48 protein-coding genes and 1 tRNA gene (1 of these 49 running past the window's edge) are annotated in these 57671 nt (G+C 63.0%); 10 read left to right on the plus strand and 39 right to left on the minus strand.

Annotated elements, in window-relative coordinates:
- Window positions 1–119: 119 nt before the first annotated feature.
- From Q0672_RS10485 to Q0672_RS10495, 3 genes are all read left to right on the plus strand, one after another.
- Complete coding sequence (locus Q0672_RS10485) at window positions 120–1586, plus strand: response regulator (RefSeq protein ID WP_298622005.1); 1467 nt, start codon at window positions 120–122, stop codon at window positions 1584–1586.
- Window positions 1586–2737 (plus strand): two-component system response regulator, encoded by a 1152-nt coding sequence (locus tag Q0672_RS10490; protein WP_298622007.1) that lies wholly within the window; start codon window positions 1586–1588, stop codon window positions 2735–2737. The genes Q0672_RS10485 and Q0672_RS10490 overlap by 1 nt, the downstream gene beginning before the upstream one ends.
- 98 nt (window positions 2738–2835) lie before the next feature.
- Window positions 2836–5616, plus strand: coding sequence for an EAL domain-containing protein (locus tag Q0672_RS10495; protein WP_298622009.1), 2781 nt, complete (start codon window positions 2836–2838; stop codon window positions 5614–5616).
- A gap of 14 nt (window positions 5617–5630) precedes the next feature.
- Here the strand turns inward: Q0672_RS10495 and Q0672_RS10500 are convergent, their stop codons facing one another.
- From Q0672_RS10500 to Q0672_RS10525, 6 genes are all read right to left on the minus strand, one after another.
- Window positions 5631–5954 (minus strand): AzlD domain-containing protein, encoded by a 324-nt coding sequence (locus Q0672_RS10500; RefSeq protein WP_298622011.1) that lies wholly within the window; start codon window positions 5952–5954, stop codon window positions 5631–5633.
- Complete coding sequence (locus Q0672_RS10505; RefSeq protein WP_298622013.1) at window positions 5951–6652, minus strand: AzlC family ABC transporter permease; 702 nt, start codon at window positions 6650–6652, stop codon at window positions 5951–5953. Before Q0672_RS10505 ends, Q0672_RS10500 begins: the two co-directional genes overlap by 4 nt.
- 55 nt (window positions 6653–6707) lie before the next feature.
- Window positions 6708–7208, minus strand: coding sequence for an LEA type 2 family protein (locus tag Q0672_RS10510; RefSeq protein WP_298622015.1), 501 nt, complete (start codon window positions 7206–7208; stop codon window positions 6708–6710).
- A gap of 8 nt (window positions 7209–7216) precedes the next feature.
- Window positions 7217–8095 carry an NAD(P)-dependent oxidoreductase gene (locus Q0672_RS10515; RefSeq protein WP_298622017.1) on the minus strand — a complete coding sequence of 293 codons (879 nt, stop codon included), beginning with the start codon at window positions 8093–8095 and terminating at the stop codon, window positions 7217–7219.
- Between the two features lies 1 nt (window position 8096).
- The gene (locus tag Q0672_RS10520; protein ID WP_298622019.1) at window positions 8097–8969 is read right to left on the minus strand and encodes an NAD(P)-dependent oxidoreductase; all 873 of its coding nucleotides are present in this window, start codon (window positions 8967–8969) and stop codon (window positions 8097–8099) included.
- 89 nt (window positions 8970–9058) lie between these two features.
- Window positions 9059–9928, minus strand: a complete 870-nt coding sequence (locus Q0672_RS10525) for a hypothetical protein (RefSeq protein WP_298622020.1) — start codon at window positions 9926–9928, stop codon at window positions 9059–9061.
- Between the two features lie 188 nt (window positions 9929–10116).
- On the opposite strand from Q0672_RS10525, the gene ybiB reads away from it, so the two are divergent.
- The 4 genes from ybiB (at window position 10117) to Q0672_RS10545 (ending at window position 21052) form a co-directional block, all read left to right on the plus strand.
- Window positions 10117–11043, plus strand: a complete 927-nt coding sequence (gene ybiB, locus Q0672_RS10530) for a DNA-binding protein YbiB (protein ID WP_298622022.1) — start codon at window positions 10117–10119, stop codon at window positions 11041–11043.
- Between the two features lie 147 nt (window positions 11044–11190).
- Window positions 11191–11991: a caspase family protein gene (locus Q0672_RS10535; protein ID WP_298622024.1), complete on the plus strand. Its 801-nt coding sequence runs from the start codon at window positions 11191–11193 to the stop codon at window positions 11989–11991.
- 85 nt (window positions 11992–12076) lie between these two features.
- Window positions 12077–18196 (plus strand): CHAT domain-containing protein, encoded by a 6120-nt coding sequence (locus tag Q0672_RS10540; RefSeq protein ID WP_298622026.1) that lies wholly within the window; start codon window positions 12077–12079, stop codon window positions 18194–18196.
- 123 nt (window positions 18197–18319) lie between these two features.
- Window positions 18320–21052 carry a nitrate reductase gene (locus Q0672_RS10545; RefSeq protein WP_298622028.1) on the plus strand — a complete coding sequence of 911 codons (2733 nt, stop codon included), beginning with the start codon at window positions 18320–18322 and terminating at the stop codon, window positions 21050–21052.
- A gap of 106 nt (window positions 21053–21158) precedes the next feature.
- Here Q0672_RS10545 and Q0672_RS10550 read toward each other — a convergent pair whose 3' ends face one another.
- A complete protein-coding gene (locus tag Q0672_RS10550) occupies window positions 21159–21416 on the minus strand; it encodes an acyl carrier protein (protein ID WP_153160311.1) in 258 nt (85 codons plus the stop codon).
- 211 nt (window positions 21417–21627) lie between these two features.
- Here Q0672_RS10550 and Q0672_RS10555 point away from each other — a divergent pair, with 211 nt between their 5' ends.
- Together Q0672_RS10555 and Q0672_RS10560 are read left to right on the plus strand one after the other, a co-directional pair.
- On the plus strand, window positions 21628–23226 hold the full coding sequence (locus Q0672_RS10555) for an acyl-CoA ligase (AMP-forming), exosortase A system-associated (protein ID WP_298622030.1): 1599 nt from the start codon (window positions 21628–21630) through the stop codon (window positions 23224–23226).
- The gene (locus Q0672_RS10560; protein WP_298622032.1) at window positions 23223–24467 is read left to right on the plus strand and encodes a pyridoxal-dependent decarboxylase, exosortase A system-associated; all 1245 of its coding nucleotides are present in this window, start codon (window positions 23223–23225) and stop codon (window positions 24465–24467) included. Before Q0672_RS10555 ends, Q0672_RS10560 begins: the two co-directional genes overlap by 4 nt.
- 85 nt (window positions 24468–24552) lie before the next feature.
- Here the strand turns inward: Q0672_RS10560 and Q0672_RS10565 are convergent, their stop codons facing one another.
- From Q0672_RS10565 to rlmE, 27 genes are all read right to left on the minus strand, one after another.
- On the minus strand, window positions 24553–24846 hold the full coding sequence (locus Q0672_RS10565) for a DUF3579 domain-containing protein (RefSeq protein ID WP_153160313.1): 294 nt from the start codon (window positions 24844–24846) through the stop codon (window positions 24553–24555).
- Between the two features lie 219 nt (window positions 24847–25065).
- A complete protein-coding gene (locus tag Q0672_RS10570) occupies window positions 25066–25365 on the minus strand; it encodes a DUF2818 family protein (RefSeq protein ID WP_298622035.1) in 300 nt (99 codons plus the stop codon).
- A gap of 21 nt (window positions 25366–25386) precedes the next feature.
- The gene (nuoN, locus tag Q0672_RS10575) at window positions 25387–26853 is read right to left on the minus strand and encodes an NADH-quinone oxidoreductase subunit NuoN (protein WP_153160315.1); all 1467 of its coding nucleotides are present in this window, start codon (window positions 26851–26853) and stop codon (window positions 25387–25389) included.
- Between the two features lie 39 nt (window positions 26854–26892).
- Window positions 26893–28380 carry an NADH-quinone oxidoreductase subunit M gene (locus Q0672_RS10580; RefSeq protein ID WP_298622038.1) on the minus strand — a complete coding sequence of 496 codons (1488 nt, stop codon included), beginning with the start codon at window positions 28378–28380 and terminating at the stop codon, window positions 26893–26895.
- Window positions 28381–28461: 81 nt separating this feature from the next.
- Window positions 28462–30504, minus strand: coding sequence for an NADH-quinone oxidoreductase subunit L (gene nuoL, locus Q0672_RS10585; RefSeq protein WP_153160317.1), 2043 nt, complete (start codon window positions 30502–30504; stop codon window positions 28462–28464).
- A 12-nt stretch (window positions 30505–30516) separates the two neighbouring features.
- Window positions 30517–30822, minus strand: coding sequence for an NADH-quinone oxidoreductase subunit NuoK (gene nuoK / locus Q0672_RS10590; protein WP_141349329.1), 306 nt, complete (start codon window positions 30820–30822; stop codon window positions 30517–30519).
- A gap of 33 nt (window positions 30823–30855) precedes the next feature.
- Window positions 30856–31458, minus strand: coding sequence for an NADH-quinone oxidoreductase subunit J (locus tag Q0672_RS10595; RefSeq protein WP_284187307.1), 603 nt, complete (start codon window positions 31456–31458; stop codon window positions 30856–30858).
- A 39-nt stretch (window positions 31459–31497) separates the two neighbouring features.
- Window positions 31498–31986, minus strand: a complete 489-nt coding sequence (gene nuoI, locus Q0672_RS10600) for an NADH-quinone oxidoreductase subunit NuoI (protein WP_153160319.1) — start codon at window positions 31984–31986, stop codon at window positions 31498–31500.
- An 8-nt stretch (window positions 31987–31994) separates the two neighbouring features.
- The gene (gene nuoH, locus Q0672_RS10605; protein ID WP_298622040.1) at window positions 31995–33044 is read right to left on the minus strand and encodes an NADH-quinone oxidoreductase subunit NuoH; all 1050 of its coding nucleotides are present in this window, start codon (window positions 33042–33044) and stop codon (window positions 31995–31997) included.
- Complete coding sequence (gene nuoG, locus Q0672_RS10610) at window positions 33044–35398, minus strand: NADH-quinone oxidoreductase subunit NuoG (protein ID WP_298622041.1); 2355 nt, start codon at window positions 35396–35398, stop codon at window positions 33044–33046. The genes nuoH and nuoG overlap by 1 nt, the downstream gene beginning before the upstream one ends.
- Before the next feature lie 7 nt (window positions 35399–35405).
- Window positions 35406–36716 (minus strand): NADH-quinone oxidoreductase subunit NuoF, encoded by a 1311-nt coding sequence (nuoF, locus tag Q0672_RS10615; protein ID WP_298622042.1) that lies wholly within the window; start codon window positions 36714–36716, stop codon window positions 35406–35408.
- Window positions 36713–37189, minus strand: coding sequence for an NADH-quinone oxidoreductase subunit NuoE (nuoE, locus tag Q0672_RS10620; RefSeq protein WP_153160322.1), 477 nt, complete (start codon window positions 37187–37189; stop codon window positions 36713–36715). The genes nuoF and nuoE overlap by 4 nt, the downstream gene beginning before the upstream one ends.
- A gap of 58 nt (window positions 37190–37247) precedes the next feature.
- Entirely contained in the window at window positions 37248–38501 is a 1254-nt protein-coding gene (locus Q0672_RS10625) for an NADH-quinone oxidoreductase subunit D (protein WP_153160323.1), read from the minus strand.
- Window positions 38494–39096 (minus strand): NADH-quinone oxidoreductase subunit C, encoded by a 603-nt coding sequence (locus tag Q0672_RS10630; RefSeq protein ID WP_284187301.1) that lies wholly within the window; start codon window positions 39094–39096, stop codon window positions 38494–38496. Before Q0672_RS10630 ends, Q0672_RS10625 begins: the two co-directional genes overlap by 8 nt.
- A gap of 12 nt (window positions 39097–39108) precedes the next feature.
- Window positions 39109–39585 (minus strand): NADH-quinone oxidoreductase subunit B family protein, encoded by a 477-nt coding sequence (locus Q0672_RS10635; RefSeq protein ID WP_153160325.1) that lies wholly within the window; start codon window positions 39583–39585, stop codon window positions 39109–39111.
- A gap of 46 nt (window positions 39586–39631) precedes the next feature.
- Window positions 39632–40006 carry an NADH-quinone oxidoreductase subunit A gene (gene ndhC, locus Q0672_RS10640; protein WP_153160326.1) on the minus strand — a complete coding sequence of 125 codons (375 nt, stop codon included), beginning with the start codon at window positions 40004–40006 and terminating at the stop codon, window positions 39632–39634.
- An 82-nt stretch (window positions 40007–40088) separates the two neighbouring features.
- Window positions 40089–40173, minus strand: a tRNA-Leu gene (locus tag Q0672_RS10645).
- Between the two features lie 62 nt (window positions 40174–40235).
- Window positions 40236–40598, minus strand: a complete 363-nt coding sequence (secG, locus tag Q0672_RS10650) for a preprotein translocase subunit SecG (RefSeq protein ID WP_153160327.1) — start codon at window positions 40596–40598, stop codon at window positions 40236–40238.
- Between the two features lie 18 nt (window positions 40599–40616).
- Entirely contained in the window at window positions 40617–41369 is a 753-nt protein-coding gene (gene tpiA / locus Q0672_RS10655; protein ID WP_298622091.1) for a triose-phosphate isomerase, read from the minus strand.
- A 112-nt stretch (window positions 41370–41481) separates the two neighbouring features.
- Entirely contained in the window at window positions 41482–42237 is a 756-nt protein-coding gene (gene pstB / locus Q0672_RS10660) for a phosphate ABC transporter ATP-binding protein PstB (RefSeq protein ID WP_298622093.1), read from the minus strand.
- A 92-nt stretch (window positions 42238–42329) separates the two neighbouring features.
- Window positions 42330–43175 (minus strand): phosphate ABC transporter permease PstA, encoded by an 846-nt coding sequence (pstA, locus tag Q0672_RS10665; protein WP_298622044.1) that lies wholly within the window; start codon window positions 43173–43175, stop codon window positions 42330–42332.
- Complete coding sequence (gene pstC / locus Q0672_RS10670) at window positions 43175–44221, minus strand: phosphate ABC transporter permease subunit PstC (protein ID WP_153160329.1); 1047 nt, start codon at window positions 44219–44221, stop codon at window positions 43175–43177. Before pstC ends, pstA begins: the two co-directional genes overlap by 1 nt.
- A gap of 93 nt (window positions 44222–44314) precedes the next feature.
- Window positions 44315–45421: a phosphate ABC transporter substrate-binding protein PstS gene (pstS, locus tag Q0672_RS10675; RefSeq protein ID WP_298622047.1), complete on the minus strand. Its 1107-nt coding sequence runs from the start codon at window positions 45419–45421 to the stop codon at window positions 44315–44317.
- Window positions 45422–45504: 83 nt separating this feature from the next.
- Window positions 45505–46857 (minus strand): phosphoglucosamine mutase, encoded by a 1353-nt coding sequence (gene glmM / locus Q0672_RS10680; RefSeq protein WP_284187319.1) that lies wholly within the window; start codon window positions 46855–46857, stop codon window positions 45505–45507.
- Between the two features lie 57 nt (window positions 46858–46914).
- Window positions 46915–47745: a dihydropteroate synthase gene (gene folP, locus Q0672_RS10685; RefSeq protein WP_298622049.1), complete on the minus strand. Its 831-nt coding sequence runs from the start codon at window positions 47743–47745 to the stop codon at window positions 46915–46917.
- A 69-nt stretch (window positions 47746–47814) separates the two neighbouring features.
- Entirely contained in the window at window positions 47815–49707 is a 1893-nt protein-coding gene (ftsH, locus tag Q0672_RS10690; protein WP_153160332.1) for an ATP-dependent zinc metalloprotease FtsH, read from the minus strand.
- A gap of 116 nt (window positions 49708–49823) precedes the next feature.
- Window positions 49824–50444 carry a 23S rRNA (uridine(2552)-2'-O)-methyltransferase RlmE gene (gene rlmE / locus Q0672_RS10695; RefSeq protein ID WP_153160333.1) on the minus strand — a complete coding sequence of 207 codons (621 nt, stop codon included), beginning with the start codon at window positions 50442–50444 and terminating at the stop codon, window positions 49824–49826.
- A gap of 59 nt (window positions 50445–50503) precedes the next feature.
- Here rlmE and yhbY point away from each other — a divergent pair, with 59 nt between their 5' ends.
- Window positions 50504–50953, plus strand: a complete 450-nt coding sequence (gene yhbY, locus Q0672_RS10700) for a ribosome assembly RNA-binding protein YhbY (protein WP_153160334.1) — start codon at window positions 50504–50506, stop codon at window positions 50951–50953.
- A 13-nt stretch (window positions 50954–50966) separates the two neighbouring features.
- On the opposite strand, the gene Q0672_RS10705 is transcribed toward yhbY, so the two are convergent.
- The 5 genes from Q0672_RS10705 to Q0672_RS10725 form a co-directional block, all read right to left on the minus strand.
- A complete protein-coding gene (locus Q0672_RS10705) occupies window positions 50967–51428 on the minus strand; it encodes a DUF4149 domain-containing protein (RefSeq protein WP_153160335.1) in 462 nt (153 codons plus the stop codon).
- Window positions 51429–51438: 10 nt separating this feature from the next.
- Window positions 51439–51915, minus strand: a complete 477-nt coding sequence (gene greA / locus Q0672_RS10710; RefSeq protein ID WP_153160336.1) for a transcription elongation factor GreA — start codon at window positions 51913–51915, stop codon at window positions 51439–51441.
- Complete coding sequence (carB, locus tag Q0672_RS10715) at window positions 51912–55136, minus strand: carbamoyl-phosphate synthase large subunit (RefSeq protein ID WP_298622054.1); 3225 nt, start codon at window positions 55134–55136, stop codon at window positions 51912–51914. Before carB ends, greA begins: the two co-directional genes overlap by 4 nt.
- A gap of 71 nt (window positions 55137–55207) precedes the next feature.
- Entirely contained in the window at window positions 55208–56389 is a 1182-nt protein-coding gene (gene carA / locus Q0672_RS10720) for a glutamine-hydrolyzing carbamoyl-phosphate synthase small subunit (RefSeq protein WP_367179957.1), read from the minus strand.
- A 132-nt stretch (window positions 56390–56521) separates the two neighbouring features.
- Window positions 56522–57671, minus strand: the 3' portion of a protein-coding gene (locus Q0672_RS10725; RefSeq protein WP_298622058.1) for a response regulator. 1445 nt of this gene lie beyond the right edge of the window; the window shows 1150 of its 2595 coding nt (coding positions 1446–2595); its start codon lies beyond the right edge, outside the window; the stop codon is at window positions 56522–56524.

The following is a 57671-nucleotide window of genomic DNA, read 5'->3' on the forward strand; positions in this document are numbered from 1 at the left end:
GAAGTCAATGAGGATGATGACGATTGATGTCGATAGGGTAGCTGCGGGAGCCCTGGGGCAAGGGCAGCGCCTTCCGCTTCAACGCCCGCTTCGAACTGGCCGGCGAGAGCGCCCCCAAAGTGCTGCCCGGCATCCTGGACGGCCTGCGGGTGCTGGTGGTGGATGACCACCCGGTGGCCCGCACCGTGCTGCTCCACCTGCTGGCCAACTTCCCGTTCCGCAGCGAGGCCGTCACGTCCGCTGCCGAAGCCATCGCCGCGGTGCGCCGGGCCGACAGCGGCGACCGCTTCGGGCTGGTCCTGATGGACCTGCGCATGCCCCAGGTGGACGGCATCGAGGCCACCCGGCGCATCAAGGAAGATCGCAGCCTCACCGCCCCGCCCAGCATCATCCTGCTCACCGCCTACGGCGACGACCACGTCGTCAGCCGCGGCGTCGATGCCGGCATCGATGGCTACCTGCACAAGCCCGCCACCGCCTCGACCCTGCTCGACGCCATCGTCGGCGCCTTCGGCATGCGCGCCGCCCACAGCATCGCCGCCCTGCCGGTCATCAGCCCCGCCCTGCAGCTGGCCGGCCTGCGCCTGCTGGTGGTGGAAGACAACGACATCAACCAGCACATCGCCCGGGTGCTGCTCGAAAAGCATGGCGCCGTGGTTCAGATGGCCGACAACGGCCGCATCGCCGTCGAGACACTCAGGGCCGCCGGCCCCGATGCCTTCGACGTGGTGCTGATGGATCTCCAGATGCCCGAGATGGACGGCCTCGAGGCCACCCGGCTGATCCGCGCGGACGCCCGCTTCGCCGCCCTGCCCATCGTCGCGATGACCGCCCACGCCATGGCCGAGCAGCGCCAGCAGTGCATCGACGCCGGCATGAGCGACCACGTGGCCAAGCCCATCGTCCCCGAGCGGCTGGTCGAGACGATCCTCCGCCACGCCAGCCACGCCGGCCACCCGAAGCCCGACCCCGTCGCCGGGCTGCCCGACCTGCCCGGCATCGACGTGGCCGGCGCCCTGCGCCGGGTCAATCAGGACGGCGCCGCGTACATCCGCCTGCTCCGCCGGCTGGTCTCGGGCCACGCCGGCAGCGCCGACCAGATCGGCGCGGCGCTCGCCGCCGGCAACCGCCACGAGGCCGAGCGCATCGCCCACACCCTGCGCGGCGCCGCTGCCAACCTGGGCGCTAACGCCCTGCGGGACGCCGCCCGCAACCTCGAAGCCACCCTGCGCCGCGGGGCTAGCGCCGGCGAAGCGCTGGCCGAGCTGCCGGCCCTGTCGGCCGAGCTGCTGAGCCTGGTCACACTGCTCGAAACCCAGCTCCCACCCGAAACCGCGGACGGCACCGCCACCCTCGACGACGCCGCCTTCCACGAGGCCGCCACGACGCTGGCCCAACAGCTGCGCGACGCCGACGGCACCGCGCCCGCCACCTTCCGGGCGCTCCGGCCCGACCTCGTTGCCCGAATTGGGATTGAAAAAACCGCACAAATCTCCAACGCCATCCAGCACTACGATTATGATGAGGCGTTAGCCAGCCTGAGCGAGACGCTCGAGGAAAAGGCCATGCCCGGAGACCACGCCTGATGCAATCCATCGACAGCCATCGCCCGCTCATCCTCGTCGTGGATGACGCGCCGGAGTCGATCGAGCCGATCGTCGATTGCCTGCACCGCGCCGATTTCCGCACACGCATCGCCACCAGCGGCAACCGCGCGCTGCAGCTGGCCGCCAGCAAGCCGGTGCCCGATCTCATCCTCCTCGACGTGACCATGCCCGACCTGGACGGCTACGAGGTGTGCAGCCGGCTGATGAACGATCCGGTCACCGCCAACATCCCGGTGATCTTCCTCACCATCCGCAACGAAGAGATGGACGAGCAGCTCGGCTTCGACGCCGGTGCGGTGGACTACATCACCAAGCCCATCAGCCCGCCGCTGGTGCTCACCCGCATCCGCAACCACCTCACCCTCAAGGCCGCCAGCGATTTTCTGCGCGACCGCAACAGCTACCTCGAACAGGAAGTCACCCGCCGCACCCGCGAGCTCTCCCTGATCCAGGACGCCACCATCGTCGCCATGGCCTCCCTGGCCGAAACACGCGACAACGAGACCGGCAACCACATCCGCCGGACCCAGTCCTACCTGCGGCTGCTGGCCCGCCACCTCCAGTCCAACCCCCACTACGCCACCGAGCTCACCGACGAGAACATCGACCTGATGTACAAGTCGGCGCCGCTCCACGACATCGGCAAGGTCGGCATCCCCGACCGCATCCTCCTCAAGCCCGGCACGCTCACCCCCGCCGAGTTCGAGGTGATGAAGACCCACACCACCCTCGGCCGCGAAGCCATCAGCCGGGCCGAAGCCCTGTTCGGCGTGTCCGCCCGCTTCCTGCGCTTCGCCAAGGAGATCGCCTACTCCCACCAGGAGAAATGGGACGGCAGCGGCTATCCGCTGGGCCTCTCCGGCGAACGCATCCCCCTCTCGGCGCGCCTGATGGCGGTAGCCGACGTCTACGACGCCCTGATCAGCAAGCGTGTCTACAAGGCGGCAGTGAGTCACGATGAGGCGGTCGAGGAACTCCGCGCCGGTAGCGGCACCCACTTCGACCCGAACATCATCGAGGCCTTCCTGGCCCTGCAGGACGAGTTCCGGAACATCGCCCAGCGCTTCGCCGACGTGGACGTGGACGAAGCCGCCGAGGCAGCGCGGCTGCGGCTCGTCTTTGGCGACTGACGCGCCCTTCCAGAACTCAAGATTCAGCACTGGCGTCCGTAAAAGACCAGCCGGCCTGAGAGCCGGCAAAGTCCGCTTTACGTCCGACAGGAGACCTGATGCCCCCCCGCCCGACGTCCCGACCGGTCGCCGCCCACCTTCGCCGTTACGGGCTGGCGCTTCTGGTCTTCGCGGTTGTGCTGGCCCTCACCGTGGACAACTATCGCACCGCGCTGCTCGAGGAGGCCACCGCCACCCGGGAACGTCTGCACCTGCTCGCTCAGGAACAGGTCATCCACCTGCGCGAGCGCACCGACAGCCTCCTGCGCCAGGCCGACATCCTGAGCGGCCAGCTGGCCATCGCCCCCCATAGCAGCCGCGCCCAGCTCGGGCGCATGGTCACCCCGGTCTTCACCCACAACCCCGAGATCCTGCGGATCGGCATCGTCCATGTGGATGACGGCAAGGCCGCGATCACCGCCAGCACCACCCGCGACGCCGCAGACAGCAGTCCGCCAGCAACCGCGAGCAGATCCGCCATTCCCGATGCCCTCCTCGCCGCCGCCGTGGCCGCCGAGCACACCGAGGCCATCAGCGCCACCATCCCCTTCGCCCTGCCCGCCATCGGTGGCCCCCAGCAAACCTCGGTACTCATCCTCAGCCCGATCCCCGGCGACCGTACCCACGCCGGCGGCCGGGAGCTGCTGTTCATCCAGATGTCGGTGAGCACCCTGCTCGAACAAGCTTTTTCGGTCACCTATCCGACCAACGGCCCCCGCCCCTTCGAGCTCGAGATCGTCGATGCCGACGCCAGCGCAAACCTGCCGGTCCATCGCAGTCCGTCCTTCCGCATCGGCAAGACCTCCTTCGCCGACAGCGTCTCCTTCGCCGATCGCCGCTGGCTGGTGATCGCCGCCGCAGACAATGAAATGGACAGCCTCGTCGTCGGCCGGGACGCGGGCGCCCAGCTGCTCTCGGGCCTCGCCCTGGCAACCCTGGCGGCGCTGATGATTTATGTGCTGCAGACCCGCGCCGACGCAGTGCGCCGGCAGGTGGACGAAAAGACCGTCGCCCTGGGCGACGCCAACGCCTCGCTGGAACAGTACGTCAAGGCCCTTGGCGACACCAACCGCCTGCTCGAGAGCGAAGTCGAAAAGCACGCCCGCTCCGAAGCCCTGCTGCGCGAGACCACCACCCTCCAGCGCGCCATCCTCGACTGCGCCGAATACGCCATCGTCTATACCGACGCCTCCGGCATCATCCGCGTCCTCAACCCCGCGGCCGAGCGGATGTTCGGCTACCGCGCCGACGAACTCATCGGCAGCGAGACCCCGCTCATCTTCCACACCCCCGAAGACATCGCCCGCTGGGCGCTCACCGACAAGACCGGCGGGTTCGCCGCGATCTCCGCCGCCGCCATGGGGCCCACCCACGAAGTCAGCCTGCGGCGCCGCGACGGCAGCATCTTCCCGGCCAACCTCAGCATCTCGGAAGTGCGCGACGCCCACCGCCACGTGCGCGGCTACCTGGGCATCGTCGCGGATGTCACCCAGCGCCACGACGCCGAGCGGCGCATCCGCCACCTGGCCCACTACGACAGCCTCACCTCCCTGCCCAACCGCACCCTGCTCAACACCCACCTCACCGAGGTCATCAACACCGCCCGGGAACGCCGCCGCGGCGCCGCGGTGCTGTTCACCGACCTCGACCGCTTCAAATACGTGAACGACACCCTCGGCCACCACGCCGGTGACGAGCTCCTGCTTGCCGTGGCCCAGCGCCTGCGCGGCTGCGTGCGCGACGGCGATCTGGTTGCCCGCACCGGTGGCGACGAGTTCGTGATCGTCCTCGACAACCTCGACAAGGGCTCGATGCCCGAAGACGTGGCGGAGCGCATCCTGGCCAGCCTGTCCCGCCCCTTCGAGCTCCACGGCCGCCAGTTCACCATCTCGCTCTCCATCGGCATCGCCCTCTTCCCCAACGACGGCCACGACGGCGCGGCCCTCATCAAGCACGCCGACGCCGCCATGTATCTGGCCAAGGAACGCGGCCGCAACAACTTCCAGTTCTTCGACCACGGCCTGTCCGAACGCTTCAGCGAACGCCTCGACCTGGAAAACCGCCTGCGTCAGGCCGTCGAGGAAGACCAGCTGGCCCTGTTCTACCAGCCCCAGGTGGACACCCTCAGCGGCGAACTCATCGGCATGGAAGCCCTCATCCGCTGGCGCCAGCCCGACGGCAGCATGATCCCGCCGGATGTGTTCATCCCCATCGCCGAGGAATCCGGCCTGATCGTGCCGATCGGCGCCTGGGTGCTCCATCAGGCGTGCCGGCAGAACCAGGCCTGGCAGTCCGAAGGCCTCAGCCACGTGCCGATCAGCGTCAACCTCTCGGCCCGCCAGTTCGACGACGCCGGCCTCCTCGACACCATCCGCAAGGCCCTCGCCGAAACCGGCCTCGCCCCCGCCTTCCTGGATCTGGAGCTCACCGAGAGCCTGGTGATGCGCAACCCCGAGCACACCCGCAACCTGCTCGCCGAGTGCAAGAAGCTGGGCCTGCAGCTGTCGGTGGATGACTTTGGCACCGGCTATTCCAGCCTCGCCTACCTCAAGCGCTTCCCCATCGACCGGCTGAAGATCGACCGCTCCTTCATCGACGAGATCGTCACCAAGGCCGACGACGCCGCCATCGCCCAGACCATCGTCGCGATGGCCCACACCCTGCGCCTGGAGGTGATCGCCGAAGGCGTCGAGACCGACGCCCAGCTCGCCCTCCTGCGCCGCTGGCGCTGCGACGCCTACCAGGGCTACCTGTGCAGCCGCCCCATGAGCGCCGACGACATGACCCGGCTGCTGCGCACCCGCCGCGCCACCCGCGAAGTTTCCCTCGCCGTGGCCTGATCAGGCCCGGTCGGTCAGAGCAGCCACTTGAAGCAGTAAAGCGCCGCCATCCCCACCCCGATGGTGGCCAGCACGCTGCCCGTGCGCCACGCCACCAGCGCGGCCACCAGCGCCGCCCAGGGCTTGGGCGCCATCAGCGACAGCACCACCTCGCCGTGGTGGATGAACAGCTCGCCCGCCGTCAGCGCCGCAAAGCTCGCCGGCGCGATGTGCCGGCACAGGGCGTGCAGCCAGCCCGGCAGGCGCCGCCCGGCAAACAGCCCGATCATCGCGTAGCGGTACAGAAAGGTGACGAAGCCCACCGTCACCAGCAGGCCGACCAGCGCGCCCGTCGTCATGGCCGGCCCCGCTTCGCGGCCATCACCCCGGCCACCAAGCCCAGCAGGATCGCCACCACCAGCCCCAGCCGGAAGGGCAGCGCCGCCAGCGCCAGCGCGGCCACGGCCGCCACCAGCGCCGCCGCCTGCCCGGCCCGCTCGCGCATCAGCAGGGTGAGGAGCGCGATGAAGGTGAGCGGCACCGCAAAGTCGATGTCCCACTCCGCCGGCACCGTCGCGCCAAACAGCAGCCCGGCCGCAGTCGAGAGCTGCCAGGTGGCCCACAGGGTGAAACCGCAGCCCAGAAAGTACCAGTGGCGCACATCCGGCCCCGATTGCGGACGCGGCTTGGTCTGGTAGCGCAGGATCGCCACCGCGTAGGCCTCGTCGGTCAGCAGGTAGGCCAGCAACATCCGCCAGCGCCGGGGCAGATGGCGCACATGCTCGGCCATCGACACGCTGTACAGCATGTGACGCAAATTGAGCAGGCCAGCGGTGAGCCCGATCGGCAGCGCCCCGGCACCCGCCGCCAGCATCTGCACGATGACCAGCTGGGCCGCCCCGGCAAACACCACCGCCGACGCCGCCTGGGCCAGCCAGGGCGGCATCCCGGCCGCCAGCGCGCCGATGCCGTAGAGCATCCCGAAGGGCACCACGCCCAGCTGCAGCGGCGCCTCGTCGCGGCAGCCCGCGAGGAATTCGGACAATCTGGAAGACATGCAGAAGATCCAGCCGGCCTCCCAAAACGGAAAGGCCGGCGGCAGGGAATCGAAACTAGAACTGCTCGGAAGGCGCCTTGGCAGGCCGCCCGTCGCGGAAAAGCTTCGCCGGGTCGAGCTCGCCCTTTTGGTCGAAGTCATAGCCACCAAAATTGCCCGTCACCAGCCGCCCCTTCAGCCGGTATTCCAGCTTGTCCAGCCCCTTGCCCAGGTTCTTGAACTGGCGCATCACCAGCCCGGCGATGCCCGCGGTGGCCTTCACCTCCACCAGCGCCTCGCCCAGCGCGGGGATCGTCACCGGCTTGTTGCCCACGCCGCGAGCAAAGGGCTCGCCGGCCACGTCAAGCGTGAAGCTCAGCCCCTCGACGGGGATCTCGAAGCGGTTGGGGTTGGTCACCCGCAGGGTCAGCAGGAAGCGCTGCTCCAGCAGGTTGCCGCCCTCCCCGCGGATGTCCGCCACCGAAACCTCGGGCTTGAGGGGCCGGAAGGTGGAGCCGGCACAGCCCCCCAGCAGCGCGCCGGCCAGCGCCAGCACAACAAAACGACGACGATCCATCACAGCCCTCACTCCAGTCCGTCCAGCGGCGATTCGAGCACCCTCAGCAGGCTGGACGTATCCAGCCTGCCACCGCCCAGCCCCATCAGCGCGTTGAGCTGCTGCCAGGTCTGCACCGCGATGGGCAGCGGCGCACCCAGTTGGCGAGCCTCGTCCATCAGGATCGCAAAATCCTTGTGATGCAGGCGCGACTGGATGCCGGCAACGAAATCCCGCCGCGCCATGCGCCCGCCCATTACATCCAGCACCCGCGATCCGGCCGACCCGCCCGCCAGCGCAGCGATCACCTTGGTCGCGTCCAGCCCGTGGGCGCCCGCCAGCCGCATCGCCTCGGCCGAGGCCTGGATCACATTCACCATGATCATCTGGTTGCACGCCTTGGCCACCTGACCGGCGCCGGCCTCGCCGATGTGCACCACCGTCTTGCCGAGGCAGTCGAACAGCGGACGCACCTTATCCAGCACCGCCGCCTCGCCGCCCGCCATGATCGCCAGAGTCGCCTCCCGCGCGCCCACCTCGCCGCCGGAAACCGGCGCATCCAGCCAGCCGATGCCCCGCTCGGCGTAGGCCGCAGCCAGCTTGCGGGCCGTGGCCGGGGCAATGGTGCTCATGTCCACGTGGATGCCGCCCGGCGCAAAGCCGCCGATCAGCCCGTCCGGGCCGAGGGCCAGGTTTTCCACGTCGGCGCTGGCGGTGATGATCGAGATCACCACCTCGCTGCGGGCGGCCAGCTCGGCCGGGGTTGCGCACACCGCGGCACCGGCAGCGGCGATGTCAGCGGTGGCTTCCGGGCGTCGCGCCCACACCGCCACGTCGTGCCCGGCCCTCAGCAGATGGCCCGCCATCGGCAGGCCCATCACGCCCAGCCCCACAAAACCGACGCGCATCTCAGCCCCCCGACATGCCTTCGAGCAGCTTCAGCGCGGCGATGGAATCCTCCTCGCCCAGGCCGCTGCCGACCATCGCGTTGAAGAGCTGCGCCGTGGCCGCGCTGGTGGGCAGCATCAGGCCCAGGCGATGCGCCTCCTGCACCACGATGTTCATGTCCTTCTGGTGCATCCAGGCCTTGAAGCCCGGCTTGAAGTTGCGGTCGAGCATGCGCTGGCCGTGGTTCTCGAGGATGCGGCTGTAGGCAAAGCCACCCAGCAGCGCCTCGCGCACCTTGCCCGCATCCACGCCGCTCTTGCGGGCAAAGTTGAAGGCTTCGGCCACCGCCATCACCGTCACGCCGGTGAGGATCTGGTTACAGGCCTTGGTCACCTGGCCGGCGCCGGAGCCGCCGATCAGATTGACCGACTTGCCCATGCAGGCGAGCACCGCCTTGGCCTTCTCGAAGGCCGCCTCGTCGCCGCCCACCATGATGGTGAGCCCGGCGTTGATGGCGCCCACCTCGCCGCCCGACACCGGCGCGTCGAGCATGGTCACGCCCTTTTCGGCGAGCCGCGCGGCGATCGACTGGGCCGCCGCCGGCGCGATGGTGCTCATGTCGACGTAGATCAGGCCCGGCTTCGCGCCTTCGGCCACGCCACCAGCGCCGAGGGCCACCGCCTCCACATCCGGCGCGTCGGAAACCATCGACACCACGATGTCACAGGCCGCGGCCACCTCGGCCGGGCTGGCCGCGCCCTTCGCGCCGGCCTCCAGCAGCGGGGCCATGGATTCGGCCCGGCGCGCCCAGACGGTCAGATCGAACCCGCCCTTCAGAATGTTGAGCGCCATCGGACGCCCCATGATGCCCAGACCGACGAACCCGATTTTCATGCCCTGCTCCCGCGCTCAAAAAAGCGAGAGGTTAGCGGCCCGCCCCAGGCAAGGGAAGTAGGGAAACCGGCAGGCCGCCGGCCTGACCATCAGTTCACCTGGAACTTCAGCGTCTCCAGCTCGAATCGGGCGATCGCCGTCACGGCGCCGCTGCTGCCGCCGCTCGGATCGAAACTGAACCCCGAGAGGCCGATGGTCTGGAAGCTCAGGTTCGCCAGCACCGTCTTGAGGGTGGTGTCGCGCAGCTCCACGCCGATCGCCACCAGATCGCCGTGCGCCCCGCTGGCGGTCAGCTTCAGCACCGCGTCGCGCCACTGGGCGCAATCCTGGCCGGTCACGGTCAGGGCCAGCGGCGAGAAGCCCAGGGCGCCCACCAGCAGCCGCCCGCCAAACCGGTCGTCCTCCTGCACCAGGCTGCGCGAGAGCGTGACCGCGCCGATCCGGCTGATCCGCCCGCTCGGCAGGCCCGGCACCGTGACCACGAAGTTCGACGCCAGCCACTTCTTGGCGCGTCCCGGTGCGGCCGACTTCACCGCCCCGCCAAGCGGCCCGGCCTCCACGCGCTCCGGTTCGAACACCGCCTCGATCGCGTAGATCTCCTTGCCCGCCGCCGAGCACTCGGGAAGGCGCAGCTCGGTGAGGATGCAGCCCTTCAGAACGAGATGGTGGCGCACCTTGCCGTTCCCGTCGGTGTGTAGCACGCCCAGATCGACCGGATCGACCCGGCCGCTCGTCAACCCTTCCAGCCAGCCCGCCAGCGGCGCCATCGACGGCGGCGTGAAGCGCACCGTCAGCTGCCCGAAGCGAACCTGCCTGAGCCGGCGCCCGCCGTCCTGTGCCGGCAGCGGGATCACATCCCAGCTGATGTCCGGCAGCACACAGGCCATCAGCGGATAGGCCAGGCCATTCACGTCAAGATAAGTCGTCCCGATCTGGGTTGTGGCAGCAACGGGTGGCATGGGCCTGCTCCTTCCGGCGGTGATTTCTGGGAATTGGAAACCGCCCGGCATCACGCGGCGGCCTCAAGGCAAGATAGCTCCCCGCCAGCGCAATGAAAAGGGTGACGGAAAGTAAGCCTTACGCGCGTCCCCTCGCCCGGGCCTTCCGCTACACTCGGCGGATCATCCCACTGCACCTGATTCCTGCCATGTCCTACGCCCCCTTCATCAAGGAGATCGGCCGCGGGCCGAAAGGCTCCAAGCCCCTCAACACCGAACAGGCCGAATCCCTCTTCGGCGACATGATGGACGGCCGTGTGCCTGATCTCGAGCTGGGCGCCATCATCCTGTCGATGCGCATCAAGGCCGAATCCCAGGACGAACTGCTCGGCTTCCAGCGCGCCCTCGACGCTCGCACCGCCCGCGTCGCCGTGCCGGCCGGCCCCCGGCTGGTGGTGCTGCCCACCTACAACGGCGCCCGCCGCCAGGCCAACCTGATGCCGCTGGTGGCCCTGCTGCTGGCCCGCGCCGGCGTGCCGGTGCTGATCCAGGGCCGTCACGACTTTGAAAGCCGGGTCAGCCCCTTCGCGCTCCTCGACGCCCTCGGCATCCAGCCCGCCGCCAGCATCACCGAGGCCGAAACCCAGCTTGCGGAGCGCCGCCTGGCCTGCCTGCCCCTCGACGTGCTCGCCCCGGGGCTCGAACCGATCCTCGCCACCCGGGTGCGCCTGGGCGTGCGCAACAGCGCCCACACCCTCGCCAAGCTCCTCGACCCTGCCCCCGGCCACAGCGTGCGGGTGGTCTCGGTGACCCACCCCGAATACCTCGAACGGATGCACGCCCACCTGGTGGCCCAGGGCGGCACCGGCATGCTGCTGCGCGGCACCGAGGGCGAAGCCTTCGCCAACCCCCGCCGCCGGCCCCAGCTCGAAGCGTTTGCCAACGGCGTTGCGAGCATCGCCTTTCCGGCCGAGGAAGGGGGCGCACCGCCGGTCGAGGGCCTGCCCGACAACCCGGAAGTTTCCGCCAACGCGGCCCTGATCCAGGCCATGCTGGCCGGTGATATCCCCGTTCCACAGCCCGTTCTCGACCAGGTCAGCGCCTTGCAGGCCCTCGCCGCCGTGCCCCGGCAGTAAGGGCACAAAGGTTTTCTGTCCCTACGTCAACCCTTCATCGGATAGCCATTGATCTTTCATGCAGCTCTGCTTAACTGAGCTCAGAGCGTTTGTCATTTCCCGGGCCGCTCCCGCGCGGACGGCCCATTCCCCGGAAGGAGATCGACCATGACCAAGAAGGCACTGTGCATCGGCATCAATGATTATCCCGGCACCCAGAACGACCTCAACGGCTGCGTCAATGACGCCAGAGACTGGGCCGCCGCCCTCACCGGCCGTGGCTTCACCGTCACCACGCTGATCGACGCCCAGGCCACCAAGGCCGCCATGGTCAGCGCGATGAGCAGCCTCATCTCCGGTGCCGCCAAGGGCGACACGGTGGTCATCACCTACTCCGGCCACGGCACCTGGGTGCCCGACAAGAACGGCGATGAACCCGACGGCCGCGACGAAGCCCTGTGCCCGTGGGACATCGGCTCGGGCAAGGTGCTGCTCGACGACGAGATCGCCGTGATCTTCGGCAACCACGCCCCCGGCGTGCGCGTGCTGCTGATCTCCGACAGCTGCCACTCCGGCAGCGTCACCCGCGGTGACGACAGCGACCTCTACCCCGGCATGCCCCGCGCCCGCTTCCTGCCGCCCAGCGTCTGGATGAAACCCGAGGACCTGCCGCCCGCCGGCCGCGCCATCAGCCTGCCCAGCCTCAGCGGCCTGTCGCGCAGCGGCGGCGACCTGCTGATGGCCGGCTGCACCGACACCCAGTTCAGCTGGGACACCAGCTTCAAGGGCCGCCCCAACGGCGCCTTCACCTACTACGCCCTCAAGGCCCTGGCCGCCCTGCCGGCCACCGCCAGCTACGCGAACTGGTTCAAGGCCATCAGCCCCACCTACCTGCCCACCAACCAGCTGCCCCAGAACCCGCAACTGTTTGGCAGCCGCACCGCCAAGGCCTGGAAGGTCTTTTCCTGAGCCCAGCCTCACGTAACCCCCACCCAACCCCGGCCCGCCGTTCGCGGGCCGGTTTGCCAATCGGCCCCCGATCTGGAGTCCCGTTGTGAATACCCCGGCCCTGCCCACCCTGCGCCTCGTTGCTGCCCCCGAAACCGACGCCAGCCGCAAGCCGGCACGCCTCGCAGCCCTTGCCCAGGCGGGCAGCCGGGGCGACAGCGGCGACCTCCTCGACCCGCTGCTGTCCACGGTGATCGTGGCGGAGAGCTGGGAGATCGGCCCCCGCTCCCGGGGCGACGACAGCCGCCAGGTGGAAGTACCGCCCGACACCCGCCTGCTGGCCCTCGAGGCCGACGACGGCACCACGGTCTTCATCCGCGCCGACACGCTGGCCGAACGCCTCGCCAACCTGGCCGTCACCCGCCCCGAGCTGCGCGGCGACGACAACACCCTCGACCTCACCGCCCTGCGCCCCCGGGACGCCCGGAGCCGGGGCATCGGCGAATGGGTGTGGCGCCGACTCTCCGCCCTCGTCGTACAAGAGGACGCGATCACCAAGGCCGCCCACGCCAGGCTCGCGGATCTCACCGGCACGGTGGTCGAAGACCTCGTCGTCGCCGGTGGCACCTATGCCGGGGCCAAGGCCATCGTGTGGGCCATCGAAGTTCGCGGCCGCAAGGCCCCCGGCCTCTACCCCTGGGACGGCGGCGCCATCGACGCCGAAACGCCGCTGGCGGACAAGGCACCAGCCGTCCTGGCGCTCACGGAGCAGCCTGGCCTGATCTTCATCCACGGCACCGGCTCCCACACCCTGGGCGGCTTCGGACAGCTACCCGGCAGCCAGAGCTGGCAGAAGCTGGTGGGCCAGTTTGAGGGCGGCCTGTTCGGCTTCGAACACCACACCTTCTCCGAGAGCCCCATCGACAACGCCCTGGCCCTGGCCCGGGTGCTACCGGTCAATGCAAAGTTCAGCATCGTCACCCACTCCCGCGGCGGGCTCGTCGGTGATCTGCTGTGCATCGACGCCAGCCCCGACAACGCCGACACCCTCAACGCCCTGATCCGCGAATACCGCCCGGCGCCCCGCCAGGACGACAGCCTCGACCCCACGGCCAAGGCCGATCTGGAGCGCTTCATCGAGCAGGAGCAGGCCAAGCTCGGCGAACTCATCCAGCTGCTGCGCACCAAGCGCTTCCAGATCGGCCGCTACGTGCGCGTCGCCTGCCCGGCCCGGGGCACGGCGCTGCTCACCGACAATCTGGAAGTCTTTCTCTCCGGCCTCCTCAACCTCATCCGCAAGGCGGGTGGCTGGGCGGCCGGCGCTGCCATCGGCGCCGCCTCCGGCCCCATCGCCGGGGCCAAGGCGAAGGCCGCCACCGACAAGGGCGTCGCGGTGCTCACCCGCATCGTCATCGAGATCGCCAACCGGCGCCTCGACCCGCGGCTCCTGCCCGGCATCGAGGCCATGCTCCCCGACGCCGCCATGGGCATGCTGCTGGCGTCTGTCCCCCATCGCCCCGACACCCGCATGGCCATCATCGCCGGCGACATCGAGGGCGGCGGCCTCGCCAAGCGCCTCGGCACGATGTTCACCGACTGGATGTTCTTCGATAAGGCCAACAACGACCTGGTGGTGGACACCGCCTCGATGTACGGCGGTCTGGCCTACCAGGCACAGGCCCGGGCGATCCTCGTCCAGGGCGAGAACGTCAATCACTTCCGCTACTTCCGCGACGACACCGCCACCGCCGACGGCCGCCCGCTGCCCTCTGCCGTGCACCGCTGGCTGACCGCTGACCAACCCACCGAATTGCCCGAATGGGCCACCCGCGCCCAGCCGGAAATCGATCGCGACGACCGGGTGGCGCCCCCGGCGGCCCCAAAATCCCGCGGCGACACCCGTGCGCCCATCCTCGTCTTCCTGCCGGGCATCATGGGCAGCAACCTCGACGCCGACGGCAACCGCGTCTGGCTCGATCCCCTCGGCCTTGCCCGCGGCGCCCTCAGCCGCATCGCCATCGACAGCAAGGCCAGGGTGGCCGAAGCCGGGCTGGTGGGCATGGCCTACGGCAAGCTCGTCAAGCAGCTCGGCAAGACCCATCAGATCGAACTCTTCGACTACGACTGGCGCCAGCCCATCGCCAAGCTCGGCGAGCAACTGGCCGGCCGGCTGAGCGATCTCCTCGACAAGCACCCCGACACCCCGGTACGCATCCTCGCCCACAGCATGGGCGGCCTGGTGGTGCGTGCCGCCATCGCCCACAAGCCGGCCCTGTGGGATGCCATCATCGCGCGGCCCGAGGGCCGGCTGGTGATGCTCGGCACTCCCCACCACGGCTCGCACCTGTTCGTCGACACGCTGCTCGGCCAGTCCGACACCATCCGCCTGCTGGCACGGATGGACTTCCGCCACAAGATGCAGCAGATCCTCGACATCGTCGCGGGTTTTCCCGGCGCAGTGCATCTGCTGCCGGCCCCGGGCTTCCTCGACACCGGCAACACCGCCGTGCGTGACTACTACCGCCCGGAAACCTGGGAAGCCCTCGCTGCCAACAACAACGATTTCTGGTTTGGTCGCACGCTGGGCGGCAGGCCTTCGGCCAAGGTGCTCACTCAGGCCGCCGATTTTTGGAAAGCGGTGGCCGACACCAGCTGGGTGGCCAAGGCCCCCGAGCGGATCGCCTACGTCTTCGGCCAGAGCGACAACACCCCCTGCGGGATCGTCGAGCAGCAGGGCGGCGGCAGCATCGTGCTGCGCGGCACGCCCGAGGGTGACGGCTCGGTCACCTGGGCCTCGGGCCACCTGCCGGGCCTGCCCAACGACCGCAAGTGGCTCATGCCCGTCGACCACATGGGGCTCACCAGCACCGAAGCCTATTTCGACGAGATCGAGACCCTCCTCGAGCGGGGTGCCCCGCGCAAGCTCGGCCCCCTGCCGGTGAGCCGCGGGGGCGACGCCGCCGTGGTGCGCGAATACCGGGCCGGCCCGCCGGCGGGCTTCCCGTCCCAACCCGAAGCCACCGCCCGCCTGCTCGGCGGCCGCCTGCGCCCGGTGGCGCCGCGCAGCCGCAACCGCAGCCTGAAGGTTTCGGTCACCGCGATGGACCTGCGCTTCGTGCATATCCCGGTGCTCTGCGGCCACTACCGGGGCGACCCAATCGCCGCCGCCGAAGGCGTGATCGACCGCTACCTCGTCCGTGGCGCCCTCAGCCAGCGCCAGCGCCTGGGCATCCACACCGGCGAGATCGGAAACGCCTCCATCGTGCTGATGCCCCGCAACCTGGCCGAGCGCCAGCGCCACACCGGCCGCGGCGCGGTGGTGGTGGGCCTGGGCGAGATGGGCAAGCTCACCGCCGACGGCGTCAGCGAGGCCGTGCGCGGCGGCGTGCTGCGCTACCTCCTCCACGCCGCCGACCGCTACGGCGAGGAGCAGGCCGGCAGCACCGCCGACAGCCCCGACGGCGACACCCTCCACCTCAAGCTCGCCTCGCTGCTCATCGGCACCAATTCGGCGCTGCAACTCGACGTGGCCGAATCGGTGAAGGCCGTGGCGCTGGGCGTGCTGATGGCCAACCGGGATTTCGCCACCGGCGAAGGCGGTTCGGCCCAGAACACCAACGCCCGCCGCGCGCTGGTGTCCGAGCTGCAGTTCATCGAGGTCTTCCACGACAGCGCGATCTCCGCCGCCCACGCGGTAAGCCAGCTGGGCTCGACCCTCGCGAGCGAGCTCAAGCAGATGAACTTCCAGCTCGAAACCGCCGACGAGCTGTTCATCGGCGAAGGCGTGCGCCAGCGCCTCAGCGTGTCGCCCTTCTCGGATTACTGGCCGCGCCTCGTGGTGTGCGACGCCGACCGCGAGGACACCGACTTTCCGGCCGACGCCACCACGCCGCGCTTCCAGCCCCCCATCCCGCCCGAGAACCTGCGCCAGCTGCTGCGCATCTACGGCTGCGCCGACAAGGTGAGCGACGGCAGCCTGCCGACGCCCTTCTGGCTCGAAAGCGCCCCGACGATCCGCTACGCCAGCCGGCTCAAGTTCATCTACATGGGCGACAAGGCCCGCGCCGAGAGCATCGTCCAGATCCGCCAGCCGGGCCTCGTCGAAAAGCTCTGCGACGACCGCCTTAAGAGCCGCAACCCCACCCTCTACGCCAAGGATTCCGGCTTCGGCACCACCCTGTTCCAGCTCCTGGTTCCGCTGGATTTCAAGGCCGCCGCCCGCCAGGCCAACAACCTGCTGCTGATGGTGGATGAGACCACCGCCAACCTGCCCTGGGAAATGCTCGAGGTGGACGGCCGGCCGATGGTGCTGCACACCCGCGTGGTGCGCCAGTTCATAACCAGCCGCTTCCGCCGTCAGGTGGTGCGCACCGACAGCCTCTCCGCCTGCGTGATCGCCGAGCCCTCCACCGAGGGCTTCCACGCCCAGTTTGGCGGCCCCGGCTGGAAGCCGCGCATCGGCGCCGACGGCCAGCCCGAGCCCGACTGCCTCGACGCCCTGCCCGGCGCTGCGGCCGAAGGCAGCACCGTCACGCGGGTGCTCTCCGAGGTCGGCTACGAAGTGACCTTCGTCCCGCCCGACGCCCAGGCCGCCGACGTCTTCACCCGCCTCTACGCCAGGCCCTACCGCCTGCTGATGGTCTCGGCCCACGGCATCCACGGCAAGCGGGCGGCAGACGGCACCTGCCGCAGCGGCGTGGTGCTCTCCAACGGCCTGCTCCTCACCGCCGCCGAGATCGGCCAGATGGAAAACGTGCCGGATCTCGTCTTCCTCAACTGCTGCCACCTGGGCAAGATCGGCACCGGCAGCAGCCGGCTCGCCGCCAGCCTCGCCCGGGAGCTCATCGACATGGGCGTGCGCTGCGTGGTGGCCGCCGGCTGGGAGGTGCACGACGGCGCGGCCCGCACCTTCATCGAAACCTTCTTCGAGCAGATGACCCAGCGCAACGCCAGCTTCGGCGAGGCCATCACTGTGGCCCGCGCGACCACCTTCGAAGCCTTCCCCGACCACAACACCTGGGGCGCGTATCAGGCCTATGGCGATCCGGCCTTCCAGCTCAAGGTCCGGCGCAACCCGGCCAGCGACGACGCCCCCATGCGCGCGCCCAACGAGCTCATCGACTGGATCGAGCAGCGGCGCATCGAATCCCGCCTGCCCGACGCCAGCCAGATGCTCCAGTCCGCCGGCAAGGATAGCGGCTTCAAGCAGATCGCCCAGCGCATCAAGACCCGCCTGCGCCATGTGCCCGAGCGCTGGATCAACCTGCCGGAAGTGCAGCAATCCCTCGCCCGCCTCCATGCCGAGTTCGGTCGCGATGGCTTCGACGAGGCCCGCAAGGCCTGGCTGCGGGCCATCAGCGACGATTCATCCCGCGGCCTCGTGCCCCTCTCGGCCATCGAGCAACTCGCCAACCTGGAGGCCCGGCAAGCCGAACGCCTCAGCGCCGATCCTGCAAACCTGGACGCCGCCCAGGCACTGGCCGACAGCGCCCTGACCCGCCTGCGCTTCCTCATCGCCCTGTCAACCGAGCGCCCGGACGCCACAGCTGCCGGCAGCGCAAGCGGCAACCCCGAACGGCTGGCGATCCTCGGCAGCGCGCTCAAACGCAAGGCCATCGTCCTCGTCCGCAGCGGCAAGCCCTGGAAGGAAGCGGTCGCGCCGCTGCTGGCCGAAGCCCGCGATGCTTACGCCCACTGCGAGGGCAGCCCTGACGGATCGCCCGACTGGAACCCCTACAACTATCTCAACCGACTGCAACTGGACGCCCTGCTCCACACCCGGACCGACTACGAGACCGCATCCCGGGCCTGCCAGGGCGCCGCTCACGCGCGCTTCGAACGCACCTTCGACTTCTTCGATGCCGTCATGTCGGCCGATGCCCAGCTTGCCTGCTGGCTGCACACGGGGGACGGCACAGCCGATATGCTGGCGGGCCACTATCGCGACGCCATGAAGGACGTCACCGTCACGCTCCGGGAGCTCGAGTCCGTCACCGCCCAGATCCGCATCCTCGGCGCGCTGCTCAGGTGCCGCGGCACTCCGGGCGACGCCGATCGCGCCCAACAGCTCGAAACGCTGATCGACATCCTCCACACCCCCAATCGAGCCGCCGCAGCCCCTGCCACCTCACGATCCGTCGCAGCGCCGGCGGCAGCAAAGCCCAGATCGAAGAAAGCAGCAGCCGGCACGCCCAAAGCTGGTGCAGGCAAGAAGAAGGAAAACTGAGCGACGCACCGGTCTGGCTCACCGATTCCCCATCCTGGTGCCAGAATCCGCCAGGATGGGCGGAAAACAAGGCTCCGAGGCATGGCACATGGTTTGCTTGTGACATGCATCAAAGGAGCATTCATGGCCGAAACGAAATCCACCTGCTGTTACTGCGGCGTCGGCTGCGGTGTTGTCATCGAACACGAAGCCGGCCGCATCACCGGCGTCCGGGGCGACCCGGATCACCCGGCCAACTTCGGCCGGCTGTGCACCAAGGGCTCGACCCTGCATCTTTCGGCCTCTCCCGAAACCCTCGCCGCCCGCGCCCTCCACCCCGAACTGCGCGCCAGCCGCTCCGAGGCCCGCACCCGGGTGAGCTGGGACGCCGCCCTCGACACCGCCGCCGATAAATTCGCCGCGATCATCGCCGAGCACGGCCCCGACGCCGTGGCGATCTACGGCGCCGGCCAGCTGCTCACCGAGGACTACTACGTCTTTAACAAGCTGATGAAGGGCCTCATCGGCAGCAACAACCTCGACACCAATTCGCGCCTGTGCATGTCCAGCGCCGTGGCCGGCTACAAGCTGAGCCTGGGCGCCGACGCGCCGCCCTGCAGCTACGAAGACATCCGCCACACCCAGGCCCTGTTCATTTCCGGCAGCAACACCGCCTTCGCCCACCCGATCGCCTTCCGGCGTGTCGAGGATGCGCGAAAAGCCAACCCGGACATGAAGCTGGTGGTGATCGACCCCCGCCTCACCGACACCGCCGAAGCGGCCGACCTGCACCTGCCCCTCATCCCCGGCACCGACATCGCCCTCTACAACGCGATGCTCCACGTGATGCTTTGGGAAGGCTGGGTGAACCGCGACTACATCGACGCCCACACCGAAGGCTTCGACGCCCTGAAAAAGATCGTTCACGAATACACGCCCGCCATGGCCGCGTCGATCTGCGGGCTCGACAAGAACGCCATCGAACAGGCCGCTCAGATCTTCGCGACGTCGAAAGCGACGATGTCGATGTACTGCCAGGGGCTCAACCAGTTCTCGTTCGGCACCCACAACAACTCGGCGCTCATCAACCTGCACCTGGCTACCGGCCAGATCGGCCGCCCCGGCGCCGGGCCGTTCTCGCTCACCGGCCAGCCCAATGCCATGGGCGGGCGCGAGGTGGGCGGACTCGCCAACCTGCTCTCGGCCCACCGGGACATGGCCAACCCGGCCCACCGCGCCGAAGTCGCCGCCCTGTGGGGCGTGGACAGCGTGCCTGCCACGCCGGGCAAAAGCGCCGTCGAACTCTTCAAGGCGCTCAAGTCGGGCGAAGTGAAGGCCGTGTGGATCGCCTGCACCAATCCGGCTCAATCGATGCCGGATCAGGCTTTGATCCACGAGGCCCTGAAGACCGCCGAATTCGTCATCGTGCAGGAAGCCTTCGGCCACACCGAAACCTGCACCTACGCCGATCTCATCCTGCCCGCCACCACCTGGGGCGAGAAGGAAGGCACCGTCACCAACTCGGAACGCGCCATCACGCGCGTCCGGGCCGCCGTGTCCGCGCCGGGTGAAGCACGCCACGATTGGGCGATCGTGGTGGATTTCGCCCGGCGTCTGGGCACTCGCCTGGGCAAGGGAGCACTCGCCGAGCGCATGTTCCCTTACACCAGCCCCGAAGAAATCTGGAACGAGCACCGGGAATCCACCCGAGGCCGCGACCTCGACATCACCGGCATGAGCTACGCCATGCTGGAGCAGGCCGGCCCGCAGCAGTGGCCCTTCCCGGAAGGCGCCAGTGCCGGCAAGGTGAGGCTCTACGAAGACGGCGTGTATCCCACGCCGACTGGCCGCGCCCGCTTCGTGGCCACCGAACACCGCATCACCGCCGAATCCCCGTCGGCGCGCTATCCGCTCCACCTCAACACCGGGCGCCTGCGCGACCAGTGGCACGGCATGAGTCGCACCGGCCTCGTCGCCCGCCTCTACAGCCACGAATCCGAACCCCTGCTCCACATGCACCAGGACGACATGGAACGCCGCCGGCTGGCCGATGGCGATCTGGTCAAGGTGAAGAGCCGGCGTGGTGATGTTGTGCTGAAGGTGCTGCAATCCGCCACGGTGCGCCCGGGGCAATGCTTCGTGCCGATGCACTGGGGCGGCAACACCATGGGCAGCCAGGGCGTGAACGTGCTGATGCCCTCCGACTTCGATCCGACCTCAAAACAGCCCGAACTCAAGCACGCTGCCGTGCAGGTGGAAAAGTACACCGCCGGCAAGTCGCTGGTGGTGATGCGCCGCAGCGAGGCCGACGCCGAGGGCAAGCTCCAGCCCAACCCGCTGGCGGTGATGGACCGCCTGCGCCAGTGGCTGCCACACTTCCCCTATGCCAGCCTCACCCTTTCCGGCCGCAACTCGCCGGTGGTCGTGCTCAAGGCCCGTGGTGAAGAACTGTCGCCCGAACTCATCGAGGCCCTCGACCGGGAAATCGCCCTCGACGACCCAACCCGTGTGCTCTCGTACCAGGATAGCCGCAAGGACGTGGCCAAGCGCGCCCTCGTCGAAGGCGATTCACTCACCGCGGTGCGCCTCGCTGGCGAGACCAAGGCCGCCGACTGGCTCGCCGACATGATGGTGCAGGGGCACTCCGCTGCTGCCGTGCGCCAGTGGCTGCTCGCCCCGCTCACCCAGCCGCCTGCCGGCCAGGCAGCCCGGGGCAAGGTGATCTGCAACTGCTTTGACGTGGCCGAAGACGACATCCTCGCCGCCTTCCGGGCGGGCGAATCCCTCGACGGCCTTCAGGCTCGCACCAGGTGCGGCACCAACTGTGGCTCGTGCGTGCCGGAGCTCAAGCGCCTTCGCCAGAGCGTCAGCAACTGATCCGGGCCAATCCGTGCGGCGAGCGCTGCGCGGCTCCAAAAACAAAACGCCGGGCTTGACCCGGCGTTTTTTGGTTCAGGGCGTCTTCGACGCGGAGCCCGGCAGATCAAGCCTGGGCTGCCAGCTTTCCATCCACGAACTCGACCAGAGAGCCCACGGAAGCGAAGGTGGAACCATCGATTTCGTCATCCTCGATCACAAAACCGAAATGCTCTTCGATGAAGTTGATCAGGCCGACCACCGCCATCGAATCCAGATCCGGCAGCGCACCCAGCAGAGGCGTGTCGAGATCAAACTGAGCCGCAGCGCCGCCCAGGCTCAGAACCTCGTCGAGAATCGACAGCACTTCCTTCTTCGTATCCAAAAGTCACTCCAGTCCGAAAAACCCACCGCAAAACCTGATACCGCGCCTTGCGACCTTGCAAGCACAAGCCTTTATCATTATAAGCGACAAGGTCGCATTCTGAACCGTGATCTACGTCGTGCGCCACCCCTCCGGGGCTGTCAAAAACAGTGCATTCACCGGGCTGGCGCAGGATTCCGGCTGGCCAGACCCCATAACCGCTTCAAGATCGATGCCCAACACCTCGCTTCTGCACGAACTCATCACGGCATCCGCCGAGCGTGCCCCAGACAGCCCGGCCCTCACCGCCGGCACATCGACCCTCAGCTACGCAGGCCTGGACGAACAGGTGGGCCGGTTTGCCGGTGGCCTCGTCCGCCTCGGGCTTGACCGGGGCGAGCGCGTCGGCGTGTTTCTCGACAAGCGCTTCGAGACCGTCGTGGCGTGCTTTGGCGCAGCCCGGGCCGGGGGCGCCTTCGTCCCGGTCAATCCGATCCTGAAGCCCGAGCAGATCGCCCACATCCTGCGCGACTGCAACGCACGGGTGCTGGTCACATCCCCCGAACGCCTGCCCTTCATCGCCGAAGCCCTGGCCCACTGCCACGACCTGCGCCATATCGTCCTCACCAGGCCGCTGGCCAAGCCGATCGACCTCCCCGCCCAGCGCATCACCGACTGGGCCGAGCTGATCGCCAGCGCGAGCGGCGGCCATCGGGTCATCGACACCGACCTGCTGTCGATCCTCTACACCTCCGGCAGCACCGGCAAGCCCAAGGGCGTCGTGCTTTCGCATCGCAACATGGTGGCGGGCGCCAAGAGCGTCGCCAGCTACCTGGGCAACAACGCCGACGATACCCTGCTCGCCGCCCTGCCGCTCTCCTTCGACGCCGGCTTCTCGCAGCTCACCACCGCCTTTCACAGCGGCGCCCGCGTTGTGCTGCTCAATTACCTCTTCCCCCAGGACGTACTGAAGGCCGTCGTCAAGGAAAAGGTCACCGGCCTCACCGCCGTTCCGCCGCTCTACATCCAGCTGGCCCAGCTCCAGTGGCCCGGGGGCATCACCGAGCATCTGCGCTACTTCGCCAACACTGGCGGGCGGATGCCCCTGGAAACCCTCAAGGCCCTGCGCGCCCATCTGCCGAAGACCAAGCCCTTCCTGATGTACGGCCTCACCGAAGCCTTCCGCGCCACCTACCTGCCCCCCGAACAGGCCGACATCCGCCCGGATTCCATCGGCAAGGCCATCCCGGGAGCCGAGGTCATGGTGCTGCGTGAAGATGGCAGCGAATGCGGCCCCAACGAGCCCGGCGAACTCGTCCAGCGCGGCGCCCTCGTTGCGATGGGCTACTGGAACGACCCCGAAAAGACCGCCGAACGCTTCAAGCCGCTCCCCGCCACCGCCCCGGGGCGCCAGCCGGGCTTCGTGCTCCCCGAAATCGCCGTGTTCTCCGGCGACACCGTTCGGCGCGACGAAGAGGGCTTCCTCTATTTCATCGGCCGGCGCGACGAGATGATGAAAACCTCGGGCTACCGGGTCAGCCCAACCGAGGTCGAAGAAATCCTCTACGCCACCGGTCTGGTCGGCGAATGCATCGCCTTCGGCGCTCCGCATCCCAGCCTCGGCGAAGCCATCTGCGTGATCTCCACCGGCAAGGACGGCCCGCTAGATGTCGAAGCGCTCCAGGCCGAATGCCGCCAGCGGATGCCCGCCTACATGGTGCCCACCACCATCGAAGCCCGCAGCGGCCCCCTGCCCCGCAATCCGAACGGCAAGATCGACCGGAAATCCCTCTCCACCGAATTCCTGCAACGCAGCCCAACGACGCCATGAGCGACACCCTCCGCGAAAAGCCGACCCACGCCCCAATGGACCAGTTCCGATCCAAGGACGGCGAACTCATCATCGGCAACATCCCCCTTCGCCGCCTCGCAGCCCGGGTTGGCCAGACGCCCTTCTACGCCTACGACCGCGAACTGCTGACCCAGCGTGTCGCCGCGCTGCGGGCCGCACTGCCGGCCGGCATCAAGATCCATTACGCGATGAAGGCGAACCCCATGCCCGCCCTCGTCGACCACATGGCCAGGCTGGTGGACGGGATCGACGTGGCGTCTGCCAACGAGCTGAAGGTTGCCCTCGACAGCGGCGCAGATCCCCACGAAATCAGCTTCGCTGGCCCGGGAAAGCGCCACGAGGAGCTCCGCCAGGCGGTCGCTGCCGGCATCCTGATCAACATCGAATCCTTCCGCGAAATCACCGAACTCCGCGCAATCCGGCAGGCCACCGGCTGGCAGGTTCGCGTGGCGGTACGGGTCAATCCGGATTTCGAGCTGAAGAGCTCCGGAATGAAGATGGGCGGCGGCCCCAAGCAGTTCGGCATCGACGCCGAGCAGGTGCCCCAGGCGCTCGCCGAGATCCACAGTGCCGGCCTCAGTTTCGAAGGCTTCCACCTCTTCGCAGGCTCGCAGAACCTGCGCGCCGAAGCAATCATCGAGGCCCAGCGCAAGAGCTACGAGCTGGCGCTGAGGCTCGCGGAGCACGCGCAAACGCCCGTGAAATTCCTCAACCTCGGTGGCGGCTTCGGCATTCCCTACTTTCCAGGCGAACGCCGGCTCGATCTCACAGGAATCGCCGAGAACCTTGGGGTGATTCAGGCCGACGCAAGAACAAAGCTTCCGGACGCACAGATCGTCATCGAACTCGGGCGCTACCTCGTCGGCGAGGCCGGCATCTACGTCTGCCGGATTCTCGACAAGAAGGTCTCACGCAATCACTGCTTCCTCGTGACCGATGGCGGCCTGCATCACCACCTGTCGGCCTCCGGAAATTTCGGCCAGGTGATACGGAAGAACTACCCGGTGACGATTGGCGACCGGATGGACCAGCCGCTCACCGATCCGGTATCCGTCGTCGGCCCGCTGTGTACGCCGCTGGACCTCCTCGCCGAGAAGATGGCGCTGCCCGAATGCGATCCCGACAACCTCGTCGTTATCTTCCAATCCGGTGCCTATGGTGCAACCGCCAGCCCTCGCGGTTTCCTCAGCCATCCCGATCTCGTCGAGATCCTGCTCTGAAAATAAAAAAGGTAGTGCGAACATCGCACTACCTTTCTGATTCCAGCCTCACAAGCCACATCCACAGCCCGTGGCGGAAAACCCATCAATCAAAATAGCTGTCTGGCAGCGTTTCGACCTGCAGATCATTGTCTTTAGCAAAGTTGCGCAGGAAGTTATACGCGAGTGGCTCGATGTCGTGAATCTTCGCATCCACTAGAACCGTCTTGTCACCCCTCAGATTACAGGCCGGCCGCACATAAGGCGAATAAGTCATCCGGTTATCCGAACCGAAAACCGACATGATCCCGCACAGCCGGTCCGCCCAATCACTCGGCCGAAAAGTTCTGCCGTCGCTTGTTCTCCCAACAATCACAAAATTTTCAGCTTTTTGAATCATGAGCGATTACGGACTTTGTTGAATGAGACTCAGGACAACTCACCAGAACTGACGAACCGGACCACCTTCGTTCAATTCTAGCAGGATGCATCTAGGCCTGAGTTGAACCACCACTTGCCAGATTTTCAACGGGTTCCAGCGGCGAAACTTGACCCAAATCGATAACCCGGCTGCCTGAAAACAAAACCCGGGAGGTTCCCGGGTGTTGTTGTGAAACGTTCAAGCCGCACTTCGTTTCCAGAGATAGCGATACACGAAGCCCGGAAATACTGCCACCAGCATTACGCAGCCTGTAATCGCGTAAAACTCCCATCCCTGACTGTACGCCGAGCCATGTGAACTGGCCTCAAGCAGGCTCAACCCGACCATCAGCGCAATTGCGATGACCGCCAACTCGAGCAACCGGACCCCGAGCCCCTTGCCCCCACCTCCCCCCAGCCTGACTAGGCCAAAGAAGCGATCACTGACGAAGATCGCATTCACCAGCCCAACCAGCACCGAGAAGACAGCGTAGAACAAGATAATCTCGAACGTCGAAGATTACAGCGAGCCAAGCAGCGAGTACGCGCAGAGCGACATGAGCGCCTGCGGCACAAGCCCGAGCACCGCAACGGCAACGCCATTCATCGACAGCAGCACGCGCATGTCAGCCGGCGCATTGATCGGGGTCGCGTCGGCCGGCTCGTCGAAGAACATCACCTTGACGACACGGAGATAGTAGAACGCACCGATGAGCGACATCACCACCGCAAGTACGGCAACCCAGTAGTAACGGGCGGCGACCACGGCCTGGAGCACGGAGAACTTGGCAAAGAAGCCGATGAAGAACGGAATACCGGCCATCGAGAACATGACCATCGCCATCACGCCGGCGAACCAGGAATTCCGCTTGTTCAGCCCCTTGAAGTCGTCGATGTTCTCCGCTTCAAACCCGGCACGGGACAGCAGGATCAGGACACCGAAGGCACCCAGGGTCATCAGCACGTACGAAACAACATAGAACATCGACGAGCTGTACGCGTTCAGTGCGAAATGCCGATCACCACCCACAACGCCGGACATCAGGCCGAGGAGCATGAAGCCCATGTGCGAGATACCCGAGTAACCGAGCATGCGCTTGATGTTCGTCTGCGCGATGGCCGCGAGGTTACCCAGAACGATCGACAGCACGCCCAGGAACATCAGCATCGACTGCCATTGATCAGCCAGCTCGAACAGGCCATTCACCAGCAGGCGCATCGCCATGCCGAACGCAGCCAGCTTGGGCGCCGAGGCGATCATGAGCGTCACCGAAGTGGGCGCGCCGTGATAGACGTCCGGGATCCACATGTGGAACGGAACGACACCCAGCTTGAACGCCAGACCAGCCACGACAAACACCAGACCGAACATCAGGACATTCTTGTTGGCCGCCTGATGATAGACAGCCTGTGCAACGCCGGAGATTTCCAACGTACCGGTGGCACCGTAAAGCATCGAAATGCCGTAAAGCAGCAGACCGGAAGCCAGCGCACCCAGGACGAAATACTTCATCGCTGCTTCAGTCGCTCGCGCCGAGTCACGCTGAAGCGCAACCATCGCATACAGGGACAGGGACAACAGCTCCAGACCGAGATAAAGCGTCAGGAAATGGTTGGCCGCGATCATGACCATCATGCCGAGGGTCGCGTAGATCGCCAGGACGTAATACTCGGTCGTCTCCATGCGACGATCGATCATGTACCCACGGGAGTACAGCAGGACGACCGCCACGGCGAAGTACAGCATCAGCTTGAGGAAATCGCCCATCAAGTCGTCCACGTACATGTTGCTGAACGTGAATCCAACCTGACCGTCCATCGAAAACAGAGTAATGGCGCCCGCCCCGATCAGCGTCAGCTGCGTCAAATAGTACGCCAAGCCCTTGGAGTCCTTGGCGAAGGTTCCCGCCATGAGAACAACAAACGACATCGCAACAACAAACAACTCTGCTGCTGCTGGATAGAAATCGGGAATCACAAAGTTCATATCAACGCCACAGTCCTAAGGGATCTTTCGCGATTTGGATCAAAGCTTGCTGGTAGCAACGTGCTTGAGCAGATCATTGACCGACGCATGCATAACTTCCGTGACGGGGAAGGGATAGATACCCATCACGAGGACGCAAACAGCTAAGACGAGAAGGAACACAAACTCTCGATTATTGATGTCAGTGAGCTCCGCCACATGATGATTGCTGATGGCGCCGAACACCACGCGCTTGTACATCCAGAGGGTGTACGCGGCGCCGACGATCAGGGTCGTCGCAGCAGCAAAGCCCACCCAGAAGTTGAACTGCACTGCACCAAGCGCAACCATGAACTCGCCGACGAAACCGGAGGTCGCTGGCAAACCGGAGTTAGCCATGGCAAACAGCATGAACAGGGCCGCAAACTTGGGCATCACATTCACAACGCCGCCGTAATCCGCGATCTGGCGGGAATGCATCCGGTCATACAGCACGCCGATACACGCGAACATGGCGCCCGACACAAAACCGTGGGAGATCATCTGAACCAGCGCACCTTCGACACCAAGCGGATTGAAGATGAAGAAGCCCAGAGTCACGAAACCCATGTGGGAGATCGACGAATAAGCTACCAGCTTCTTCATGTCGGTCTGAACCAGCGCGACGAACCCGATATAGATCACTGCGATCAACGACAGCGTGATCATCATCGGCGCAAAGGCATGGCTGGCATCCGGTGCAATCGGCAGGGAAAACCGGAGGAAACCATACGCGCCGAGCTTGAGGCCGATCGCAGCCAGCACGATCGAACCGCCGGTCGGAGCTTCAACGTGTGCATCCGGCAGCCAGGTGTGCACCGGGAACATCGGAACCTTCACCGCAAACGAGACGAGGAACGCCCAGAACACCAGGGACTGAACATCCATGCCCAACTTCAGTTGGTGCCAGTCGAGGATACTGAAGCTACCACCCGACTCCATGAAGAGGTACAGCAGAGCGACCAGCATCAACAGCGAGCCGGCAAGCGTGTAGAGGAAGAACTTGATCGCGGCGTAAACACGATTCGGTCCGCCCCATACGCCGATGATGATGAACAGCGGAATCAGGGATGCCTCGAAGAAGACGTAGAACAGCACACCATCAAGAGCGCTGAAGATTCCGTTGATCAAACCAGACATGATCAGGAAACCGGCCATGTACTGCGCAACCTTCTCCTGAATAACTTCCCAGCCCGCCACAACAACAATCACAGTGATAAAACTGTTCAGCAGAACGAACAGCACGGAAATGCCATCCACCCCTAGAACGTAGTTAATGTTGAAGCGAGGAATCCATGGGTAGGACTCCACGAACTGCATGGCACTGGTCGTAACATCAAACGACGTGTACAGCGGAATGCTTACCGCCAGACCTGCCAAGGCAGAAAGCAACGCCAAGAACCTCGCGGCCGAGGCATTACGATCAGAACCCGTCGCAAGTGTCAGCAACCCACCAACGATCGGGACCCAGATCGCAAGGCTAAGGAATGGAATAGGATTACCCGTCATCTCAACTGTCCGTTCTAAGCACTCAATTGCAGCGCAAAAGTCCTAAATCTCTTAGTTACGCATTACCACGACTGGCTCTGATCAACCACGGCTGAACCAGAAGGTCAGCAACACAAACACCCCGATGATCATCGAAAACGCGTACTGGTAGATGTGCCCGCTCTGGAACAACCGCGAAAGCTGAGCGATAAGACCAACAGCCTTGGCCGAACCGTTTACCACCATTCCGTCAATCAGCGTCTGATCGCCAATCTTCCAGAGCCCCTTACCGAGGAGACGAGCGCCACCTGCGAAAACAACTTCATTGAACTTATCGAAGTAGTACTTGTTCTCGAGCAGCGTATGAATCGGCTTGAAGGTCTTCATGATTGCAGCCGGAATTGAAGGCGCAACCATGTAGAAGACGAAGGCAACAACAACTCCACTCATCGCGAGGAAGAACGGCAGCGAGGTGAAACCATGCAGCGCCATACCAACGGCACCATGGAACTCCTCACCGAGCTCAGCCATAGCGTGGTGATGCTCCGCAAAATGGATCACGCCCTTGAAGAAGTCACCGAAAAGCATGGGCTCGATCGTGAAGAAACCAATCAACATCGACGGGATAGCCAGCAGAACCAACGGCAAAGTGACGACCCACGGAGACTCATGCGGCTTCTGACCCGGCGCGAGACCATGGTGGTGGTCGTCCCCACCGGCGTCATGCTCGTCGTGCGCATCTGCGTGGTGTTCATCCTCGTGATGCTCAGCGTGGTCATGGGCGTGACCGAAGCGCTCCTCGCCGTGGAATACCAGGAAATACATCCGGAACGAGTAGAACGCGGTAACGAACACACCAGCAATCACGCAGAAGTAGGCGTAGCCAGACCCCGGAATGTGAGAGAGCGCCACAGCTTCGATAATCGTGTCCTTGGAGTAGAAACCCGACAGGAACGGGAAGCCGATCAGAGCCAGCGAACCAACAAGTGACGTGAACCAGGTGATAGGCATGTACTTCCACAGACCACCCATGTTCCGCATGTCCTGATCATGGTGCATCCCGATGATCACGGAACCGGCACCGAGGAACAGCAGCGCCTTGAAGAAGGCGTGGGTCATCAGATGGAAAACTGCTGCCGAATACGCAGAAACACCCAGAGCAACCGTCATGTAACCAAGCTGGGAGAGCGTCGAATACGCAACGACGCGCTTGATATCGTTCTGAACGATCCCGAGAAAGCCCATGAACAGCGCAGTCGTCGCGCCAATCACAAGAACGAACGACAGTGCGGTCTCGGAGAGTTCGAACAGCGGGGACATCCGGGCGACCATGAAGATGCCAGCGGTCACCATTGTTGCCGCATGGATGAGTGCAGAAATCGGGGTCGGACCCTCCATCGAATCCGGCAGCCAAACGTGCAGAGGAACTTGGGCGGACTTGCCCATTGCACCAATGAACAGACCGATACAGATGGCAGTGATCAGCGGCCAACCCGTTTCCGGGACGACCATCGAGACAAGCTCGGGGCTCTTGGCAAAAACCTCAGCGTAATTCAGCGTTCCCGCGTAAGCGGCGACGAGACCAATACCGAGCAGGAAACCGAAGTCGCCAACACGATTGACAAGAAACGCCTTCATGTTTGCGAAAATCGCAGTCGGCCTCGTGTACCAGAAACCGATAAGCAGATACGAAACCAGACCAACCGCTTCCCAGCCGAAGAACAGCTGAAGGAAGTTGTTAGACATGACCAGCATCAGCATCGAAAACGTGAACAGCGAGATGTAGCTGAAGAATCGCTGGTAGCCGGGATCCTCGGACATGTAACCAATGGTGTAGATGTGCACCATGAGCGACACAAACGTGACGACGAGCATCATCATCACAGTGAGCGAATCCACAAGGAAGCCAACTTCAAGCTTCAGGGCTCCAGAGGTAGCCCAAGTGTAGAGGGTCCCGTTGAACACGTTCCCTGCGGCGACATCCTGGTAGATGTAGATGGACGCAACAAATGCAACAGCAACACCGAGAATCGTCACGGTGTGGGCACCTGCACGCCCAATGGCCTTGCCGAACAGACCCGCCACAATTGCCCCAAACAGCGGGGCAAGAGGTACGAGCAGATAGAGCTTCTGAATCCCTGTCATCGAAAAGCTTCCTTATCCCTTGAGACTGTCCAGATCATCGACATGAATCGTGCGCAGGTTCCGGAACAAAGCAACCAGAATCGCCAACCCGATAGCAGACTCTGCAGCCGCGACCGTCAAGATGAAAAATACAAAAATCTGCCCCGCGGCATCCCCGAGATAGTAAGAGAACGCTACGAAATTCAAATTAACAGCCAGCAACATCAACTCGATCGCCATGAGCAGAACGATCAGGTTCTTTCTGTTCAGAAAGATACCGACCACACTGATGGCGAACAAAATGGCGCCCAATATCAAATAATGAGACAACGAAAGCATCTGGTTTCCCTTCCTGGACGATCGCTAGCTGACTTAACGCTTTTCCGAAGTCATCGACACAATGCGAACCCGATCGTCACGCTTAACGGAAATCTGCTGCGCAGGATCGACCTTCTTGACATTCTTTCTCTTGCGAAGCGTCAGCGCCACTGCGGCCACCATAGCTACGAGCAAAACAATGGAGGCAAGCTCAAACGGGTATACATAATCCGTGTAGATCAGACGCCCGAGTTCCTTGGTGTTGCTGTAGCCAGCCGGCGCCGGGCCCGGTTCAGGCATTCCTTCCAGACCAAAATAACGCCCACCGAGAACCATGATCATTTCGACTACCATCAACACTCCAACCAGCGCGCCAACGGGCAAGTAGCTCCAGAACCCCTGCCGGATGCGCTCAAGATTGATGTCGAGCATCATCACGACGAACAGGAAGAGAACCATAACCGCACCGACGTAAACCATCACCAGTGCAATTGCCAGGAACTCTGCGTGCAAGAGCATCCAGATACCGCCGGCGCTGAAAAAAGCCAGCACAAGAAAGAGCGCCGCGTGCACCGGGTTCCTGGCGGTAATGACTCTGAGCGACGCCAGAACCATCACAGCGGAGAAGAAATAAAATACAACCGTCTGAAAATCCATGACCGCGTCCGTTTCGATGTAAGACAGCTCGAGCTTCTATCAGCGATAGCGAGAATCGGTCTCGCGATCCTTTGCAATTTGCGACTCGTACTTATCTCCGACCGCTAAAAGCATCTGCTTCGTGTAGTAGAGATCCCCGCGCTTCTCACCGTGGTACTCGAAAATCCGGGTTTCCACGATTGCATCCACCGGACAGGCTTCTTCACAAAAACCGCAGAAGATGCACTTCGTCAGATCAATGTCGTAACGGGTGGTCCGACGCGATCCGTCGTCCCGAGCATCCGATTCGATAGTGATCGCCATTGCCGGGCAAACCGCCTCACAAAGCTTGCACGCGATACAGCGCTCCTCGCCATTCGGATAACGTCGCAGCGCATGCAGCCCCCGGAAACGCGGGCTCTGCGGCGTCTTCTCATCCGGATACTGGACAGTAATCTTCCGCGCGAAAAGGTGACGCCCGGTAAGCGCCATACCCTTGAGCAATTCCTTGAGGAAGAGGCTTCCTACGTAATCTTTCAAAGCACCCATTTAGAGCCTCACTTCCAAATCGACAGCGGCGACATGATCCAAACCGCGACAACCACGACCCAAAACAGCGTGAGCGGAATGAACACCTTCCAGCCCAGACGCATGATGTGGTCGTACCTGAAGCGCGGGAAGGTCGCACGGAACCACAGGAACAAGAACAGGATGAACGAGGCCTTCAGTGCCAACCAGACAAAACCATCAGGCAGGAAACCCACAGGAGACAGCCAGCCGCCAAGGAACAGCAGGGAGGTGAGCGCCGAGACGAGGATCATGTTCGCGTACTCTCCGAGGAAGAAGAGTGCGAAAGCCATACCCGAATACTCCACCATGTGACCCGCTACGATTTCCGACTCGCCTTCAACCACGTCAAACGGAGCACGGTTGGTCTCGGCGATGCCAGAAATCAGATACACCAAAAACATCGGGAACAGCGGCAGCCAGTTCCAGCTTAGGAATCCAAAACCCCAGTCGGCCCACTGCCCCTTGCCCTGACTATTCACGATATCCGTCAGATTCAGGCTCGAAGAAATCATCAGCACGCAGACAAGGGCAAAACCCATGGCGATTTCGTAAGAAACCATCTGTGCTGCCGCGCGCATCCCGCCAAGAAATGCGTACTTCGAATTAGAAGCCCAGGCCGCAATGATCACGCCGTAGACTTCGATCGAGGTAATCGCGAGCAGGAACAGCAGACCGGCATCCACATTCCCAATGACCCAGCCTTCGCTAAACGGGACAACCGCCCATGCAGCCAGAGCGGGCCCCAACGCTAGAACGGGGCCGATGATGAAGAGACTTTTATTCGCACCCGACGGAACGATGATTTCCTTGAGCAGGAGCTTCACACCATCGGCGATCGGCTGAAGCAGCCCCCTCGGCCCGACACGATTGGGGCCGATACGTACCTGCATGTAACCGATCACCTTACGCTCAGCAAGCGTCAGGTAAGCAACGCAAAGGAACAGCGGCGCAATAATGCCGATGATCTTGAGCAACGACCAGATCAGCGGCCAAGCGGGGCCGAAAAACTGGGCTACCGGGTCAATGTAGGCTTCCATCACACCTGCTCCACGCTGATTTCACCATGCCAGCCACCGAGCTGAGCAGTGCTGGAATGCGCAGCTGCAAGACGCACGCAACCCTCCGCAACCCCAGCATCCTCAACCAGCGCCACGACAGCACTCCCTGCTGCGGAGCTTACCTTCACGTTCCCGCCGACCTTCAGACCAAGAGCATCTGCGGTGCGCGGATTCATTCTTGCTACCGGCGCTGTCGCATCGACGGTTTGCTGCAGCGGCGCAGCCCGCCGAGCGATGGGATCAGCAAAGTAAATCGGCACATCGGCAACTCGTTCGATTGCAGCCGACTTGACCGGAAGCTTCTCAAGTTTCGCACCGACATCATTAGAAAGTCCGCTCACGTCGCCCGAGAAGACCGGAGCCATGCGAGCACGCACATCTTCAACCGTTTCGAACGAGAAGTCGGAAAGTCCCAGGGTGGAACCGAGAACGCGCAGGGCCTTCCAGCCCGGACGGGATTCACCAAGGCTCTTCACAACAGGGAAGAAGCTCTGCACCCGCCCTTCACAGTTCACAAAAGTACCAGCGGTCTCAGTGAAAGGAGCGATCGGCAGCAGCACATCCGCAACTTCCATCAATTCAGCAGACTTGAACGGCGAAAGGACAGCAACCATCTCTGCCTCGCGAATGGACGACAGCGCGGTGGCGCCAGCGGCCATATCCAGGCTTGGCTCAACGCCGAGCAGGAGATAGGCTTTGATCTTGGATGCGAGCATCTCAGAGACATTCTTGCCCTTGACGTCACCAACGAACGGTACAGCCCCTGCGAGGTAGCCACCCACACTGTTGGCTGCCTCGCCAATCACTCCCAATTTAGCCCCGGCCAGACGTGCAACCTCGGAAGCGAGCACATGGATAAGGCCAGCTTGTTCGTGCTGAACAGCGAAGTTACCAAGCCACACGGCCGACTTACGACCAGACGCAAGGCTACGGGCAATGGCAAGAGCGCTCTCAGACACATCCAGTCCAGAACACACATCAGCCACGGGACCAGACAGGCTCAGCTCCTTTTCGGCAGCAAGTGCCTTGACCACGGAGGCCAGGAAGGCTGGGATGCCACTCGGAGCAACAATCGCCTTGTTGGTAAGATTGAGCTGCCAGTCGTCAAAGGCTGGATTCACCGCGGAGATCTTCAGACCGCATTTTGCCGCCTGACGCACACGCTGCGCGATCAGGGGGTGATCCTTCCTGAAAAAGCTCCCGACAATGAAGAGGCGGTCGAGGGAGCCGATATCAGCAACCGGCATCCCGAGCCACGGTGCCCCGCCCCGCTGACCGTCGAGGGAAAAATCAGATTGACGGAGACGGAAATCGACGTTTCCGGAACCGAGCCCCCGGACCAGGGATTGCAGAAGATTCAGTTCTTCCAGCGTGCTGTGCGGCGAAGCCAGTGCACCGATTGCCTCTGCGCCGTGATCAGCCTTGATGGACTTCAGGCCGTTGGCGACATACTCGATCGCAGTCTGCCAATCAGTCTCGATCCAATTGCCGCCCTGCTTGAGCATCGGGCGAGTCAAACGATCAGCTGAATTCAAGGCGTCATAGGAGAAACGGTCCTTATCAGACAACCAGCATTCGTTCACCGCTTCGTTTTCGAGGGGAAGCACGCGCTTTACCGTATCGTGCTTGACCTGAACAACGAGATTGCTACCAAGCGAGTCATGCGGACTGACGGACTTGCGCCGAGACAGTTCCCACGCACGAGCGCCGAAGCGGAAAGGCTTCGAAGTCAAAGCACCAACCGGACAAAGATCGATGATGTTGCCCGACAATTCGGTCTCGATTGTCTTCTCGACAAACGGCATGATCTCGGCGTGCTCGCCGCGGAACGCCTGACCAAGCTCCATCAGGCCGGCAATCTCCGACGTAAATCGGACACAACGCGTGCAATTGATGCAGCGGGTCATGTCGGTGGAAACGAGCGGCCCTAAGTCCTTATTGCCGACAACGCGCTTCTCTTCCTGGTAGCGGGATTCCGAGCCACCGTAACCGACGGACAGATCCTGCAGCTGGCACTCGCCACCCTGGTCGCAGATCGGGCAGTCCAACGGGTGATTGATCAGGAGGAACTCCATCACACCCTTTTGAGCCTTCACCGCCTGCTCGGAATGGGTCCAGACCTTCATCCCATTTGTAACGGGCGTAGCGCACGCCGGAAGCGGCTTGGGCGCCTTCTCAACCTGAACCAGACACATCCGGCAGTTAGCCGCGATGGAGAGCTTCTTGTGATAGCAGAAGTGCGGAACATAGGCCCCAACCTTGGTAGCGGCCTCCATGACGGTACTGCCGTCAGGAACCTGCAACTGCTTTCCGTCAATTTCGATTTCTAGCATGTCGAGCCTACGCTACAAAAATCTTGCTGCCGTCGCGCTGAACATCAGGCGCTACGAAGCATTTTTTATGTTCGATGTGATAAGCAAATTCGTCGCCGAAATGCTTCACGAAACTTTGAACCGGCATGGACGCAGCATCACCGAGCGCACAGATGGTGCGTCCCATGATGTTCGCGGTCACGCTATTGAGTAGATCGAGGTCATCAGGGCGGCCGAGGCCGTTTTCAATCCGATGCACCACGCGGTACAACCAACCGGTTCCTTCGCGGCAGGGCGTACATTGCCCGCACGACTCCTCGAAGTAGAAGTAGGACAGACGCTCTAGCGCCTTGACCATGCACGTCGATTCGTCCATCACGATCACGGCACCGGAACCAAGCATAGAGCCCGCCTTGGAAATGGAGTCGTAATCCATGGTGCAATCCATCATGACAGCGCCAGGAAGCACAGGTGCCGACGAACCACCGGGAATCACAGCTTTCAACTTGCGGCCGCCGCGCACACCACCAGCCATTTCGAGCAGCGTGGAAAACGGCGTTCCAAGGGGAATCTCGTAGTTACCGGGACGATTTACGTGACCAGAAACCGAGAACAACTTAGTACCACCGTTGTTAGGTTTCCCGAGCGCAAGAAAAGCATCCCCGCCTTCACGAATGATGTAGGGAATCGAGGCAAACGTCTCGGTGTTGTTAATCGTGGTCGGCTTGCCGTACAGACCGAAGCTGGCAGGAAACGGCGGCTTGAATCGCGGCTGCCCCTTCTTGCCCTCAATAGACTCCAGCAGTGCGGTTTCTTCACCGCAGATGTACGCCCCGTACCCGTGATGCGCAAACAGATCGAAACTGAAATCAGAGCCGAGAATGTTCTTCCCGAGGAGACCTGCGTCCCGAGCTTCCTGGAGCGCCTCCTCGAAGCGCTCATAGACCTCGAAGATTTCACCGTGGATATAGTTGTAGCCGCGCTCACACCCCATGGCGTAGCCGGCGATGATCATGCCTTCGATGACGGAGTGCGGGTTGTACCGAAGGATATCGCGATCCTTGAAGGTACCCGGCTCACCTTCATCCGAATTGCAGGCGAGATACTTGGCACCCGGAAATGCGCGCGGCATGAAACTCCACTTCAGCCCCGTCGGGAAACCCGCACCTCCCCGTCCACGGAGAGCCGACTTCTTCACCTCACCGATGATCTGATCCGCGGGAATCTTTTCCGCAATAATTTTCTTGAGAGCATCGTAGCCTTGCCGTTTGACGTAATCATTCAAACGCCAGGTGCGATCACCGTCAAGCCCAGAAAGAATAATTCCTTGAGAGGTCATTTTGCGAGATCAGCCAGAAGTTGATCGATTTTCTCTTCAGTCATCCAGCTGCACATCCGGTGGTTATTCACCAGCAACACGGGCGCATCACCACAGGCCCCCATGCATTCACCTTCCTTCAAGGTGAATCGTCCGTCCGGAGTCGTCTCATTAAAGTCGATTCCGAGCTTTTTCTTGATGTAATCCGCAGCGTGGACACCACCGGAAAGCGCGCACGGTAGATTCGTACAGACAGTGATCTTTCGCGCCCCAACCGGAGAGAGATCGTACATGTTGTAGAAACTCGCTACCTCGTACACCGCAATCGGCGGCATCTCCAGGTAGGCTGCCACAAACTCAATCGTCTCGTTGGAGAGCCAACCTTTCTCCACTTGCGCGATACGCAACGCAGCCATCGAAGCAGACTGCTTTTGATCAGCTGGATACTTGGCGATCTCACGATCAATTTTCTTCAGGGATTCTGGACTCAACATTTTTGTCTACTGTCATCAGAATGTCGATCGGAGCTCCGGATGCTGACCAGGTACAACATCAGCGGTCCACGTCTCCAAATACGATATCCATGGTTCCGATAATGGCAACTACGTCAGCAATCATGTGGCCGCGAGACATCTCATCCATCGCTGAAAGATGGGTGAAACCAGGAGACCGCAGCTTGAGACGATAAGGCTTGTTCGCGCCGTCAGAGATCGCATACACACCGAACTCACCCTTCGGATGCTCGACAGGCGCGTAGACCTCACCCGGGGGCACGTGCATCCCTTCAGTAAACAACTTGAAGTGATGGATCAGTTCTTCCATGTTGCTCTTCATCCGCTCACGCGACGGCGGGGCAACCTTGTGATTGGTCGAGATGACAGGTCCGGGGTTCTTCCGCAGCCACTCGATACACTGCTTCATGATCCGGTTCGACTGACGCATCTCTTCAATACGGCAGAGGTAGCGGTCATAGCAATCACCTTCCACGCCAACCGGGATGTCAAAATCCAGCTGGTCGTAGACTTCATAGGGCTGCTTCTTACGGATATCCCATTCGATACCGGAACCGCGCAACATTACGCCGGTGAAACCGAGCGCAAGCGCCTTCTCCGGAGAGACAACTCCGATACCCACCGTCCGCTGCTTCCAGATACGGTTATCGGTCAGCAGCGTCTCGTACTCATCGACATATTTCGGGAAGCGAGCTGTAAAGTCCTCAAGGAAATCAAGCAGCGAACCCTGCCGATTCTCGTTGAGCTCGGAAACAGTCTTGGCGCTCTTCCACTTGGAAACCTCATACTGGGGCATCCGATCCGGAAGATCACGATATACACCACCCGGCCGATAGTAGGCGGCATGCATCCGGGCGCCGGAGACCGCCTCATAGGCGTCCATCAGATCCTCCCGCTCACGGAAGGTGTACAGCACCATCGTCATCGCACCGATATCCAGTGCGTGTGTACCGACAGCCAGCAGATGGTTCAGAACCCGAGTGATCTCATCGTAGAGAACGCGAATGTACTGGGCCCGAAGAGGAACTTCCAACCCGAGGAGACGCTCGATTGCCATGCAATAGGCGTGCTCGTTACACATCATGGACACGTAGTCGAGACGATCCATGTACGGAACCGACTGAACCCAGGTCCTGGTCTCGGCAAGCTTTTCAGTGCCACGGTGAAGGAGGCCGATATGCGGATCAGCGCGCTCCACAACTTCGCCATCAAGCTCAAGAACCAAGCGAAGTACCCCGTGGGCAGCGGGGTGCTGGGGACCAAAGTTGATTGTGTAGTTACGAATCTCAGCCATGACCGACATTCCCATAATTTTCGTCACGCACGATGCGCGGCGTGTTCTCACGCGGCTCAATGCTGACCGGCTGATAAACGACACGACCAAGCTCTTGGTCGTAACGCATTTCTACATAACCAGAGATCGGGAAATCCTTGCGGAAAGGATATCCAACAAAACCGTAATCGGTGAGAATTCTGCGCAGATCCGGGTGGCCAGAGAACAGGATGCCGAAAAGGTCGAAGGCCTCGCGCTCAAACCAATTCGCGCTCGGCCAGATTTCGCAAAGCGAGGCCAGCACAGGGAACGACTCATCCTCAGCAAAAACCTTCAGCCGGAGACGATAATTATTCTTGACCGACAGTAGATGAACCGACGCGGCAAAACGCCCACCCTGGTCTTCTCCGGCATAACTGGAGTAATCCACACCAGTCAAATCAATGAGCTGCTCGAAGTGGAGAGCGGGATCATCCCGAAGCTCAGCGGCAACAGCCAGATAATCAGCTGCCGAAACAACGACTGTAACCTCACCACAGGCATTCACCACCCGTTTGGCGCGCTCTCCGAGCTTTTCAGTCATCAATTGAGCAAGAAGCTCTAGCTTTTCAGTCATGATGGTCTGCACTCAACAGGCAATCGTGTATTCACGCTTGATTTTGTTCTGGAGCTGAACGATGCCGTACAGCAAGGCCTCGGCCGTCGGGGGGCATCCGGGAACATACACGTCAACCGGAACAATCCGGTCACAACCGCGGACCACCGAGTACGAATAGTGGTAATAACCACCACCGTTCGCGCACGACCCCATCGAGATCACCCAGCGCGGCTCAGACATCTGGTCGTAGACCTTGCGAAGCGCGGGCGCCATCTTGTTGCAGAGCGTGCCGGCGACAATCATCAAGTCGGACTGCCGCGGACTGGGACGAAAAACCACACCAAAGCGGTCCAAGTCATAACGGGAACAGCCCGCATGAATCATCTCTACCGCGCAGCACGCAAGACCGAAGGTCATGGGCCACAGCGAACCTGTGCGAGTCCAGTTGATTACCGTATCAAGCGAAGTGGTGACAAACCCTTCCTTGAAGACACCCTCGATGCTCATAGACACCCTTTAACCAACAATTTATGCAGCACGGCAGCCCGACCGATCACTCCCAGTCGAGAGCGCCCTTTTTCCACACGTAGATATAACCGAGCAGAAGAATGCCGAGAAAGACAATCATTTCAAAAAAGCCGAACAAGCGAATGGATTCGTTCGCAGCAATTTCCCGAAGAATGGTCGCCCACGGGAAAAGGAAGGCAATTTCAAGATCGAAGAGAATGAAGAGAATAGCCAGAAGATAGTAACGAACATCAAACTTGATGCGCGCATCTTCAAAAGGCTCGAAGCCACACTCAAAAGGAGAGAGCTTCTCGGCATCCGGCTTGCTCGGACCCAGAATCCAGCCAGCTACAATAGGAATAAAGCCGAACGCAGCTGCAAACAGGATAAAGACAAGGACTGGAAAATAGGATTCCAACATACTTTAGCTCCCGCAACCGAATAGCAGTTTAGCGCTGCCTGCAAGCAAACGCCCGCGTACTGCGGGCGAATCACTTATTTTATGGTGCCGACGATGAGACTCGAACTCATACGGCTTTCGCCACTACCCCCTCAAGATAGCGTGTCTACCAATTTCACCACGTCGGCCAGCTTGTTTGTTGCCGCGCATTATAAAGGCAATCACCCTCTGCGCCAAGCATTACTTATTTTTATCGGGGGATATCCTTGGCCTTGGAGCCAGCTTCAACCGGGGCGACCGGGGTCTGCTCGGGCGCGGCGGCAGGCGCAGAAACAGGAGCACCTTCCATCACGCTCTTGCTGGCAGGCGCCTTGGCACCAGCGAGGTAGCTCAGACCCAGACTAGTCACAAAAAACACGGCAGCAAGCGCACCCGTCGTACGGCTCAGGAAGTTTGCCGAGCCGGACGAGCCAAACAGGCTACCCGACGCACCACTACCGAAGGCCGCACCCATGTCCGCACCCTTGCCGTGCTGCATCAGAACCAGACCAATAACCCCAAGACCAGCCAGCACATGAATCGTCAGAACGATCGAAAAAACAACACCACCCATGAATATCTCCAAGACAACTCAGCGCGCAGCAGCTGCCGCGCAAATTGACGAAAAACTGTCAGCAACGAGCGACGCACCACCTACGAGAGCGCCGTCGATATCGGGCTCCGCAAAAAGCTGCGAAGCATTGGCAGCGGTTACACTGCCGCCATAAAGAATCTTTACACCCTCAGCGGCCACACCGCGGCGCTCAAGATGCATGCGAATTTCCTTGTGCATTCCCTGAGCCTGTTCCGGCGATGCCGTCTTGCCGGTGCCGATCGCCCAAACAGGCTCATAGGCCACGACCACACCGGCAAACCGCTCCGCTCCCAGTACATCGACAACACGATCAAGCTGGGCGCGCACCACGACCTCGGCGTCGCCAGCTTCACGCTGCGCGAGGGACTCACCCACACACAGTATCGGCGACAGGCCGGCATCAAGCGCTGCCAGCACCTTTGCTGCAGTCACAGCGTCGGTTTCGCCGAACAGGCTGCGCCGCTCGGAATGCCCGACGATGACCCACGCGCAGCCGATATCCAGAAGCATGGACGCACTCACTTCACCGGTGTAGGCCCCGTCCTTGAAAGCACAGAGATCCTGCCCGCCAACAGCCACCGCAGCCCCCCTGAGGGCAGCCACCGCCTGAGCCAGGTATGGATACGGAGGGCACACCACCACGTCGACACCCTCACGATTGCCGCACGCAGCAAGCCCGGCGAGCAGCACAGCATTGCGCTCGAGCCCACCATTCATCTTCCAGTTTCCGACAACCAGCTTTTTCCGCACCTTGAACACCAGAGCCAAATCGTCGGATTGTATCTCGCGGCATCCTCAGGGTCAAAAAAACGGGGCTGGATCAACCAGCCCCGTCGCAAGCACAACAGAGTCAAACGCTGTATCAGCCAAACCGACCGGTGATGTAGTCCTCGGTTTCTTTGCGCTTCGGCTTGATGAAGATCTCGTCCGTCAGGCCAAACTCCACGAGCTCGCCCAGATACATGTAGGCAGTATAGTCCGACACCCGCGCGGCCTGCTGCATGTTGTGAGTGACGATGGCGATCGTGTATTCGCTCTTCAGTTCGTGGACCAACTCTTCGACCTTGGCCGTGGAAATCGGATCCAGCGCCGAGGTCGGCTCGTCGAGCAACAACACTTCCGGCTTCACGGCCACGCCGCGCGCAATGCACAGGCGCTGCTGCTGACCGCCCGAGAGGGACAGCCCGCTCTGATTCAGCTTGCCCTTCACCTCATCCCACAGCGCCGCCTTGCGCAGCGCCCACTCCACCCGGTTATCCATGTCGGCTCGGGAGAGGTTTTCATAGAGCCGTACGCCAAACGCGATGTTCTCGTAGATCGACATCGGAAACGGCGTGGGCTTCTGGAAGACCATGCCGACCTTGGCCCGCAGGGCATTCACGTCCTGGCCGGGATCGAGCACGTTCTTTCCGTTGAGCAGGATCTCACCCGTCGCGCGCTGGCCCGGGTAGAGGTCATACATCCGGTTGAGCGTGCGCAGCAGCGTGGATTTGCCACACCCGGACGGCCCGATGAAGGCGGTCACCATACCTTCGTGGATGTCCAGATCGATGTGCTTCAGACCCTGGAAGGACCCATAAAAGAAATCGAGATTCCGGATCCTGATCTTGGGAGCCATGGTCGGAGCCGAAGTGCCGGCCGACTCGCCCCGCACTTCCGCGAAGGACATGTCGCGCTTGGTCGCTACAGGAGTTTGCATGATGAGTTTTCCTAGATCTTCTTGCGGAACAGGGTGCGAACAACAATGTTCAGGCACAGTACGCCAAAGGTAATGAGGATCGCACCGCCCCACGCCAGCGAATTCCAGTTCTCGTACGGGCTCATGGCGAACTGGAAGATCACGACGGGAAGGTTGGCCATCGGCCCGTTCAGATCGAAATTGGTGAATTGGTTGTTCAGCGCAGTGAAGAGCAGCGGAGCCGTTTCACCGCTCAGACGCGCGATGGCGAGCAGGATGCCGGTGAGCACCCCGGCGCGCGCCGAACGCAGCACGACCTGCAACACCACCTTCCAGCGCGGCGCTCCGAGCGCCGAAGCTGCTTCACGCAGACTGGCCGGAACCAGGTTGAGCATGTTCTCGGTTGTCCGCACGACCACCGGAATGGCGATCAGCGCAAGCGCCAGGGAACCCGCCCAGCCCGAAAAGTGCTGAACCTGCGCCACATAAACGGTGTAGATGAAAACACCAATGACGATCGACGGTGCAGATAGCAGGATGTCGTTGATGAAGCGCGTCGTCGGCGCCAGCCAGCCCTGCCGTCCATACTCGGACAGATAAACACCGGCCAGAATCCCCACCGGCGTCGCGATGAGGGTCGCGACACCAACCATCATCGTACTACCGACGATCGCGTTGAAGAGACCACCTTCCGAGCCCGGCGCGGGCGTGGGCTGGGTGAAGAGCGAGACGCTCAGGGCGCCAAGCCCCTTGTACAGCAGCACCGCCAGAATCCAGGCGAGAAAGCTCATCCCCAGCAGCATCGCACCGGTGGACAGCAGCAGCGCGATCCGGTTGGTGCGGATCCGCTTGCGATAGAGCGCAGTCGAATTGCTCATCAGGTCTTCTCCCCTTCACTGCGGCCCAGACGCATCAGCAGCACCTTGGAGAGCGCCAGCACGATGAAGGTCACGAAAAACAGGATCAGGCCAAGGGCGATCAGCGACGACACATGGAGGTCGCTCGCCGCTTCGGCAAATTCGTTGGCCAGGGTGGAAGCGATACTGTTGCCTGCCTCGTAAAGCGACGGACTGATCCGGTGAGCATTGCCGATCACGAAGGTGACCGCCATGGTTTCGCCCAGCGCACGGCCGAGGCCGAGCATCACGCCACCGATCACGCCGACGCGGGTGTAGGGCAGCACCACGTTCCAGACAACCTCCCAGGTGGTCGCGCCAAGACCGTAGGCGGATTCCTTGAGGATGCCGGGCACAACTTCAAAAACGTCGCGCATCACCGACGCAATGAACGGAATCACCATCACCGACAGGATCAGGCCCGCCGAAAGAATGCCGATGCCGTTCTGCGGGCCTTGGAAGAGACCGCCGACAACAGGGAGATTACCCAGGGTGGCAGTCAACAAAGGCTGGATGTAATCGGCAAACAGCGGTGCAAAGACAAACAGACCCCACATCCCGTAGATGATGCTGGGCACCGCGGCAAGCAGCTCAACCGCCACGCCAAGCGGGCCACGCAGGGCCGGCGGGCAGAGCTCGGTGAGAAAGACCGCGATCCCGAAACTCACCGGAATCGCCACGATCAGCGCGATGACCGAAGTGCTGAGGGTGCCATAGACGGAGATCAGGCCGCCGAACTTGTCGGTCACCGGATTCCAGTCGCTGCTGAATGCAAAGCCCGCACCGAATTCCTGCAACGCCGGCCAGGCACCGTAGATCAGCGAACCGATGATGGCGATGAGGATCGCCAGCACGGAGAAAGCAAAGAAACGGGTTACCTGGTGAAAAAGCGCGTCCTGGAACCGCTGGGCCCGCATGCGGTCGCGGGGAGGAGGCGGAAGCTTCTCGCCGACGCCGGCGTGCGGCAGCCCGAGGGCGCCTCCGCCGGGCGTGGCGGCATTTCCAAGTACCGAGCTATTGGATGACATTACGGCTCACCGTTTGTTAGACCGAAAAAGCGCAAACACGGATGGACGGGCATTGCACCTGCCCCGCCCACCCGTTTCAGAGGCTGGACCGACTTACTTCAGGACCGGATTGCCTGCACCATCCTTGAGGGAGGTGCGCCAGGCGCCGTCGATCTGCTTGACGAGGGTCTGCGGCAGGGCCACGTAGTCGAGTTCCTCGGCGGTCTTCTGACCATTCTTGAAGGCCCAGTCAAAGAACTTCAACACTTCAAGACCCTTGGCCGGATCGGCTTGAACCTTGTGCATCAGCACGAAGCTCGCGCCAGTGATCGGCCAGCTGGTCTTGCCCGGCTGATCGGTCAGGATCTCGCCGAAGCCCGGCACCTTGTTCCACTCGGCGTAAGCAGCGGCAGCCTGGAAGGTCAGGTCATCCGGCTGGACGAATTCGCCGGCCTTGTTCTTCAGGGCCAGGTGGATCATCTTGTTCTTCTTGGCGTAAGCGTATTCAACGTAACCGATGCCACCCTTGATGCGCTGGACGTAGGAGGCAACACCTTCGTTACCCTTGCCGCCCACACCCTCCGGCCACTGCACCGCAGTACCGGCGCCAACCTTGTCCTTCCACTCGACGTTCACCTTGGAAAGATAGTTGGTAAACAGGAAGGTGGTGCCAGAACCATCGGCGCGACGCACGACGGTGATGTTCTCGTCCGGCAGCTTCACACCGCCGTTCAGTGCGGCGATCGCGGGGTCGTTCCACTTCTTGATCTTGCCGAGATAGATGTCAGCCAGCAGTGCGCCGGTCATCTTCATCTGACCCGGCGCAACACCTTCCAGATTCACCACCGGCACAACACCGCCGATGACCGCCGGAAACTGGACGAGGCCGTCCTTCTCCAGATCTTCAGCCTTCAGCGGCATGTCGGACGCGCCGAAATCGACGGTCTTCGCCTTGATCTGCTTGATGCCACCACCGGAGCCGATGGACTGATAGTTCAGGCCGACATTGGTCTTCGCCTTGTAGATCTCGGCCCACTTGGAGTAGATCGGGTACGGGAACGTCGCCCCTGCACCGGTGATGTCAGCAGCCTGCACAGCGGCGGCACTGCCAAGGGCAACAACGAATGAACAGGCGCGAAAGAAACCTTGCATGAAATTCTCCATCGTAGCGGGCACCGCAGGGATATCCAGCAGTAAAGCCCAAAAAAACAAACCCGGCACTCAACTGTCCGTGACAGCTCAGCACCGGGTTACATTCTACGAACTGAAAATTTCAGATTTGTTACATATCGCACTGCAACAAATCAGACTGCGGCAGCCCTCACGACTTCGGCGAGGCCATGGACGATGCGATCGACCTGTTCCGCATCCTCACCCTCGACCATCACGCGCAGCAGCGGCTCGGTACCCGACGGGCGCAGCAGAACGCGTCCACGATCGGCCAGATCAGCCGTCGCCGCCTTTACCGCCGCGCTGATGGTTTCGTTGGTCGACCACGCGAAACCTGCGCGAATCGGCACATTGACGAGCTTCTGCGGATAGAACACCAGATCCGCACACATCTCGTCGAGGGTCGTGTTGTTCTTGCGCAGGGCGGCCAGCACCTGAAGGCCCGCGATGATCCCGTCGCCGGTCGAGTGCCGGTCGAGGCAGATGATGTGACCGGAGTTCTCGCCACCCAGCTTCCAGCCGTTCTCGTGCATGAGCTCGAGAACATAGCGGTCGCCCACCTTGGCCCGCGCAAACGGCAGCCCAAGCCGGCCCACGGCATGCTCGAAGCCCAGGTTGCTCATCAGCGTGCCGACCACGCCGTTCGCCAGCCCTTCGGCCTTGCCAGCCTTGGCGATGACATACAGCAGCTTGTCGCCGTCGTAGATGTTGCCCTTGGCGTCCACCATCACGATCCGGTCGCCGTCGCCATCCAGCGCAATACCCAGATCGGCGCCGCTGCGCAGCACGGCGTCGCGGATGGACTGGGGAGAGGTCGCCCCGACCTTGTCGTTGATGTTCATCCCGTTCGGCTCGGCGCCGACGAGCACAAGCTCCGCACCCAGTTCATGGAAGACCTTGGGTGCAACCATGTAGGCTGCGCCGTGGGCGCAATCCAGCGCGATCTTCATACCGCGCAGGTCAAGCTCGTTCGGGAAGGTGTTCTTGCAGAACTCGACGTAACGGCCGCGGGCATCGTCGATGCGTTGGGCCTTGCCCAGGCGGGAGGAAGGCTCGCAGCCCATCGGCTCATCGAGGCGCGCCTCGATCTCGAGCTCGACCGAATCCGGCAGCTTGGTGCCAGCCGCCGAGAAGAACTTGATGCCATTATCCTGAAACGGATTATGGGAGGCCGAAATCACCACACCAACCTGCAGGCGCAACGCCCGGGTCAGGTAGGCGATCGCCGGGGTCGGCAGTGGCCCTGCCAGATAGACATCCACCCCGGCAGCCGAAAAACCAGCCTCGAGGGCGGACTCAAGCATGTACCCCGAGATCCGCGTGTCCTTGCCGATGATCACCGCAGGGTGCTCACCCGGCCGCAGATGCTCACGGGCCACGAGCGTCTTGCCCGCGGCATAGCCGAGTCGCAGCGCAAAATCCGGCGTAATCGGCGATTCGCCGACGAGACCACGCACACCATCCGTTCCGAAATACCGTCTAGACATTTTCCCTCTCACAATCGCGTCTTTCATCAACTTGGCATTCTGCCGCAAGCGCGCCGCTCAGTCTGACTGAAGTGCGCTCCACAAGCGCAAAACATCACGGGTCGCGCCCACGTCATGGGTGCGCACGATCCGCGCGCCGTTCTGGACGGCGACCAGTGCCGCCGCCGCCCCCGCAACAACCCGTTCCCCCACATCCCGCCCGGTGATCGCCCCTAGCATGCTCTTTCGGGACATGCCGACGAGGAGCGGATAGCCACCCGCACCAAACCGCTCAAGCTGGCGCAGGAGCATCAGGTTGTGCTCCACCGTCTTGCCGAAGCCAAAACCGGGATCAAGCAGGATACGATCGCGCGAGACACCGCACCCCAGCAGCACCTGTACGCGCTCGTCAAGAAAGGCCTCGACCTCCTCGACGACATGGGTGTACCGCGGCGAGCGCTGCATGGTACCCGGCTCGCCTTGCATATGCATTACGCAGAGTGCAACGGGCGCCCCACGAACGGCATCCACGGCGCCGGGCACGCGAAATCCGGCGATATCGTTGATCAGATCGGCGCCTGCCCGAATGGACTCCCGCATCACGGCCGGCTTCACCGTATCCACCGACAAGGGCACGCCAAGTCCGGACAGGGCCTCAACCAGCGGCACGACCCGATCCAGCTCCTGCTGCTCCGGCACGGGCGTCGCTCCGGGCCGCGAAGACTCACCGCCGATATCCAGGATCTCGGCGCCCTCCTCCACCGCACGTTCTGCCGCACGGATGGCGGCGTCCAGCGCCGGGTTGCCGTCACCCGAGAACGAATCGGTGGTGACATTGACGATGGCCATGATCTTCGGCTGGGTGAGATCAAGCTGGAAACGTCCGCACTGTAAGACGGGAGAATTCATGATGTACTCGGTCAGAAATGAAACAGGGCCGGCTCAAGAGCCGGCCCTGAAAAACACAGGACGGATGTATCAGGCCGCAGGTGCCGGCGCAGTCGGTGCCGCACCGGGCGAATCGTCGCTCGGACGACGGGGCGGTTGCGAGGTCGGCTTCGGGGCGCGGGGCGCCTTGCCAGCCATGATGTCGTTGATCTGATCGGCGTCGATGGTCTCGAGTTCGAGCAGCGCCGCGGTCATGGCTTCCACCTTGTCGCGGTTCTCTTCGATCAGGCGACGGGCCAGGGCGTACTGCTGATCAAGGATGCGACGGATCTCGGCATCCACCTTCTGCAGGGTCGCCTCGGACATGTTCTTGTGGGTCGTGACCGAGCGACCGAGGAAAACTTCGCCCTCTTCCTCACCATAAACCATGGGCCCGAGGTTGTCGGACATGCCCCACTGGGTCACCATCCGACGCGCCAGATCGGTTGCCCGCTGGAAATCGTTGGAAGCACCGGTGGTCATCTGGTTCATGAAGATCTCTTCCGCAATCCGGCCGCCGAACAGCACGGCAATCGTCTGCAGGAGGCGCTCACGGTCCTGGCTGTAGCGATCCTGCTCAGGAAGCTGCATCGTCACGCCAAGGGCACGGCCGCGGGGGATGATCGTGACCTTGTGAACCGGATCGGTCTTGGTCAGACACTTGGCAACTACAGCGTGCCCCGATTCGTGGAACGCCGTGTTGCGACGTTCTTCTTCGGGCATCACCATCGAGCGGCGCTCGGCGCCCATCATGATCTTGTCCTTGGCGCGCTCGAAGTCGTCCATATCCACCAGACGCTTGTTGCCACGAGCGGCAAAAAGGGCAGCTTCGTTGACCAGGTTGGCCAGATCCGCACCGGCGAACCCGGGGCAGCCACGGGCCAGCACCAGCGCATCCACGTCCGGCGCGATGGGCACCTTGCGCATGTGCACACGCAGAATCTGCTCGCGCCCACGGATGTCAGGCAGCGGAACAACCACCTGACGGTCAAAACGGCCCGGACGCAGCAGCGCCGGATCCAGCACGTCAGGACGGTTGGTCGCAGCGATCACGATGACACCAGACACGCCCTCAAAGCCATCCATCTCCACAAGCAGCTGGTTCAGGGTCTGCTCGCGCTCGTCGTTGCCACCGCCGAGGCCGGCGCCCCGCTGACGACCCACTGCATCGATTTCGTCGATGAAGATGATGCACGGCGCCTGCTTCTTGGCCTGCTCGAACATGTCGCGCACGCGGGCCGCACCCACGCCGACGAACATCTCGACGAAATCGGAACCGGAGATCGAGAAGAACGGCACCTTCGCCTCGCCAGCGATCGCCTTGGCGAGCAGCGTCTTGCCGGTACCGGGCGAGCCGACCATCAGCACGCCCTTGGGAATGTGGCCGCCGAGCTTCTGAAACTTGGAAGGATCACGCAGGAACTCGACCAATTCACCGACCTCTTCCTTCGCTTCATCGCAACCCGCCACGTCCGCAAAGGTGACCGTGTTGGCGGTCTCGTCGAGCATCTTGGCCTTCGACTTGCCGAAGGAGAACGCACCGCCGCGCCCGCCCCCCTGCATCTGACGCATGAAGAAAACCCACACGCCGATGAGCAGGATCATGGGGAACCACGACACGAAGATGTTCATCAGGAAGGACTGCTCTTCCTCGGGCTTGGCAGCCGTCACCTTGACGCCGTAGCGCATCAGGTCACCCACCATCCAGATATCCTGCACGCCCGGCGTGTACACCGTGATCTGGCGGCCGTCCTGGGTCTGCGCCCGCACGGTACGGCCATCGACGATCGCCTTGGAAATCTTGCCCTGCTTGGCGTCCTCCATGAACTGGGAGTATTCGACCGAATTCTGGGCGGCCTGGCGATTGTTGAACTGGTTAAAAACCGTCATCAGCACAACGCCGATCACCAGCCAGATCGCAAGATTCTTGAATAAATTGTTCAACGCAATTCCTTGAAGGCCCGACAGGGGCCATAGCTTAGTGGACTGATTCTATGTCCGAACGTTCGGCGGATCAAATCATCGTCGCCATAGTCAAGCTCAATCCTTGGCGACGACACTCAATTGCGTTTTCCGGAGCCCAGCAGATAAACCTCTGAACTGCGCCCCCGGGATGCCTGCGGCTTCCGAACGGCGACCGACCTGAAGACCCCTTCCATCTGCTTGCGGAACTCGTCAAAGCCCTGCCCTTGGAAGACCTTCACCAGAAAGCGCCCGCCTGGCGCCAGATGCTGACTGGCAAAATCCAGCGCCAGTTCGGCAAGGTAGATCGACCGGGCCTGATCGCTCGTCGGAATCCCCGATATGTTGGGGGCGATATCCGACATCACAAGGTCTACCGTGCGCCCTTCGAGCAATTCCTCGAAGCGCTGCACGAATTCCTCTTCGTGAAAATCCCCCTGCATGAACTGCACGCGGTGGATCGGCTCCATCGGAAGCAGATCGAGCGCAAACACGCGACCGTTGTCCCCCACCCGGTTGATCGCCACCTGGCTCCACGAGCCGGGCGCGGCCCCCAGATCGACGACGACCATCCCCGGACGGATCAGCTTGTCCTTGTCGTCGATCTCCATGAGCTTGTAAGCCGCACGGGCACGGTAGCCCTCGGTCTTCGCCCGCTGGACGAAGGGATCGTTAACGTGCTCCGTCATCCATGATTTACTGGTCTTGGTGCGCTTCATCGCGGTACAATTACGCCCTTTTTTCAATGAGTTGGACTTCGTCCAACTTTGCCAAAACCATGACCGAACTTACCCCCGCGGAACGGCGAGCCCTTCGCGCGCAAGCCCACCATCTCAACCCCGTCGTCAGCGTGGCCAGCAACGGCCTCACGCCGGCCGTGCTCAAGGAAATCGACCACGCCCTGCAGGCCCACGAACTCATCAAGATCCGGGTTTATGGTGAAGATCGCACCGAACGCGACCTGATCATGGCTACGGTGTGTGCCGAACTCGGCGCCGCGTCCGTTCAGCATATCGGCAAGACGCTGGTCGTCTGGCGCGAGAAGCAGGAAGTGGAATCCACCCCTGGCACGCCTTCCGACAAACCCAAGAAGCCGGTCTCGAAAGCCAAGTCTGCGAAGGCCCTGTCGGCCCGCCGTGGCGTAGCCTCGCTGAATGCCAACAAATCCAAGAAGCCCCACTGGTTCGCTGCACCGGGCAAGTCGTCCCGCGGCCCGTCGGACCGCTGAACGATTACCGCGGTCAGCGCAGACCGCGGCCCTGCAAGGCGACGAGCATCAGCCCGAGCAGGCTCTGGATCAGATAAACAATGCTGGAAACGCCATGCCAGGCCGCAAAGCGGTCACGCAGGGCGCTTTCCATCACTTCTCGCGGAAATGAATCCGCTTTCAACTGGGTCAGGATCGGCTGAATGCCGAAGTAGCCGGCAACGGTCAGCGCCAGCATCAGAAAGACCAGCCAGAACACACTGCTCTTGAAGGCGCCGCTATCCTTGCGCAGTGCGACAAACACCAGCAGGTAAGCGGCGGCAGCCATGCCCAGCCAGGCCACATAGGTGAACAACTGGCCGGCAACCTTGCCGGCCAGCGCCCGATCGTCCAGCACATGAAACAACGTGGGCGCCGCCAGGTAGCCGATCGCCCACAGCGCGCCCACCCAGAGGGTGATCACGATGCTGTAGAGGTGCTCGGCAAAGCGGTGCATGTTCCGTGACTCAGACGTAACGCACGTCGATCAGTTCGAGCTCACGCACGCCCTTCGGCGCCTGGACCTCGGCCACATCGCCGGCAAACTTGCCGATCAGCGCCCGCGCAATCGGGGAGCTGATGGCGATCTTGCCTTCCTTGATGTCCGCTTCGTCGTCGCCGACGATCTGGTAGGTCACCGTGTCACCGGTGTCCAGATCCTCGAGCTCGACGGTTGCGCCAAACACGCAGCGGCCATCGGCATCGAGCAGCTTGGGATCGATGATCTGCGCGTTGGAGAGCTTGCCCTCCACCTCGCGGATGCGCCCCTCGATGAAGCCCTGGCGCTCCTTGGCTGCGTCGTACTCGGCGTTCTCGGAGAGATCGCCGTGGGAACGGGCTTCAGCGATGGCCGCGATCACGCTCGGACGATCAACGGTCTTCAACCGATGCAGTTCCTGCCGGAGCTTCTCGGCTCCGGCAACGGTCAAGGGAACCTTGTTCATGCCTTCGCGAGCTCCGCATGGAGACCTTGCAGCGAGTAGGTCTCGAGGCCGGACAGGTGGCGCATGCCCGCACAGGCGGCGCGAGCGCCTTCGATCGTCGTGTAGACCGTGACCTTGGCAGCCAGTGCGCTGGTGCGGATCGAACGGGAATCGGATACAGCCTGACGCTTCTCTTCAACGGTGTTGATGACCAGGCTGATCTCGTTGTTCTTGATCATATCCACAACGTGCGGACGACCTTCGTTCACCTTGTTCACCGCAGACACCGCGAGACCCGCACCGGCAATCGCCGACGCGGTGCCACGGGTGGCGACGACGGTGAAGCCAAGATCAAGCAGCTCACGGGCCACTTCGATGGCCTTCGGGCGGTCGGCGTGCTTGACGCTGATGAAGGCCTTGCCGGAAGTCGGCAGGCGCACACCGGCACCCAGCTGGCTCTTGACGAAGGCTTCGGCGAAGGTGCGGCCCACGCCCATCACTTCGCCGGTGGACTTCATCTCGGGGCCGAGGATGGTATCGACGCCGGGGAACTTGACGAAGGGGAACACCGCTTCCTTGACCGAGTAGTACGGCGGCACGACTTCACCGACGACGCCCTGGTCGTCAAGACTGCGACCGGCCATGCAGCGGGCGGCGATCTTGGCCAGCGGCAGGCTGCAGGCCTTGGAGACGAAGGGCACGGTGCGCGAGGCACGCGGATTCACTTCGAGCACATAGACGATGGCGTCGTCGCCCTTGCCCTGGATCGCGAACTGGACGTTCATCAGGCCGCACACGTTGAGGGCGCGGGCCATGGCTTCGGTCTGGCGACGCAGCTCGTCCTGCAGCTTGGCCGACAGGCTGTACGGGGGCAGCGAGCAGGCGGAGTCACCGGAGTGCACGCCAGCCTGTTCGATGTGTTCCATGATGCCGCCGATCATCACGCGCTTGCCGTCGGAGAGGGCATCCACATCCACTTCGATGGCGTCGTTCAGGAAGCGGTCGAGGAGCACCGGCGAATCGTTGGAGACCTTGACGGCCTCGCGCATGTAGCGCTCGAGATCCTTCTGCTCGTGGACGATTTCCATCGCGCGGCCGCCGAGCACGTAGCTCGGACGCACGACCAGCGGGTAGCCGATCTCTGCCGCCAGGCGCACGGCGTCTTCCGGCGTACGGGCGGTGCGGTTGGGCGGCTGCTTGAGGCCCAGCTCGTGCAACAGCTTCTGGAAGCGCTCGCGGTCTTCGGCGGCGTCGATCATGTCCGGGGTGGTGCCGATGATGGGCACGCCGTTGGCTTCGAGATCACGGGCGCGCTTCAGCGGAGTCTGGCCACCAAACTGGACGATGACGCCGACGGGCTTCTCGACAGCAACGATCTCGAGGATGTCTTCCAGCGTCAGCGGTTCGAAGTAGAGACGATCGGAGGTGTCGTAGTCGGTGGAGACGGTTTCCGGGTTGCAGTTGACCATGATGGTCTCGTACCCGTCTTCACGCATGGCCATTGCGGCATGCACGCAGCAGTAGTCGAACTCGATGCCCTGACCGATCCGGTTCGGGCCGCCGCCCAGCACCATGATCTTCTTCTTGTCGGTCGGATGCGCCTCGCACTCGTCCTCGTAGGAGGAATAGAGGTAGGCAGTGGCCGTGGCGAACTCGGCCGCACAGGTATCGACACGTTTGAACACCGGACGCACACCCAGGGTGTGGCGGTGCAGGCGCACGGAGGTTTCGTCGGTGCCGAGGAGCTTGGCGATGCGGCGATCGGCGAAACCCTTGCGTTTCAACTCGCGCAGTTCGGGCGCGGCGATGCCCTTGAGGGAGCGACCGGAGAGGGACTTCTCGGTGAGAACGATGTCTTCGATCTGGATCAGGAACCAGGGGTCGATACGGGTCAGCGCATGGACATCCTCAAGGCTCAGGCCTTCGCGGAAAGCCTGGCCGACGTACCAGATGCGCTGGGCGCCCGGATCACCGAGCTCGCGTTCGAGGTCGTCGCGATCGGCTTCCACTTCGTCCAGACCGTAGGCGCCGGTTTCCAGGCCACGCAGGGCCTTCTGGAAGGACTCCTGGAAGGTGCGGCCCATGGCCATCACCTCGCCCACCGACTTCATCTGGGTGGTCAGGCGGTCGTTGGCCTGGGGGAACTTCTCGAAGGCGAAACGGGGAATCTTGGTGACGACGTAGTCGATGGACGGCTCGAAGGACGCCGGGGTCGCGCCGCCAGTGATGTCGTTCTTGAGCTCGTCGAGGGTAAAGCCCACCGCCAGCTTGGCAGCAACCTTGGCGATCGGGAAGCCGGTGGCCTTGGAGGCCAGCGCGGAGGAACGGGACACCCGCGGGTTCATCTCGATGACGATCATCCGACCGTCCTTCGGGTTGATCGCGAACTGGACGTTGGAACCGCCGGTATCGACGCCGATCTCGCGCAGCACCGCGATGGAGGCGTTACGGAGGATCTGGTATTCCTTATCGGTGAGCGTCTGGGCCGGGGCGACGGTGATGGAGTCGCCGGTGTGCACGCCCATCGGGTCGAGGTTCTCGATGGAACACACGATGATGCAGTTGTCCGCCTTGTCGCGGACGACTTCCATCTCGTATTCCTTCCAGCCGATCAACGACTCTTCGATCAGGAGTTCGTTGGTCGGGCTGGCTTCGAGGCCGCGCTTGCAGATCTCGACGAATTCTTCGGTGTTGTAGGCGATGCCGCCGCCGGTGCCACCCAGGGTGAAGGACGGGCGAATGATCACCGGGAAGCCGATCTCGGTCTGGACCTGATGGGCTTCTTCCATGGTGTGGGCGATGCCGGACCGGGCAGAACCCAGACCGATCTTGGTCATCGCGTCCTTGAACTTCAGGCGATCCTCGGCCTTGTCGATGGCCTCTTCCTTGGCGCCGATGAGCTCCACGCCGTACTTGGCGAGCACGCCGTGCTTGGCAAGATCAAGGGCACAGTTGAGCGCGGTCTGGCCACCCATGGTGGGCAGCACGGCATCGGGGCGTTCCTTCTCGATGATGCGCTCGACGACCTGCCAGGTGATCGGCTCGATGTAGGTGACGTCGGCGGTGCCCGGGTCGGTCATGATCGTGGCCGGGTTGGAGTTCACCAGCACGACCTTGTAACCCTCTTCGCGCAGGGCTTTGCAGGCCTGGGCGCCGGAATAGTCGAATTCACAGGCCTGGCCGATGATGATCGGGCCGGCGCCAATGATGAGGATGGTCTTGATGTCTGTACGTTTGGGCATGGTTCTTCAGCGACTGGATAGCGGATGGCCTGGAAGTGGCGCACTCAAGCGCGCCGGCATGGCGATCGGCCTCAGCCCTTCGCCTCCATCAACTTGATGAATCGGTCGAACAGGTAGGCCACGTCGTGGGGGCCGGGGCTCGCTTCGGGGTGACCCTGGAACGAGAAGGCCGGCACGTCGGTGCGGGCAAGACCTTGCAGGCTGCCATCGAACAGGGACACGTGGGTGACCCGGACGTTGGCCGGCAGGGTGGCCGCATCGGCCGCAAAGCCGTGGTTCTGGCTGGTGATCAGCACCTGGCCGGAATCGAGATCCTTGACCGGATGGTTGGCACCGTGGTGGCCGAACTTCATCTTGAGGGTCTTGGCGCCGGAGGCCAGCGCGAGCAGCTGGTGGCCCAGGCAGATGCCGAAGGTCGGGATGCCCTTCGCGAGCACTTCCTGGATGGCCTTGATCGCGTAGTCACAGGGCTCCGGATCGCCGGGGCCGTTGGACAGGAACACGCCATCCGGGTTCAGGGCGAGCACTTCGGAAGCCGGCGTCTGGGCCGGCACGACGGTCAGGCGGCAGCCGCGCTCGGCGAGCATGCGCAGGATGTTGCGCTTGACGCCGTAGTCGTAGGCCACCACGTGGAAGCGGGGATTCTCGGCGGCCACATAGCCCTGCTCGAGACGCCATTCGCCTTCGGTCCAGGGGTAGGTTTCGGTGGCCGACACGACCTTGGCCAGATCCATGCCCGCCAGCCCCGGAAAACCGCGGGCCTGGGCCACGGCGGCTTCAGCGTTGAGTTCGGCGGCGGTGGCGGCAGTGACGATGCAGCCGCCCTGAGCGCCCTTCTCCCGAAGGATGCGGGTCAGCTTGCGGGTGTCGATGCCGGCGATGGCGACGATGTTCTCGGCTTTGAGGTAAGCATCCAGCGACTGCTCGCTGCGCCAGTTGGACGCCACCAGCGGCAAATCACGAATGACGAGGCCTGCGGCAAAAACCTTGCCGGCCTCACAGTCTTCGCGGTTGATGCCGGTGTTGCCAATGTGCGGGTAAGTGAGGGTGACGATCTGACGGCAGTAGCTCGGGTCGGTGAGAATTTCCTGGTAACCCGACATGGAGGTGTTGAACACAACCTCACCAACCGTCGAACCGACCGCTCCGATGCCTTTACCGTAAAACACCGTCCCGTCGGCAAGAGCAAGAATGGCGGGCGGGAAAGCTGACACGGCGGACTCCTCGAATTCTGGTGATTGGGCAACTGGCATGTGCAGCAGGCTACACATGAAAAACGGGATCAGCCGCTGTGGCTATCCCGCTGAGAAACTTTCTAATTATAGCCCGTGACGGGCCACTCCGGCAAACTCGTCTGTAGGTAAACTGACAAGACGCTGACACGCCTAGCCTGACCGGCGCGCTCTGCGCAATACGCCTGCGAGATTGCCGAGCTCCGTCATCAGGACAGGCAGCTCACGCTTGACCGTCGGCGCATCCGCATCCTTGGCGGCCACTTCGATGCGCTGAGCCACCGCGGTGACAGCGGCCGCATTGAAAACGCCGGCGGAACCCTTGATGGAATGGGCGATGCTGCGGATAGTCGGGAAATCCCCGTCAAGGTGGGCCTGCTCCAGGGTGCGCCGATTGCGCTCCAGGTCACTGAAGAACAGGCTGATGAGCTGCTGCAGAGCGGCGTCGTCGCCATCGAGCAGGTCGCGGGTCGCACCCAGGTCGGCGATGGCGTTTTCGCCAACCATCTCCACGTAGCCGCCCCCCGCCTCCTCGGGCTCGTCGTCAGCGACGTTCATGTCGCCCATCACCCGATCGATCACCGCATGCAGCTCGACCGGCTTGATCGGCTTGGCGATGTAATCATCCATCCCCGCCATCAGGCAGCGATCACGGTCGCCCTGCATCGCATGGGCGGTCATCGCAACGATGGGGGTCGAGCGCCACTGGCCTCCCGCGGCCCAGCTCCGGCGTGCCTCGCGGGTACGGATGGCCTGCGTGGCCTCCAGCCCCCCCATCACCGGCATCTGCACATCCATCAGGATGATGTCGAAGCGCTCCTTGTCAAACAGATCCAGCGCCTCCTGCCCGTTGCCGGCCACAGTGATCTTGTGACCGACCTTCTCGAGCATCTTCACGGCCACCGTCTGATTGACCGGATTGTCTTCGACCAGCAGGATCTTGAGATTCTGGCGCGCCCTCGAAACGGGCGGCGCGTAGGCCTGGGTCTGCGCCGCGTCAAAGGCGAACATCTTCTCTTCGTCCACGGCCTCGCCCTGCAGGGTCAGCGAGAGCGCATCGAACAGATCGGTCTGGGCAAACGGCTTGATGAGGCGTGCGCCAACCTTCAGGTTCTCGCACTTGACGGTATCGCTACGCTGGGTGTTGGCGTCCAGCATCATCACCACGCGGTCGAGACGTGGCCAGCCTTTGCTCAGGGATTCGGCCAGCGCGTAACCGCCGGGAGCCGGCATGGTGGCATCCATCAACAGCCAGTCGAAAGGCTCGTTCGCCTTGTGGGCAGCCGCCAGCGATTCCTCGACC

Source organism: uncultured Zoogloea sp. (assembly GCF_937894855.1).
In the GTDB taxonomy this organism is placed as follows: Bacteria; Pseudomonadota; Gammaproteobacteria; order Burkholderiales; family Rhodocyclaceae; genus Zoogloea; species Zoogloea oryzae.

Bases quoted from the DNA above. Each gene is read 5' to 3' on its own strand.
- yhbY (WP_153160334.1), top strand. From the start codon at position 50,504: ATGACCGAACTTACCCCCGCGGAACGGCGAGCCCTTCGCGCGCAAGCC.
- carA (WP_367179957.1), bottom strand. From the start codon at position 56,389: ATGCCAGTTGCCCAATCACCAGAATTCGAGGAGTCCGCCGTGTCAGCT.
- Q0672_RS10520 (WP_298622019.1), bottom strand. From the start codon at position 8,969: ATGAAAATCGGGTTCGTCGGTCTGGGCATCATGGGGCGTCCGATGGCG.
- Q0672_RS10515 (WP_298622017.1), bottom strand. From the start codon at position 8,095: ATGCGCGTCGGTTTTGTGGGGCTGGGCGTGATGGGCCTGCCGATGGCG.
- Q0672_RS10625 (WP_153160323.1), bottom strand. From the start codon at position 38,501: ATGGCTGAGATTCGTAACTACACAATCAACTTTGGTCCCCAGCACCCC.
- Q0672_RS10635 (WP_153160325.1), bottom strand. From the start codon at position 39,585: ATGAGCATCGAGGGTGTCTTCAAGGAAGGGTTTGTCACCACTTCGCTT.
- Q0672_RS10505 (WP_298622013.1), bottom strand. From the start codon at position 6,652: ATGTCTTCCAGATTGTCCGAATTCCTCGCGGGCTGCCGCGACGAGGCG.
- ndhC (WP_153160326.1), bottom strand. From the start codon at position 40,006: ATGTTGGAATCCTATTTTCCAGTCCTTGTCTTTATCCTGTTTGCAGCT.
- pstB (WP_298622093.1), bottom strand. From the start codon at position 42,237: ATGGCTCCCAAGATCAGGATCCGGAATCTCGATTTCTTTTATGGGTCC.
- pstA (WP_298622044.1), bottom strand. From the start codon at position 43,175: ATGAGCAATTCGACTGCGCTCTATCGCAAGCGGATCCGCACCAACCGG.
- secG (WP_153160327.1), bottom strand. From the start codon at position 40,598: ATGGGTGGTGTTGTTTTTTCGATCGTTCTGACGATTCATGTGCTGGCT.
- Q0672_RS10490 (WP_298622007.1), top strand. From the start codon at position 1,586: ATGCAATCCATCGACAGCCATCGCCCGCTCATCCTCGTCGTGGATGAC.
- nuoK (WP_141349329.1), bottom strand. From the start codon at position 30,822: ATGCTTTCGTTGTCTCATTATTTGATATTGGGCGCCATTTTGTTCGCC.
- nuoF (WP_298622042.1), bottom strand. From the start codon at position 36,716: ATGACCTCTCAAGGAATTATTCTTTCTGGGCTTGACGGTGATCGCACC.
- nuoG (WP_298622041.1), bottom strand. From the start codon at position 35,398: ATGCTAGAAATCGAAATTGACGGAAAGCAGTTGCAGGTTCCTGACGGC.
- Q0672_RS10500 (WP_298622011.1), bottom strand. From the start codon at position 5,954: ATGACGACGGGCGCGCTGGTCGGCCTGCTGGTGACGGTGGGCTTCGTC.
- nuoI (WP_153160319.1), bottom strand. From the start codon at position 31,986: ATGGGTGCTTTGAAAGATTACGTAGGAAGCCTCTTCCTCAAGGAATTG.
- Q0672_RS10545 (WP_298622028.1), top strand. From the start codon at position 18,320: ATGGCCGAAACGAAATCCACCTGCTGTTACTGCGGCGTCGGCTGCGGT.
- ybiB (WP_298622022.1), top strand. From the start codon at position 10,117: ATGTCCTACGCCCCCTTCATCAAGGAGATCGGCCGCGGGCCGAAAGGC.
- nuoE (WP_153160322.1), bottom strand. From the start codon at position 37,189: ATGTTGAGTCCAGAATCCCTGAAGAAAATTGATCGTGAGATCGCCAAG.
- nuoL (WP_153160317.1), bottom strand. From the start codon at position 30,504: ATGACAGGGATTCAGAAGCTCTATCTGCTCGTACCTCTTGCCCCGCTG.
- Q0672_RS10495 (WP_298622009.1), top strand. From the start codon at position 2,836: ATGCCCCCCCGCCCGACGTCCCGACCGGTCGCCGCCCACCTTCGCCGT.
- Q0672_RS10510 (WP_298622015.1), bottom strand. From the start codon at position 7,208: ATGGATCGTCGTCGTTTTGTTGTGCTGGCGCTGGCCGGCGCGCTGCTG.
- Q0672_RS10595 (WP_284187307.1), bottom strand. From the start codon at position 31,458: ATGGATTTTCAGACGGTTGTATTTTATTTCTTCTCCGCTGTGATGGTT.
- Q0672_RS10705 (WP_153160335.1), bottom strand. From the start codon at position 51,428: ATGCACCGCTTTGCCGAGCACCTCTACAGCATCGTGATCACCCTCTGG.
- Q0672_RS10555 (WP_298622030.1), top strand. From the start codon at position 21,628: ATGCCCAACACCTCGCTTCTGCACGAACTCATCACGGCATCCGCCGAG.
- carB (WP_298622054.1), bottom strand. From the start codon at position 55,136: ATGCCCAAACGTACAGACATCAAGACCATCCTCATCATTGGCGCCGGC.
- folP (WP_298622049.1), bottom strand. From the start codon at position 47,745: ATGAATTCTCCCGTCTTACAGTGCGGACGTTTCCAGCTTGATCTCACC.
- Q0672_RS10630 (WP_284187301.1), bottom strand. From the start codon at position 39,096: ATGACTGAAAAGCTAGAGCTTCTTGCTCAATTGATGACTGAAAAGCTC.
- Q0672_RS10535 (WP_298622024.1), top strand. From the start codon at position 11,191: ATGACCAAGAAGGCACTGTGCATCGGCATCAATGATTATCCCGGCACC.
- nuoN (WP_153160315.1), bottom strand. From the start codon at position 26,853: ATGAACTTTGTGATTCCCGATTTCTATCCAGCAGCAGCAGAGTTGTTT.
- rlmE (WP_153160333.1), bottom strand. From the start codon at position 50,444: ATGAAGCGCACCAAGACCAGTAAATCATGGATGACGGAGCACGTTAAC.
- Q0672_RS10580 (WP_298622038.1), bottom strand. From the start codon at position 28,380: ATGACGGGTAATCCTATTCCATTCCTTAGCCTTGCGATCTGGGTCCCG.
- Q0672_RS10525 (WP_298622020.1), bottom strand. From the start codon at position 9,928: ATGCCACCCGTTGCTGCCACAACCCAGATCGGGACGACTTATCTTGAC.
- nuoH (WP_298622040.1), bottom strand. From the start codon at position 33,044: ATGGAAGCCTACATTGACCCGGTAGCCCAGTTTTTCGGCCCCGCTTGG.
- Q0672_RS10565 (WP_153160313.1), bottom strand. From the start codon at position 24,846: ATGATTCAAAAAGCTGAAAATTTTGTGATTGTTGGGAGAACAAGCGAC.
- Q0672_RS10560 (WP_298622032.1), top strand. From the start codon at position 23,223: ATGAGCGACACCCTCCGCGAAAAGCCGACCCACGCCCCAATGGACCAG.
- pstC (WP_153160329.1), bottom strand. From the start codon at position 44,221: ATGTCATCCAATAGCTCGGTACTTGGAAATGCCGCCACGCCCGGCGGA.
- greA (WP_153160336.1), bottom strand. From the start codon at position 51,915: ATGAACAAGGTTCCCTTGACCGTTGCCGGAGCCGAGAAGCTCCGGCAG.
- glmM (WP_284187319.1), bottom strand. From the start codon at position 46,857: ATGTCTAGACGGTATTTCGGAACGGATGGTGTGCGTGGTCTCGTCGGC.